Here is a 56444-nt window from a genome sequence, read left to right as displayed (position 1 = left end):
TCGACCGCGCGCCGTCGAGCTGCTCGGCGCTGTACTGCGCGGGATCGGTGGTCGGGTCGTTGATCAGAGCGTCGGCGACCGGCTCGTGCCCCGCCTCGCGCGCGATCTGCGCCTTGGTCCGCCGCTTCGGCTTGTACGGCAGGTAGATGTCCTCGAGCCGGGCCTTGGTCTCGGCGAGCATGATCTGCTGGTGCAGCGCGTCGTCGAGTTTGCCCTGGCCACGGATGGATTCGAGGATCGCGCCCCGGCGCTCGTCGAGTTCGCGGAGGTAGTGCAGGCGCTCGTCCAGCAGGCGCAGCTGCGCGTCGTCGAGACCGCCGGTGACCTCCTTGCGGTATCGCGCGATGAACGGCACGGTCGAGCCGCCGTCGATCAGCTCGACGGCCGCACGCACCTGGCTTTCCCGCACCGCGAGCTCGTCGGCGATGCGACGGTTCACGCTGGCTTGACTCGCGACGCCGGCGGACGTCGCGGGTGGAAGCACGGCGGGGTCGGACTCTGCACTTACGGTCTCGGGCGCTGTCGTCACGTCCGGAGACACTACCGGGACCGCCCGACAAGGGACCCGCACCCGGTGGAACCGGGTCGCGCGTGCCGCTTCCGCCGCAGGTCCGCCCGGTCCGGCCGGCCGTGCCCCTGGACGCGCCGAACCCGGCCGAGCACGCTCGACCGGGTTCGGTAGTTCTTACGCATGTGCCGAATCGCCTACTACAGGACCAGTTCCGGGCTGTAGATAGGACTGAACGTCTGACCGTTCTTGGTGACGGCGGTGAAGCTGACATACCGATGTCCCGGCTTGGCGAACACCGCGTCCACCGTCAACGGCGGCGAGGGATACCGTCCGTTGAAGCAAGGGAATGGGCCGCTGGTCGCGACCTGCTCATTGGTACCCCCGTTGGCCAACGCGTCTTTATCCACGACCGTCACGACCATCGTGCAATTCTTTTCGTTGATGGAATCATTCTTGATATTGAGACCACCGAATGCCCGCGGCACCCCGTTTTCCGCATAGATGCAGGATTCCACTTCCGCGGAACCGTCACTGGTCGGAAAAAGTCCCGAGCAGCTGTACGGGCTACCCGGCTGCGCGACCGCGGCCGGTGCCAGGACGAGAAGTGGTGCGGCCCCGGCGATAACACAAGATACGACACGTGAAAACGAACCGATTGACATGTAAGCCCTTTCGCGACCAGATAAATCAGATCCCCGACGAACGAACTTGTCTCACCCTATGTGTTACCTCGGAGAGTCACACGACCGTAGTAATCGGGGCACCCGATATCAGGTCTCGTCGACCAGCCCGAGGAGTGCACGGGACAGTTCACGCATTTCGGCTTTGCGGATCTTCCCGGTGACGGTCATCGGAAAATCGTCCACCACGTGCACGTATCGCGGGATCTTGAAGTGCGCGAGCTTCCCCTCACAGAACTCGCGAACAGCGGTGGCGTCCAACGCGGTCGCGCCGTCACGCATCCGTACCCAAACCATCAACTCCTCGCCGTATTTCGGATCCGGCACCCCGATCACCTGGGCGTCCAGGATGTCCGGATGGGTGTAGAGGAACTCCTCGATCTCGCGCGGGTAGACGTTCTCGCCGCCGCGGATCACCATGTCCTTGATCCGGCCGGTGATCGCGAGATAGCCGTCGTTGTCCATGACGCCGATGTCGCCGGTGTGCATCCAGCGGGCGGTGTCGATGGCCTCGGTGGTCTTGGCCGGGTCGTTCCAGTAGCCGAGCATGACCGAGTATCCGCGGGTGCACAGTTCACCCGGCTCGCCGCGCGGCACCGTGAGACCCGTTGCGGGGTCGACGATCTTGACCTCGAGGTGCGGACCGACCCGGCCGACGGTGGCGGTGCGCCGGTCGATGCCGTCGTCGCGACGGGTCTGGGTGGAGACCGGTGAGGTCTCGGTCATGCCGTAGCAGATGCACACCTCGTGCATGCCCATCCGGTCGATCACCCGCTTCATCACCTCGACCGGGCAGGGCGAGCCTGCCATGATCCCGGTGCGCAGGCTGGACAGATCCGGTGCGGCGGAATCCAATTCGGTGAGCAACGCGATGAACATGGTCGGCACGCCGTAGAGCGAGGTACACCGCTCGGACTCGACTGCGGCCAGGGTGGCGACCGGATCGAAGGCCGGGGCCGGAATCACCACCGCCGCACCGTGACTCGTGCTCGCCAGGTTGCCCATGACCATGCCGAAGCAGTGATAGAACGGCACCGGCACGCAGATCCGGTCCTGTTCGGAGTAGCCGCACAGCTCGCCGACGAAGAAGCCGTTGTTCAGGATGTTGTGATGGCTCAGCGTGGCACCCTTCGGGAAACCTGTTGTGCCCGAGGTGTATTGGATGTTGATCGGATCATCGATAGACAGGCCGGCGGCCAGCACGGCCAAGCGATCTACATCGATCTCGGTGCGCGCCAGCGCATCCCAGTCCGGCGTACCGAGCACCAGTACCTGTTCCAGCGCCGGGCAGTTCGGCCGGACCTCCTCGATCATCGCGACATAGTTCGACGTCTTGAACTCCGGCGCCGCGACCAGCATCCGCACGCCCGACTGGCGCAGCACGTATTCCAGCTCGCTGGTCCGGTAGGCCGGGTTGATGTTGACCAGGATCGCGCCGATCTTCGCCGTCGCGTACTGCACGAAGAACCACTCGGCGCAGTTCGGCGCCCAGATGCCGACCCGGTCGCCCTTCCCGACGCCCCGCGCGGCCAGGCCGGTGGCCAGCGCGTCGATCGCGGCACCGAGTTCACGATAGGTCCAGCGCCGATCGGAAGCCTTGTCCACCAGGGCTTCCCGATCGGGGAAGGCGGCCACGGCGCGGTCGAGGTTGCCGCTGATGGTGTCACCCAGCAGCGGGATGTCCGAGACGCCGGACGCGTAGCTCGGGTCCGGCATCACCGATTTCCCTTCTGCCGCAGCATGAACCGCTGCACCTTGCCGCTCGGCGTCTTCGGCAGCTCGGTCACGAAGTGCACCGTGCGCGGGTAGGCGTGCGCGGCGAACTTCTTCTTCACCAGTTCCTGCAATTCGGCCTCCAGCGCGGTGCCAATCCGGGAACCGTCACGCAACACCACGAACGCCTCCAGCACCTCGCCGCGCAGTTCGTCCGGCATGCCGACCACGGCCGCCTCGGCGACCAGATCGTGCAGCACCAGCACGCTCTCCACCTCGAACGGGCCGATCCGGTAGCCGGACATGATGATCACGTCGTCGTCGCGGGCGGAGAAGCGGAAGCAGCCGTTCTCGTCCTGCGAGCCCGCGTCGCCGGTGAGGTACCAGCGGCCGTCGGGGGTGTAGCGCTGGGCGGTGCGCTCGGGAGCGTCGAGGTAACCGAGGAACCACAGCAGCGGACTGTTCTCGGTGTCGATGGCGACCCGGCCGAGTTCACCGATCGGCGCGATCGTGTCCGCGTTGTCGGACAGCACCGCGCAGGTCCAGCCGGGCAGCGCGCGGCCCATCGAGCCGGCCGGGACCTCGGCGTCGAGCGCCTCGTGCCAGGAATTGCAGATCAGCATGCCGTGCTCGGTCTGCCCGTAGTGATCACGCACCGCGACGCCGAAATGTTCCTGCGACCAGGCGACGACCTCGGGGGTCAGCGGTTCACCGGCGGAAGAGGCGCGCCGCAGCGGGTGTTGCAGGGCGGGCGTGTTCGGGTCCGAACGCAGCGCGCGGTAGACCGTCGGGGCGGCGGTGAAGTTGGTGACGCCGAACCGGGTCAGCACCTGCCAGGTGAGCGTCGGCGAGAACGGCGCGTGCAACAGGATGCTGCGCATGCCGCTGCCGAGCGGGGCGATGATCGCCCAGTACAGGCCGTAGGCCCAGCCGGGATCGGCCGCGTTCCAGAAGACGTCGTCGGGGCGCACGTCCAGCGCGAACTCCTGATACGCCTGGAACGCCGCGACCGCGCGCAACGGAATCGGCACGCCCTTCGGGGTGCCGGTGGTGCCGCTGGTGAACAGCTCGACCAGCAACCCGTCGCCGCCGACCGCCACCGGCGGCGGGGTCGGCGTGTGGTCGGCGTGCACATCCACCATGCCCAGCGTGCCCTCGGGCGAATCGCCGCTGACGATGACCTGCCACGGCGCGTCGGCGGGCATGTCGGGGCCGGCCGCCAGCTTCGACGCCTGATCGGCGTCGGCGATCACGATCGACGTGCCGCTCGCTTCCAGCCGGAACGCGATGGCGGGCGGCGCGAACGCGGTGAACAGCGGAACGTGCACCGCGCCGAGCCGCCAGATCCCGAGCAGCGCCACCACCAGGTCGGTGGACTTCGCCATCAGGGTCGCGACCCGGTCGCCCTGCCCGATCCCGAGTTCGGCCAGCCCGGTGGCGAAGCGCGTCGACCGTTCCCGCAGTTCGCCGTAGGTGAGGTCGATCGAGGACAGGTCCCGCTCGACGATCGTGAACGCGACGGCGCCCGCCGGGTGCCGATCGCACAGTAGCTCCGCCGCGGACGCCTCGGGCCGGTCGTACATGTCCAGCAGTTCGCACACCCTGGGTTTCAGGTCGGTACCCATCTCGCCACTCCTCATCGTGATCCCGCTCACCGAATAGGATGTGGGTCACACCGAGTTCGCTACTACCCCCGAAAAGGGGTGAGTCCCATGACCCACACCGCACTGCTGCGTCCGCGCGATGCCGACGCGTTGCGCGCCGAAATCCGCTGGGTGGCGACCGCGGCCGGGGTGCCGGTGACCTTCGGCGGCGAAGTGCACAACGATGCGCTGCTGCTCTCGGAATTCGTCGGCACGCTCACCAACGGGCTACGCGGCCTGTCCGTGCTGCGCACCTCCGGTCTGGGCGGACGCGTGATCGATTCCGGGCGGCCCGCCTCGGTCACCGATTACGTCAATACCTCTTCCATCACCCACCACTACGACGGACCGGTCTCGGGTGAGGGGCTCCGGTCGATCGTGGCGGTGCCGGTGGTCGTGGACAAGCGCTCCCGGGCGGTCCTCTACGCCGCCACCCGCAGCGCGAGTCCGGTCGGTGACCGCACCGCCGATCTGGTCGTGCAGGCCGCGCGCCGGCTCGCCGCGGAGATCAGCATTCGCGACGAGGTGGACCGGCGCCTGCGGTTGCTCGAGGCGACCACCCCGACTCCGGAGGCGGCGCCCGCGGTGTCCGAGGAGTTGCGCGACATCCACGCCGAACTGCGCGGCATGGCTCGTTCCGCAGGGGACGATCTGCTGCGCACGCGCCTGCACACGGTCTGTGAACGGCTCACCCGGGTCATGGTCGGCGATCCGCTTCCCGACGCGCCGCGGCTGTCCCGCCGCGAGTTGGACGTGCTGTCCCAGATCGCCCTCGGGTGTTCCAATCAGGAAGCCGCCCAACGTCTTTCGCTCGGGCCGGAGACCGTCAAGAGTTACCTGCGCAACGCCATGACCAAACTGGACGCGCACTCGCGCCACGAGGCGGTGGTCGCGGCTCGCCGGCACGGGCTACTCCCCTGACCGAAGCCGCACGCCTGTGGTCAGCGGTCCGCGTCGGGAAGCAGGTCGGGGCGGCGGGCGCGGGTGCGGGCCAGGGATTGCTCGCGTCGCCAGGCGGCGACCTTCGCGTGGTCGCCGGAGAGGAGCACCGGGGGGACCTCGAGGTCGCGCCAGGTGACCGGGCGGGTGTAGCTGGGGCCCTCGAGCAGACCGTCGGAGAACGAATCCTCTTGGTGCGATTGCTGATTGCCCAAGACTCCGGGTAGCAGGCGAACCACGGCCTCGGTCATGACGAGGACGGCGGCCTCGCCGCCGATCAGGACGTAGTCGCCGATGCTGACCTCTTCGACGCGAACCCGCCGGGCCGCGTCGTCGAAGACGCGCTGGTCGATGCCCTCATAACGCCCGCAGGCGAACACGAGGTGGTCTTCGGTGGCCCAGCGCTGGGCGGTTTCCTGGGTGAACGGGACGCCGGCGGGCGTGGGGACGACGAGCAGTGCGTCGTCGGGGCAGACCGCGTCGAGCGCATCGCCCCAGATGGTCGGCTTCATGACCATGCCGGGTCCCCCGCCGTACGGCGAGTCGTCGACGGACTTGTGCACATCGTGCGTCCAGTCACGCAGGTCGTGCACGTCGACCGAGATCAGGCCCTTGTCGATGGCCTTGCCCAGCAACGCGGTGCGCAGCGGCTCAAGATATTCCGGAAAGATCGTGACCACATCGAGTTTCACGGCGACCTCATTCCGGATCGAGGAGCCCTTCGGGCGGATCGATGACGATCAGCCGGTCCGCGAGCGAGACGGTGGGCACGATGGCGGTGACGAACGGGATCAGGATCTCCCGGCCGTCGTCGGCGGCTTTCACCGAAAGCAGTTCTCCCGCAGCGGAATGCAGCACTTCGCGCACGGTGCCGACCACGGTTTCGTCGAGCAGCCGGACGGTCAGGCCCTCGAGTTCGTGGTCGTAGTACTCGTCCGGGTCGTCGCCCGGCGGCAGGTCGTCGCTGTCCACCACGAACAGCGTGCCGCGCAGGGCGTCGGCAGCGTCCCGGTCGGCGACGCCGGCGAGAAACACCAGAAGCCGACCCGAATGCTCTCGGGCCGACTCCACGGTGAAGTCGCGGACTTCCTTGGATCGCGCCAGTCGCCCGCGCAGCCTGCTGCCCGGCGCGAACCGGGCCTCCGGCTCATCGGTGCGGATCTCGACGACCAGTTCACCGCGCACGCCGTGCGACTTGGCGACCCGTCCTACGACAAGTTCCATCTACTGGTCGGTGTCGACCACGTCGACCCGGATGCCCCGGCCGCCGATGCCGGCGACGAGGGTGCGCAGTGCGGTCGCGGTACGACCGCCGCGACCGATCACCTTGCCCAGGTCGTCGGGGTGCACGTGCACCTCGACGGTGCGTCCGCGGCGGCCGGTGATCAGCTCGACGCGGACGTCATCGGGATTCGCGACGATGCCGCGAACAAGATGTTCGACAGCATCGGCGACGACGGCGCTCATGACTCCACCTCGCTGGCGCTCGGCTCCGTCATGACCGCCGAGGCGGCTGTGCCAGACGTTCGCTCGCTGCGCTCGCTCATGGCTACTCGGAGGCCTCAGCAGCGGCGGGCGCCTCGGCGGCCTCGTCCTTCTTGGCGGCCTTCTTCTTCGGGGTGACGGCCTCGCCGGTGGGGGCGTTGTCCGCGGCGGCCAGCGCGGCGTTGAACAGGTCCAGCTTGGACGGCTTCTCGGCCTTGACCTTCAGCGTGCCCTCGGCGCCCGGCAGGCCCTTGAACTTCTGCCAGTCACCGGTGATCTCCAGCAGGCGCTGGACCGGCTCGGTCGGCTGCGCGCCGACACCCAGCCAGTACTGAGCGCGCTCGGAATCGATCTCGATGAGCGACGGCTCTTCCTTCGGGTGGTACAGGCCGATGGACTCGATGGCCCGGCCGTCCCGGCGGGTCCGCGCGTCGGCGACGACGATGCGGTACTGGGGGTTGCGGATCTTGCCCAAGCGGGTGAGCTTGATGCGAACAGCCATGCTTGTTTTGCCTCTTTCGTAGTCTGGTCACGGCGCAATTCAGCGACCCGCACGGTCTGCGAGCCCGGTTTAGCGCATGGAGTGTGTGACCGCCGCGCGGTACGTAACCGGAGACGGGCTGACACTTGTCCGGAAGGACGGTTGTTCATTCTGCCAGACGGGCCGCGTTCACCTGAAATCGCCTCGTTCATCCCGTTGCGCACCGGCGTCGCGCGGCTATAAACGAGGCATGGGGATCTTCCGCCGGGATCGGCGCAAGCAGAGTACGACTCGAGCGACCGTGAACGAGGTCGGCTCGGAGATCGCGGGCGAGGTAGTCGCCACGGGGCTGTTCCGAGTGCTGCGCGGGATGGTCCACGCGATCCTGCACGCCTTCGCCTGAGGCGCACGACCTGTCCGAGCAGAACTCCTAGTCGGACGGGACCGCGGCGGTCAGGGCGCGGGTCTTCGTCCACGGCCCGCCCCACCACAGTTGCCAGCCGAACGAGCGCGCCGAGAGGGTCTGGGCGCCGTTGGCGGTGAGGGTGGTCTCGTATTCGCCGGTCCGGCCGATATCGACCAGCACGAGATGACCACCGGGGCGCAGTACGCGCAGCGCCTCCCGCACGGCGGCGGCCCGGCCCGCGGACGCCTTGATGTTGTGGATCGCGAGACTGGAGACGATCACGTCGAATTCGTCGTTGCGGAACGGCAGGGCGGTCATGTCGCCGGTGTGCAATTCGATTCGATCGGCGACGTTTTCGGCGAGGGCGTTGCGCTCGGTGGTGGCCAGGCTGTTGCCCGACTGGTCGACCGAACGCCACAGGTCGATGCCCACCGCGCGGCCTTCCGGCAGCCGCTTCGCCGCGGCGAGCAGCACCGCGCCGCGGCCGCAACCCAGATCGAGCAACCGCTCGTCGCCGCGTAAGCCGAGATCGTCGAGCAGGCCGTCCCACGCGCGGAACTTGCCGCGCCGGGTCGCGTGCAGGAACAGCCCGAACTGCGCGGCTATGACCAGGCCGGCCAGTAAGGTCAGCCAGGCCGGAGTCGTGTTGCCGACCAGCGCGTTTGCCACCGCGGCCAGCAGGAAGCCGAGCGCGAGGACGCCGAGCATGAGCATGATGGGCGGCGCGTCGAAGCCGTAGGACGCGCGCCGCGATGTGGTCGTCGTCACAAGGGCGATTGTATCCAGCGCTGAAGTTTTCGCGCCCCAACAGTTTTCAGGGCTTTGCTGATCATCGGACCAGCGGAGCGAGGGTGCGCCCGGCGAGATCGACCGCGCCCGGCCGATGCCCGTTGGTGACCATGTTGACGATGATGCCCTGCACACCCTGGTCGAGGACCCGGGACTGCAACTGCTCGGCTACCTCATCGGGCGAGCCGACGAACTGGCGATCGGCGATGCTCTGCGCGCGTTCCTCGTCGGACAGCGCGTCGACGTCGACACCGATGCCGCGCAGCAGATCCCGCTGTTCCTTGCGTGCCTGATCGCCGTCCTCGTCGACCATGAGGAAGCACAGGTAGCTGACCTCCAGCGTGGACGGATCGCGGCCGACCTCGGCGCACCGCTGATGCAGGGCCGCCATCTTCTTCGGCAGTTCCGAGGCATTGCAGATGATGTTGAGGTGGTCGGCGAAACGAGCGGCCAGCGCGAACGTCTTCTTCTCCCCCGACCCGCCGAGCAGGATCGGCAGGTCGTCGCGCAGCCGAGGCTCGTTGATCGCGTGGTCGGTGTGATACCACTTGCCGTCGAAGGTGACCGGCTCGCCGCGCAGCATCGGCCGGATGATCCGCAACGCCTCGTCGAGCCGCTCGAAACGATCGGTGAAGGTGCCGAATTCGAAGCCGTAGGACTGGTGCTCGAGCTCGAACCACCCCGCGCCGATCCCCAGCACCGCCCGGCCCGCGCTGACCAGATCGAGCGTGGTGACGGTCTTCGCGGTCAGGGCCGGATTGCGGTAGGTATTGCCGGTCACCAACGCGGACAACTGAATTCGCTCGGTGGACGCGGCGATCCCGGACAGTGTGGTGTACGCCTCCAGCATCGGATCGCCGGGTTCGCCGAGTCCCGGCAGCTGATAGAAGTGATCCATCACGAACACGGTGTCGAACCCCGCCGCCTCGGCCTCCCTGGCCTGCGCGACCACCGTGGGGAACAGCTCGGAAACCGGCTGTCCATAGCTGAAGTTGGGCATCTGATAACCGAGACGAATGCTCATACCGCCCGACGATACGCGCGCCCGCGATCTTCCCGCGCCTAGGCACTCGAGCGCCGCACTCCCTCCAGAGCCCCGTTCCCGCCGCGGGTCTTCAGCGGTGGCCCGTGACCGGTGTGTGATGGGCGTAGAGGCGGCCGCGAAGGACTACGGCGTAGGGGGTGGTCAGGATTTCCGGGTTGGTGCGGGGGTCTTCTTGGTAGACAACGAAATCGGCGGGGGCGCCGGGTTCGATGCCGGGGCGGCCGAGCCAGGTCCGGGCGTTCCAGGAGGCGGCGCCCAGCGCGTCATGGGTGGACAGGCCGGCGCCGCCGAGCGCGGTGATCTCGTCGGCGATGCGGCCGTGGCGGATGGAACCGCCCGCGTCGGTGCCGGCGAAGATCGGCACGCCCGCGTCGTGGGCGTTGGCGACGGTGCTGCGGACGCGGCGGTGCAGGTCGCGCATGTGCGCGGCATAGGTCGGGAATTTGCCTGCGCTGTCGGCGATTTCGGGGAAGGTGTCGATATTGACCAGGGTCGGCACCAGGGCGGTGCCGTGGTCGACCATCATCTCGATGGTGTCGTCGGTGAGGCCGGTGCCGTGTTCGAGGCAGTCGATGCCCGCGTCGATCAGGCCAGGCAGGGCGTCCTCGCCGAAGACGTGCGCGGTGACCCTGGCGCCGTTCGCGTGGGCGGCGTCGATGGCCTCTTTGAGGATGGCGTCGCTCCAGAGCGGGCGCAGGTCGCCGACGGAGCGGTCGATCCAGTCGCCGACGATCTTCACCCAGCCGTCGCCGAAGCGGGCCTGTTCGGCGACGATCTCCGGCAGGTCGCGTTCGTCGTCGAGTTCGATGCCCAGCTCGCGGATGTAGCGGCGGGGGCGGGCGATGTGGCGGCCCGCGCGGATGATGCGCGGCAGTTCCTCGTGGTCGTCGATGAACCGGGTGTCGATGGGCGAACCGGCATCGCGCAGCAGCAGCGCGCCCGCATCCCGCTCGGTCTCCGCCTGCGCGATCGCCCCGTCCCGATCCTCGTCTCCCCCGCCGTACCGGATCCCGACATGGCAGTGCGCATCGACCAGACCCGGCACGATCCACCCTGTGCGACACAGTGTTTCGGCCCCCGGCACCGGCTCGAACGACACCAGCCCATCCCGCACCCACACATCGCGAACATCCTCCCCGGGGAGAACCACACCTCGCAGATGCACAGCAACCTCCTGGACGTCGTCGGCTGCCTCCAACCTAACGCCCCTTCCCTCGACCGTCACGCCTCGCCCGGCAGCCGACCTGCCGCACACGGCCTACCCACCGGGCACGATCAGCCAGCGAATCCGTGCGCAGCCAAACCCGAGAGGCACGGAGCACGGCCAATGGCTCGTCGCGGAAGTACGCGCGTCCACTAGGGCGTGCGAAGCGGAAAGGGACATGCGCGGGACTCGACAGCTGCTGGCCGGTCAGGTTCGAGCAGTACTACGTCGCTATATCGGTGGCACACCCGTATGGCGGCAGGCGGCCTTCGATTGCGGGCCGATTCGCCCGCAGCGCACGTAACAGCCCGCGAATTCGATGGCGGCCGAACAGGAAGTGCGCGGGGTGATCTATGGGCTGCGGATCAGTCGGCTCCATTCCAGAGATGACCACTTTCACGGCCGCGCCGCCGACCGAATCCACCGATCATCGCGGCTGCCGACAGTGCGGTGCGGTCGATCGGCCGGGTACCACCCTCTCGCGGCACCGCACTTCAGAGGGCACGATCGTCTACGCCCGCTGCCCGTGCGGCACCGTGAGCGTCCGGCTGGAACCGATCACTCGCCTCCGCGTCGGGTTCTGACCGCGGCGCACGAATCGACTGCTGCGCAAGTAACTCAGGTGCGGCGATACAGAACGTGGGGCGTACCCGAAGCAGGCGCGGGCAATCCGCGCACTGTAACAGCCTCTAGATCACGCACGACCTGAACCGCCGCGCGTGCAGCTTGCCGCCGCGCACACGTACTCACCGGCTGATTCATGCGGAGCCCAAGGGAACATGCGGGGCGATCACTTCGACTCGCGAACGAAAATCCGCCCCGCACCGGAGATCTCGGTGCGGGGCGGGTGAAAGGCCTTACTTCTTTGGGAACTTCAGTTTCGACAGGTCGAAACCTTCGAGCCCGGGCGGCAATTGGTCCAATCCGGCGGGCATGTTCGAGAGGTCCGGCATCCCGGCCGGCAAACCGGGCATTCCCGCGGGCATGCCGGGCAGGCCGCCGCGCACCTTCGGCGGGGTGGGGCCGCGCCCGCCCTTTTTCCCCTTCTTGCCCTTTTTGTTGTTGCCTCGGCGGGAGCCGGGCATGCCCATCTGCCTGCCCATCATCGCCATCATCTTCTTGGCTTCGAAGAACCGGTCGACGAGCTGGTTGACCTCGGAGACCTGGACCCCGGAGCCGTTGGCGATGCGCAGGCGACGCGAAGCGTTGATGATCTTCGGGTTGTCCCGCTCGGCGGGGGTCATGCCGCGGATGATGGCCTGCACCCGATCCAGCGACTTGTCGTCGACGGCGGCGAGCGCGTCCTTCATCTGGCCGGCGCCGGGCAGCATGCCGAGCAGGTTGCCGATCGGGCCCATCTTGCGGATGGCGAGCATCTGGTCGAGGAAGTCCTCGAGCGTCATCTCGCCGCTGCCGATCTTGCGGGCGGCTTCCTCGGCCTGTTCCTGGTCGTAGATCTGCTCGGCCTGCTCGATCAGGCTGAGCACGTCGCCCATGCCGAGGATGCGGCTGGCCATCCGGTCCGGATGGAAAACGTCGAAGTCCTCGAGCTTCTCACCGGTGGAGGCGAACATGATCGGCGCGCCGGTCACCTCACGAACGGACAGCGCGGCACCACCGCGGGCGTCACCGTCGAGCTTGGTGAGCACGACGCCGGTGAAGCCGACGCCGTCGCGGAAGGCCTGCGCGGTGGCGACCGCGTCCTGGCCGATCATCGCGTCGAGCACGAACAGCGTCTCGTCCGGCTGCACGGCGTCGCGGATGCCCGCGGCCTGGCGCATCAGTTCCTCGTCGATGCCGAGGCGACCGGCGGTGTCGACGATGACCACGTCGTACTGCTTGCCGCGCGCCTCCTCGATGCCGCCGCGGGCGACCTCGACCGGGTCGGCGGCCGAGACGCCGAGCGCGTTCTCGCCGCCGCCGATGGAGGTGCCCGCGTGCGGCGCGAACACGGGCACGCCCGCACGCTCGCCGACCACCTGAAGCTGGGTGACCGCGCCGGGCCGCTGGAGGTCACAGGCCACCAGCAACGGCTGATGTCCCTGTCCCTTCAGCCATTTGGCGAGCTTGCCCGCGAGGGTCGTCTTACCGGCGCCTTGCAGACCGGCGAGCATGACCACGGTCGGCGGGTTCTTGGCCAGGGTCAGCCTGCGGGTCTCGCCGCCGAGGATGCCGATGAGTTCCTCGTTGACGATCTTGACGACCTGCTGCGCCGGATTCAGCGCCGCGGAGACCTCGGCGCCCTTGGCGCGCTCCTTGATTCGAGCGATGAAACCGCGCACCACGGGCAGCGCGACGTCGGCTTCGAGCAGCGCCAGCCGGATCTCCCGGCAGGTGGCGTCGATGTCGGCCGGTGACAGACGCCCCTTACCGCGCAGATCCTTGAGGGCACCGGTAAGCCGGTCGGACAGGGATTCGAACACCGATCGCGCTCCTGATCTCGGGGGACGTCAATTGCCTCCCAGGGTAATGGGATAGCCGACCTGTCCGCGCATGGGGATGAACGCGCGGGAAAGCGACCGGGCCATTTCGCTTCCCGGTCGCCGGATTTCCCGCGCTGTACAGCAGATCTTATTCGAGCGAACGACGCCGCGGTTTGGCCGTCTTGCGATAGTCGTGATTCTCCTTGGCCACCATGTAGACCGCCTCGCGGGCGGTCAATCCCAGCTCGAGCGCCAGGTCGTCGAGGATGGCCCATTCCGTGGTGGTGGGGATTCGCGAGCTGGCGACCGTGGAGGCGATGGTCATGGCGGTCACAGCCTGTTGTCCGGTCAATGTCCGACCCGGTAGCCAGGAAACGACCCAGCGATCCCCGCCGACGCACCGCGCCATGTGCGTGGTCTCGTCGCTCGTCATCATCGACGCCGAAACAACTTCAATTGCCACCGACGTGCTCCCCTCATGCTAGCGATAGCCAGACGCTCTGATACTAGAACGTGAGGGACCCTCGAGATATGGGTTCCAGCAAATCATGTGCAACGGATTGGTTACTGGGCAGCGAAGGTCAGGAGCCGATGATCTCCGGTCCGGGCATGCCCGCTTCCGGCTTCTTCGGCGCCGGGCGCGGGACGACGGCCAGGATCGCCTTTTCGATCTCGGCCCGGCGGTCCGGGCTGTCCGCGGAACCGAGGTCGAGACAGAAGGTGTCGACGACGGCCGAGCCCATGGTCACCACCTTGGCCCAGCGAACGTCGGCCCCGCAGTCCTCCAGGGCGGCGGCGAGCCGGCTGAGCACCCCGATCCGATCCTCGGCGCGCAGTTCGAGCAGCACCTGCCCCGGAACCGAGGTCCCGGACCAGAGCACCCGCGGCTGCGCCTGTGCGAACTGGCTGGGCCCGATGCCGCCCGCGTCCCGTTCGCGCTTCGCGAGCACGGCAGGAACGTCCAGGTCACCGGCGATCGCGCGGATCAGTTCCTGGCGCAACAGCCCGGCATCCGGCGGGTCACCGAACTTCGGCGACACCACGAAAGTGTCGATGGCGGAATCGCCTTCGACGCCGAGCGAGGCGGAGAGCACCCGCAGCGAGTGCAGCGCGAGCACTCCGGCGGCGTCGGAGAGCAGGCCCGCGGCGTCGGGCGCGATCACGGTGACCGCGTAGGTGTACTTGCCCTCCCCCGGCTTCAATTCGACGTGCACGCCGCCCGCCTTGGCCTTGGCGACGAGTTCCGGCGCGATCGGTTCCGGCGTCGGCAACTCACCCCCGGCCATGACCAGGCGGCAGCGCCGGACGAGATCGCCGATCAGCGAGGCCTTCCAGTCGCCCCACACGCCGGGGCCGGTGGCGAGCGAGTCCGCCTCGGCCAGGGTGTGCAGCAGTTCCAGGAGCTCCGGGTCGCCGCCGAGCGTGTCGACGACGTGCTGGACCGTGGCGGGATCGGCCAGGTCGCGCCGGGTCGCGGTGTCCGGGAGCAGCAGATGATGCCGGACGATGGCGCTGAGCGTGCGCACGTCCGAGGGCCACAGGCCGAGCCGGCGGCCGATATGGGTGGCCAGCTCGGCGCCGACCACACTGTGGTCGCCGGCCCGGCCCTTGCCGATGTCGTGCAGCAGCGCACCGAGTGCGAGCAGGTCCGGCCGGGCCACCCGGGTGCTCATCGCGCTGGCGTAGGACACCGTCTCCATCAGATGGCGATCGACGGTCCAGGTGTGCAGGGCGTCCCGCGGCGGCAGGTCGCGCACGGCGCCCCATTCCGGAAGCAGCCTGCCCCACAGGCCCGTTCGGTCCAGCGCCTCGATCGCGTCGATGGCGCCGCGGCCCGCGCCGAGCAGCACCAGCAGGTCGTTCAGCGCGTCCTTGGGCCAGGGTTCGCGCAGTTCGGGCGCGTCCTCGGAAAGCCGGTTCAACGTGGTGGCCGACATCGGCAGCCCGGTCTGTGCCGACGCGGCCGCCACCCGGAGGATGAGGCCGGGGTCGCGCTGCGGCCGCGCGTCCCTGGCCAGCACCACCTCCCCCGCGTGCTCGACCACCCCCTCATCGAGTGGTCGGCGCACCGGCATGCGACGCAGCCGGGCCAGCCCGCGCCGCGGCAAAGCGTTTGCCGCGGTACGCAATCCGACATCGACCGAGTAGCTCACCGTCCGCGCGGAATCGCTCAGCGTGCGCGCGAGATCGAAGCGGTCACCGACCCGCAGCGCCGCGCCGATCTCGTCGGCATCCTGAGCGCGCAGCTGGTCACGGGCTCGGCCCGCGACCCGGTGCAGTTCGGTGCGAACATCCAGCAAACGCCGGTGTGCTTGCTTCAGGCCGCCGCCGGGCACCTCCGGACCGAGTCCCGGCATGGCATCGGTCAATTGGGCGATGGCCAGCGCGTCGAGCAACTGGATGTCACGCAGGCCGCCGCGCCCGTTCTTCAGATCGGGTTCGGCGCGATGGGCGATCTCGCCGCTGCGCTGCCAGCGCGCCTCGGCCTGGGCGATCAGCTCGTCGAACCGGGACCGGATCCCGGTCCGCCACTCCCGGCGCACCCCGCCGATCAGCAGGTTGCTCAGATCCTGATCGCCGACGATGTGCCTGGCCTCGAGCATGCCGAGCGCGGCGATCAGGTCGTCGGAGGCCACCCGCAGCGCCTGCGGGACGGTGCGCACGCTGTGATCGAGCTTGATGTGGGCGTCCCACAGCGGGTACCAGAGCTGGTCGGCGACCTCGGCGACCCTGGCCGGGTCGACGTCGTCGTGCAGTAGCACCAGATCCAGGTCGGAGTACGGGAGCATTTCCCTGCGCCCGAGTCCGCCGACCGCGACCACGGCGAGGCCGCTGTCCCTGGTGATGCCCAGTTCGGTGCCCTTGCTGGTGAGCCACAGCTCATAGAGATCGACCAGGGCCTGTCTCAAGGATTCGGCGTCGAGCCGTGGGTTGCGCGGCATGCCGCCGTCGAGCAATTGCGTTCGAGCGCGAACCAGATCGGCCGCCCCGTTGGATACCTTGCCGTTGCCGTCGCCGTGCTCGCTGCTGCTGCCCACAACCCACCACCCATCCATACGCTGCGGCCCCGCCCCGACCGGTGCTCCGGTAGGAGGCGGGGCCGCCGCTCGATCGATATTCGTTACAGAGCGTCGGTACCGCGTTCGCCGGTCCGCACCCGGATGATCGTGTCGACCGGAGTCACCCAGACCTTGCCGTCACCGATCTTGCCGGTGCGGGAGGCCTCGACGATCACCTCGACGACCTTGTCCACGGACGCGTCGTCGACGACCACCTCGACCCGAACCTTGGGCACGAAATCCACGGAGTACTCCGCACCGCGGTAGACCTCGGTGTGGCCCTTCTGCCGGCCGTAGCCCTGCACCTCGCTGACAGTCATGCCGAGCACGCCCGCCTGCTCGAGCCCGGTCTTGACGTCCTCGAGTGTGAACGGTTTGACGATTGCGGTGATCAGTTTCATGTTCGTCATGCCTCCTTGACGGCCGAACGTGCCGTGCTGCCCAGCGCGGCGAAATCGTAGGCGGTTTCCGCGTGCTCGGACTCGTCCAAGCCCACTGCCTCGGCTTCGTCGCTGACTCGCAGCCCAATGGTGAACTTCACGATATAGGCAATGATCAGGCTGGCGATGAAGGAGAAGGCAAGTACCGCACCGGCACCCACCGCCTGCCGCCACAGCTGATCGATGCCGCCGCCGTAGAGCAGGCCGGTCTTGCCCGCGCCCGCCTCCGGCGTGGCGACCAGGCCGACCATCAGGGTGCCGACGATGCCGCCGACCAGGTGCACGCCGACCACGTCGAGCGAGTCGTCGAAGCCGAACTTGAACTTCAGGCCCACCGCGAGGGCGCACAGCACGCCGGCGACCACGCCGATGACCAGCGCGCCGAGCACGTTGACCGAGGAGCAGGACGGGGTGATCGCGACCAGACCGGCCACCACACCCGAGGCCGCGCCGAGCGAGGTCGGCTTGCCGTCGCGGAACTTCTCCACCAGCAGCCAGCCGAGCATGCCGGCACAGGTCGCGAAGGTGGTGGTGAGGAAGGTCGAACCGGCCAGGCCGCCCGAGGTCACTGCGGAACCCGCGTTGAAGCCGAACCAGCCGAACCAGAGCAGACCGGCGCCGAGCATGACGAAGGGCAGGTTGTGCGGGCGGAACGCGGTGGTCGGCCAGCCCTTGCGCTTACCGAGCACCAGCACCAGCGCGAGGCCGGCCGCACCGGCATTGATGTGCACCGCGGTGCCACCGGCGAAGTCGACCGCGAGCAGCTTGTTCGCGATCCAGCCGCCCTCGTGCACGACCGTGCCGTCCGCGTCCTTCACATCGAAGTCGAAGACCCAGTGCGCGACCGGGAAGTAGACCACCGTGGCCCAGATGCCCGCGAAGAGCAGCCAGGAGCCGAACTTGAGGCGGTCGGCGACCGCACCCGAGATGAGGGCAACCGTGATGATGGCGAACATCAGCTGGAAGGCGACGAACACGCTCATCGGAATGGTGCCCGCGAGCGGAATGTTCACCGCCGCCGTGGTGACCGCGCCGCTGGCGTCCTTGGCCTCGGCAACCGAGTTGCCGCCGATCAGACCCTTCAGTCCGAAGAACTGCGCGGGGTCACCGATCACGCCGAACTTGTTGTCGCCGAATGCCGTCGAGTATCCGTACAGCGACCATAGGACGCCGATCAGTCCCATGGCGCTGACACTCATCATGATCATGTTCAGCACGTTCTTCGAACGGACCATGCCGCCGTAGAAGAATGCCAGGCCGGGCGTCATCAACAACACAAGCGCTGAACTCGCCAGCATCCATGCGGTGTCACCAGTGTCCGGTGCACCGGTAAGGGGAAAAGCCACCTTGAAGTCCTCCTCATCTCGGGCCCTGCCGACTCCGGCAAATGGACCTGCACAGAAGGGTCCTCACTCGGTGTTTCATCCACAGAGCTGACGTGTTTCACCTGCGTGAACGGATAGGCCAGTTGTGTTGCTTCCACGTTTCGTGGTTTACACCGCGACTTTTCGAGTTGATCGAAGGCTAGCTCCGGACAAAAGGGATATGCGGTTACCGGCCGGTAGAGCTAGCAAACATTCCGTTTGCGGTCCCTTTCACCGCAAACACAACGGATGTCGCATCGAATTCCGGGGCGGGCCGGCCCGAGTCTGCAATTCATCCCATCGAATACACATATCGAATCGACCGAAGGGCACTCCACCGCTGCCACCGGCCGAAGGCCACCTTCATTCCGGACGTATCGCCAGGATGAACCGACCGAAGGCACTGCCGGGCAGGATGCGGGGCGCCTTCGGTCCGGGGGGTTAGCCGAGCAGTGCGTCTACGAAGGCGCCCGGCTCGAACGGCGCGAGGTCGTCGGCGCCCTCGCCGAGGCCGACCAGCTTCACCGGGACGCCCAGCTCATGCTGCACCTGGAAGACGATGCCGCCCTTGGCGGTTCCGTCGAGCTTGGTGAGCACCACGCCGGTGATGTCGACCACCTCGGCGAACACGCGCGCCTGGGTCAGGCCGTTCTGGCCGACCGTGGCGTCGAGCACCAGCAGCACCTCGTCGACGGCGGCCTTCTTCTCCACCACGCGCTTGACCTTGCCCAGCTCGTCCATCAGGCCGGTCTTGGTGTGCAGGCGGCCCGCGGTGTCGATCATCACCACGTCGACGCCGCGCTCGATGCCCGCGCTCACCGCGTCGAAGGCGACGGCGGCGGGGTCGGCGGCCTCCTTGCCGCGGACGGTGTCGGCGCCGACCCGCTCGCCCCAGGTCTGCAACTGGTCGGCGGCGGCGGCACGGAAGGTGTCGGCCGCGCCGAGCAGCACCCGGCGGCCGTCGGCGACGAGCACGCGGGCGAGTTTGCCGGTGGTGGTGGTCTTTCCGGTGCCGTTGACGCCGACGACGAGCAGGATCGACGGATGGTCGGCGTGCGGCAGGGCGCGGATCGAGCGGTCGAGTTCCGGGCGCAGCGCCTCGATCAGCACGTCGCGCAGGACGGCGCGGGCCTCGCCGGTGGTGCGGACGCTGCGCGAGGCCATTTCCTGCCGCAGCCGGGCCACGACGGCGGCGGTGCTGGCGGTGCCGAGGTCGGCGAGCACCAGGGTGTCCTCCACCTCTTCCCACGACTCGTCGTCGAGGTCGCCGCCGCCGAGCAGGCCGAGCAGGCTCTTGCCGACCGCGTTCTGCGAACGGGACAGGCGGCCGCGCAGGCGGACGAGGCGGCCGGCGGTGGGGTCGATCTCCTCGAGCGGGACCGGGGTTTCGGCGCCGGCGGCGGTGTCGGGGGCTCCGGTCGGCGCGAGGTCCGTTCCGCTCAGCGAGGGTGACGTTGCGGCCGGGGGCGCTCCGGTCGGGGATGTGCCCGTCGCGGGTGGTGTCTTACCCGTCGTGGACGGAGTCATCCCCGTCGCGGACGGAGAAGTGCCCGTCTCGGGTGGAGTCGTGCCCGTCGCGGGCGGAGTCGTCCCCGGCTCGGCCGTGGCCGGATCGGTGGGGGCCGTGGCTGGATCGGCAGGCGCGGACGTCGCAGCGGCCGCGGTGTCGGCTTCAGCCGGTGCAGAACCGGATTCGTCAGCGTCCGGAGTCGTGCCCGTCGTTACCGGCTCTGCGGTGCCCGCAGCGGCGGCCACGTCCGTGGCGGTCGCACCGGACTCGGTGTCCGGCGCCTCGACGACGTCGGTGTCGGGCAGCGCGACATTCGTGATGCCGCGCTTCGGCGCGTCCCGGGGGACGGCCGCGTCGTCGCCGATGTGCGGCTGCCCGTCGGTGTCGGTGCGCTCGATCGGCTGCGGTTCCTTGGTCGCGGTCCCGCCCCGGCTGAAGCTGAATCCGCCCGACGCCGAGTACCCACCGGACTTGTCGGTCAGCTCTTTGTCGGCGGGCGGCGGCGTCAGCGATACCCGGGAGCGCTTGTACCGGACAAATCCGACAACAAGCACCACCAGCAGTAAGGCGGCGGCGACGGCGATCAGGATCCAGGCTGCGGAACTCACGCGCCCATCCTTGCAGAACCGAGCGGCCCGCTTTACCACGCCGCCCCGGGGCCGAGACACAACCCCCGAGATTTCTTGTCCTGCGGAACTTCTCGCGAGGTGGCAATAGTATCGGCGACGTGACCGATCGAAACGTGCTTGGGGGGCCGCTGGAAGAGTGCGGCACCGATCCTCTCACCGGCTTCTACCGGGACGGCTGCTGCAGCACCGGGCCGGAGGATCTCGGTAGCCACACCGTGTGCACCGTCGTCACGGCCGAATTCCTGGAACACCAGGCGTCCATCGGCAACGATCTGAGTACGCCGCGCCCGGAGAACAACTTCCCGGGCCTACAACCAGGTGACCGGTGGTGCGTGGTGGCCGTGCGCTGGCTGCATGCGCATGAGGACGGTGTCGCCGCACCCGTGGTGCTGGCCGCAACGCACGAAAACGCCCTGGAAGTGATCTCGATGGACATCCTGCGCAAATACGCCGTGGACGTGCCCAACGACGTGAGTGACCTGCTGTAAATCCGCCCGTCGCCCGGCGGCAGCCCGCGCACGCGCCGCGGCTGCCGGCCGGACCCGTCCCCGGCTTCGTCCGGTTCAGTCCCACGGCGCTTTTGCGCCATTCGATCTCGCCCTCGCACAATGCGATTCAGATCACTCCCCGGCCGCCGGGGTTATCGTCGGAGTGAAGGCCGGTGCAGCGGAGTAGCGGGATTGTTCGCCGACCTCCCAGCCGCGGAACACCGGCTGAGGATTGGCCTCCGCCAGCTTGTGTCAGTCGAATCCGTCCCACACCGTCGCGAACGGTGCCGACTTCTGCAACCAAGGCCGGGCCTCGACCCAGTCGCCGATCGCCGGATACCGATGAATTCAGTCCCGTACCGCCTCGCGCGACTGCGCCCCCGGGTCTCCGTTGATCACGATCGCTGGGCGGCTACCCGTTGGCGGTGTGCCTTCTGCCGGCAAGCCGGCGAGCAGTAGCGAGCGCGACGGCCGGTTCCGGTGTGCTGAACCATCGCGTCGCACACGGGGCAGCGCCGCGCGCTGGATTCGTTACGATTCGGCGATTCGTTACGCGATACGGCGTCGACGGCACGATTCGTTACGCCCGGTGTGGCGCGCATAGCGTCGAGGACGATCGCGGCCGTGCGATCGATCCGCCCTTTGGACTGCTGAAGCCGTTGGATCGCAACGCATCCGGTGAATATCGCCAGCACATCGGCCACTTCGATATCCGCGCGCACCGTGCCCTGCCGCTGTGCGGCGAGCAGTAGCCCACCCAGGGCCTTGTGGAAACGCGCACCCGCGCTCATCAGCAGGGCGCGCGGCCAGCCGTCGTCGGATTGCATCAATTCGCACAACGCCTCGTTGCCCGGCGTCGACGCCACCACCTCGGTGCAGAAGTCGAAGAACGCGGCACCGGGATCCGGGGCGTCGAGATGGTCGGCCGCCAGCTTGGCCAGCCGATCGACGCGCTGCTGCATAACCGCTTCCAGCAGATCGAATTTCGTCGGGAAGTGCCGGTAGACGGTGCCCGCGCCGACTCCGGCCCGGCGCGCCACCTCGGCCAGCGACACCGACGGCCCGTGCTCGGCGAACGCCCGCTGAGCGGCGGCCAGCACCAGCGCGCGATTGCGCCGGGCATCGGCCCTGGCCGTCGGAAGCGTGCGCGGGCCACGAGCGCGCGCGGTCACGGTGTCCGCAGCGACGTCGGCTGGTGCGGTCATTTCGTTACGCCCTTCTCGCAGCTGACCTGGTGAACCGGGTCAGTGCACCCATATGGTCCGAAATACGGGTTGCTCGACCCGATTCTATCGACAGAGAAGGCACGCATGTCCCCTCAGCACAACCTCGTTCTCGTCACCGGCGCGACCGGCCAGCAGGGCGGCGCGACCGCTCGCAGGCTGCTGGCCGACGGCCGGGCGGTGCGGGCGCTGGTCCGTGATCCATCCGCACCCGCTGCCCGGGCCTTGGCCGCGGCGGGCGCGGAACTAGCGGTCGGTGACTTCGACGCCCCCGGCACCCTGCCCGCCGCACTCGCCGGTGCCACAGCGCTTTTCGCGGTGCCGCCGGCCGCGCACGGCCCGCAGGGGTGGGACGTCGACCTCGAAGCGCGGCGCGGCATCGCGCTCGTCGACGCGGCTCGCGCGGCCGGCGTCGAGCAGATCGTGTTCACCGGCATCGCCTCGTTCCACGGCGACGACCACACCTGGGGCGCCGGCGGCAAGCACCGCATCGAAGCGGCGGTTGCGGCCAGCGGCACCCGCTACACCCTGCTGCGCCCGGTCCGGTTCATGGAGAACTACCTGATGCGCGGCCTCCCGGTCGACGGCATCGTGGACGGCGTGCACCGGCACCTGTTCCCGGCCGACCGGCCGATGAAGGTCATCGCGCTGGCCGACATCGCCGACATCGCGGCTCTCGCCTTCGCCGACCCGGATCGCTGGCACGGCAAGACCCTCGAACTCGCGGGCGACGCACCCACGCCACCGGCCGCCGCCGAGGCGATCAGCCGGGCCACCGGCCATCCGATCCGCTATCAGGAACTGGACGAGACGGCCGCCGCCGAACTCGGCGACGCGATCGCCCAGGCTTGGCGGCTGATGCGCACAACCGGCGGCTGGCGCGCCGACATCGCCGCCGTCCGCGAAATCCACCCGGGACTGCGCACTTTCGACGCCTGGCTGGCCGAAACCGGTGCCGCGCAAATCAAGTCGCTAATGGACAGCGACTCGGTTGCCAATGCGCGCTAACCCGCACCACTCTCGATTTCCCGCACCGAATTCCGCATGCGATTCTCGGTGCGGGAATCCAGAAGGCGTGCGGCTCAGCTAGCTGCGGCACCCACCGGAGCGACATTCTGCCCGCGCAGGCGCTGGGAGATGACCTGGGTGATGCCGTCGCCGCGCATGCTGACGCCGTAGAGGGCGTCGGCGATCTCCATGGTCGGCTTCTGGTGGGTGATGACGATCAGCTGGCTCTTCTCCCGCAGCTGCTCGAACAGGCCGATCAGGCGGCGCAGGTTGGTGTCGTCCAGCGCGGCCTCGACCTCGTCCATCACGTAGAACGGGGACGGACGGGCACGGAAGATGGCGACCAGCAAGGCCACCGCGGTGAGCGACTTCTCGCCACCGGACAGCAGCGAGAGCCGCTTGACCTTCTTGCCCGGCGGCCTGGCCTCCACCTCGATGCCGGTGGTGAGCATGTCGGACGGGTCGGTGAGGATCAGGCGGCCCTCGCCGCCCGGGAACAGTTTCGCGAAGACGCCGACGAACTCGCGCTCGACGTCCTCCCACGCCTCGGTGAACACCTGCAGAATCCGGGCGTCCACCTCGGCGACCACCTCCAGGAGGTCCTTGCGCGCGCTCTTGACGTCCTCCAGCTGAGTGGCCAGGAAGTTGTAGCGCTCCTCGAGCGCCGCGAACTCCTCCAGCGCAAGCGGATTCACCTTGCCGAGGGTGGTCAGGTCCTTCTCGGCGCGTTTGGCGCGACGTTCCTGGGTCGGCCGGTCGTAAGGCATCGGCGCGGGCGCGGTGACCTGTTCGCCGCGCTCCTTCGCCTGCTCGTACTCCTGCCATTCCAGGTCGGTGGGCGGCAGCGGCACGTCGGGGCCGTACTCGGCGATCAGGTCGTTGAGCGCGATACCGAACTGCTCGGAGATGGTCGTCTCCAACTGTTCGATGCGCAGTGCCGCTTGAGCTTTCGCCACTTCGTCCCGGTGCACCGCGTCGGTGAGCTGGGCCAGCTGGGTGGACAGCGCGCGCACCCGCTCCTTGACCTGCTCGACCTGAGCGGCGGCCTCGCCGCGCCGGCGGACCAGGTCGTCGCGGCGGGTACCCGCCTCGGCGACCACCTTTTCCAGCTCGGCGGCGACGCGCGCGCCGGATTCGGCCACGGCCGCGGCGACTTCGGCGGCCTTCTTGCGCGAGGCCTGCGCGCGTTCCGCGCGGGCCCGGGTCTCGCGTTCGGCGCGGGCGGCCCGGCGCAGCGAATCCGCTTTGCCGCGAACCGATTCCGCGCGCTCCTCGGCGGTACGCACCGACAGCCGCGCCTCCACCTCCATCGAACGCGCCTCGGCCAGCGCGGCGGCCGCCTCCTCGCGTTCGCGGCCCGCGGTCTCGGTGCCCGCGGAGGTGCCGTCGGAATCGATCTCGGACTGTTCGAGTTCGGCGTTGCGCAGCCGGTCCTCGAGCTCGGCCAGCGCGGTGAGCGCCTCCTCGCGGCTCGCCTCGGCCTCCGTGCGCTGGGCAAGCAGGCGCTCGCTGTCGGCCTGCGCGGTGCGGGCGGTGTGACCGAGCCGGCCGAGCCGGTCGTAGATGGCGACCAGCGACTGGTCGGACTCGTGCAGCGCGAGCAGCGCCTGGTCGACGGCTTCCTTGCGATCGGTCTGTTCGGCCAAGGCGCCGGACAGCGCCGCCTCGAGTTCCTCGGCCCGGCGCTGGGCCGCGACCAGCTCGGACTTGGCGTTGTCGATGTCGGCCTGGATCTCCAGCTGACTCGGCGCGCGGTCGGATCCGCCGAGCAGCCAACCGGATCCGGTGAGGTCGCCGTCGCGGGTGACCACCCGGAGGTCCGGCCGGGCGGCCACCACCGCTCGGGCGGCGGCCAGGTCGTCGACCACGGCGATGCCCGCGGTGAGTGCCGTGATCGCGGCGCGCATGGTGTCCGGGCACTCGACCACGTCGGTCAGCCAGCGCGCGGCGCCCGGCAGCGGGCCGAGTTGCGGACGGCTGCCGCCGTCGGCGCCGAAGACCAGTGCGGCGCGTCCGCCGTCGGCCTCCTTCAACGCTCGGATGGCGTCGTGTGCCGATTCGCCGGTGTCGGCCGCGACGGCATCGGCGAGCGGGCCGAGCGCTGCGGCGACCGCCGCTTCGAATCCGCCGTGCACGCGCAACAGTCCGGACAGCGGGCCGAGCAGGCCCTGCGACCGATGCTCGACCAGCCAGGCGGCGCCGTCGCGGCGGGCCAGGCCCATGCCCAGCGCCTCGATCCGCGCCGACAGCGACGCGACCCGCTTGCTCGCCTCACGGTCCTGCTCGCGCAGTTCGGTCACCCGCTGATCGGCCAGCGCCAGCGCCTGCACCGCGTGCTCGTGCTGCGCGTCCAGGCCCGCCTCGCCGGCGTCCAGCTCGCTGAGTTCGGTCTGCACCGTGTCGAATTCGGCCTGCGCGGCGTCGCCGCGCTGCCTGGCGTCGGCGATCGAGGTGGTCAGCCTGGCGATCTCGCCGTCGAAGGACTGTGCCCTGGTGCGCAGCGTGTCGACCTTGCCGACCAGCCGCGCCACGCCTTCGCGGCGGTCCGCGATCGCCCGCACCGCGGCCAGGTGCGCCTGCTCGGCGGCCTTGGCGGAGTGTTCGCGTTCGGCCAGGGCGTCGCGCGCGGCCTCGAGGGTCTCGGTCGCGATCTCGACCGCCTCGCGCAGCTCGGCCTCCTCGGCCTCCACCCGCTCGGCCTCGGCCTCCAGTTGCTCCGGGTCGCGCCCGCTGCCGACCGGGGTCTCGGTGTCGAGATGCCGGGCCCGGTCCTGCGCGATGCGGATGGTCGCGTTGACCCGCTCGGCCAGCGCGGAGAGCTGGAACCAGATCTGCGCGGCGGCCTCGGCGCTGGGCGTCAGCCGGGAAAGCTGGAATTCCTGCTGCGCCAGTGCGGCATTGGCGGCGTCGAGTTCGCTCTGCACGTTGATGTGCTGTTCGCGGGCGTAGGCTTCCTTGCTCTGCTGGCTCTCCAGCTCGCCACGCCGGGTCACCAGGTCGTCGGCGGCCAGGCGCATGCGCGCGTCGCGCAGGTCGGCCTGCACGGTCTGCGCGCGACGGGCCACCTCGGCCTGCCTGCCCAGCGGCTTGAGCTGGCGGCGCAGCTCGGTGGTGAGGTCGGTGAGGCGGGCCAGGTTGGCCTGCATGGCCTCCAGCTTGCGCACCGCCTTCTCTTTGCGCTTGCGGTGTTTGAGCACGCCCGCGGCCTCTTCGATGAACGCGCGCCGATCCTCCGGGCGCGATTCCAGAATGGCCGAGAGCTGGCCCTGCCCGACGATCACGTGCATCTCGCGGCCGATGCCCGAGTCGCTGAGCAGCTCCTGCACGTCCATCAGCCGGCAGGTGCTGCCGTTGATCTCGTATTCGCCGGCGCCGTCGCGGAACATCCGGCGGGTGATAGACACCTCGGCGTAGTCGATCGGCAGCGCGCCGTCGGAGTTGTCGATGGTGAGGGTGACCTCGGCGCGGCCGAGCGGGGCCCGGCCCGCGGTGCCCGCGAAGATCACGTCCTGCATCTTGCCGCCGCGCAACGCCTTCGCGCCCTGCTCGCCCATGACCCAGGTCAGCGCGTCCACCACGTTGGACTTGCCGGATCCGTTCGGACCGACCACGCAGGTGATACCCGGTTCCAACCGCAGCGTCGTCGCGGACGCGAAGGACTTGAAGCCCTTCAACGTCAGGCTCTTGAGATGCAAGTTCGACGACCTTTCCGTTTCCGATTGGCGGCCTTCGTCGGTCCGGCGAGCTGCCCATCGCACACCACTCAGGTTCTGCCTGGTCAGCAGACGCGGGCGACCAGCCATGGTATCCATCGCGGGTCGAATACCGCCGACGCGGGACGGGCCCCCGTGACCGAGCGGTGGTTCGGCGACCCACGTAGGTTATCGAGTCATCCCGCAATCCCGGGTATTTCGATGTGCCCGAGGTTTGCCGGACGCGTACTCACTGTCTACCGCACCGGACCCGGTGCCGCGACCGACGCGCCCACCGCACGCAGGACGAGAGCGCGCCCGGAAAGGACGTGCAGATGCTCGCAGGTAACGAACTCGGGCATCTTCATCGACCTCAACGGAACCGTTACACCAATAGACCGACGGACTCGCCGCACGCCCTGCCGTCCGGCGACGTCGCCGCATACGATCCATGCTGATTCGCCAGCGGGAATGTTTGGAGCGCCACAGGATGCCAGCCCCAGCCGGGACCTACACGGCGTTCCGGCTTGCCCGAATCGCGGCGCTCCTCGGCGGCAGTCTGTTGTTTCTCTACGCGTGTGAAAACAGCAAGAGCGCGATGCTCGCGGACAAGTGGGTCGAGGTCGCGCTCGCGGGCGGGTTGTTGGCGGCCGGGCTCGGAGTCGCCTGGTTCGAGGTCAAGCTGATCGATGACGACGATGCCGACGACGAAGCGGAGCGTCCGGAGATCCGCGCGGGGCGCGCCGCGACCCCGCAGGGCCGTCCGGGTGTTCGCCGAGAGCGCGCGGTGGGCGTGCAGGCCCTGAACCGCGTGCGTAAGAGCCGGTGGCTGTCCGGCCTGATCGGCACGGACGACGAACCGGCCGCCGATCGGGCCGGAATGCAGGAGTTCCTGGTCGAATCGGAGGGTTGGTCTATGCGCGCCAAGATCGCCCGTTCCGGTGATCTGATCTTCCACGGACACGACCTCGGCGGCACCTATCCCGCGTACGAATGGATGTGGGTCTTCCATCCCGACACCTTCCCGGCAATCCGCGAAGCGCTCGGCGACGACGACGGGGACATTCTCGAACTGCTCGAAGAGGTTGTCCCGCAACTGGATCGCCACGGCCGCCACGACCCCGGCGCCTGGCTGCGCGCTCACGACATCCCCGCGACCTACCGCGAGAAGGGTGTCAGCGCCACCCAGCAAACCCGCGAACTCCCGATCCTGCGCCCCGGCCTACCCCACCCGGCACCCCGCCGCGCGGAACCCCTTTCACCCCGATCGCACCGAAAAGAGGCGCCGTCCAAGCGCTCCCGGCGCGAGCAGCGCGATGCCGAACCCCGGGCCGGCGAGTCGTCGCCAATTCCCGCCGCGCCCGCGCGTTCGCGGCGAGAACCGGCGATCTCGAACCGGTCTAGATACGACAACTCCGCATCTAGACCGTCACCGTACGACGAGCAGGACCCAGCACGCACACGACGAGACCCGCTCTCACGCAGCCACTCCCGTTACGACGACCCCGAACTGGCACACTCCGCCTACGACGAGGCGGAACCACCGCGCTCGCGACGAGATCCGCTCTCACGCGACCACGCCCGAGACGCCGATTCCGAACCAGCACGCTCCTCCTACAACGAGCCCGAACCAGCACGCGCACGACGAGATCCGCTCTCGCGCGGCCACTCACGAGATGCCGAACACGAACCGGCACATTCGCCCTACGACGAGCTCGAACCAGCGCGCTCACGGCGAGATCAGCCTTCGCGCAGCCACTTCCGAAACGACGAACACGAGTCGGCTCACTCGCCCTACAACGAGCGCGAACCAGCACGCGCGCGACGAGATCCACTCTCGCAGCACCGCGCCCGATACAGCGACCCCGAACCCGCGCACTTGTCCTACGACGAGGCCGAACCCGCAAGCTCACGACGAGACTCGTTCGCGCCCTCTGCATTCCGGCGCACGGACGGCGACCCGGTCCGGTCGGGTTACGAAGATCCCGGTGCAGCGCGCTCGGGGCGAGGTTCGGACGAGGCCGGGCAGACGCCCTTTGTGGATTTGGAATCTGGACGCGTGCAGTGGCCTTCCGCCGGAGCGGGGCGGTCGTCACTGGATAGTCTCGCCGTCGGCAGGTCTGCCTACGAAGAGTCCGCGCCCGCCTGGGCATCGCGCGATGTGCCGGAGTCTTCGCGTGCGCAGCAGGATTACGCTCCGGCGCGCCCGGCTTACGAAGACTTCGGGGACGCTCGATCGGCTTACCCGGAACCGGTGCGGCCGCAGTGGGAAGCCGATCCGGCACTGCGTCACGCGGATCCCGCTCCGCACTGGCCGGTCCGGGAGGACAACGCACGACCCCCGCTCGAGCGGAGGAGACGGTCTCAGCCCGCGGAGCCGACCGGCGAGTGGCCGGGTCACGACGAGCCTTACCAGGATCCGGCGGAGGTGTGGGCGCGCCGCCAGCGGCTCGACGCCATCCAGGCGCAGCTGGAGCAACGGTCGCCGGAGCCGCACCGCCGGGAGGCTTTACAGCCACACTATGATTCGCGCCTCGGCGACCCTGATCTGCCGCTACAGCGCAGGGGCAGTTCGGCCGTGCCGCACGATTACGCGGAAGCGGGCCGGTACGAACATCTTTCACCGCCCCGGCAACGACCCGCCCCTACCGCCGAGCCGTCCTGGCCCGAGCGATCCATGCCGCGCCGGCGGCCGGCGCCTCCCCCGCCGAGTCAGCACGACGAATACTCCCGGCCGTGGGACGACGAGCCCGACGAGTACACGCCGCCCGCCCGCCGCCGCCCGCGATCGACCCCGCCGAATCCGACCGGCTCGGGGCGGCATGCGTCGTCGCAGAGCACCACCCCGCCCTGGCCGTAAGCCGTTGCCGGCCAACGCATCCTCAGCCCAGGTGGCGTGAGTACTTGCCGGATTCGAACCCGGCCAGCATCCGGAACACCAGCACCGCACCCCACGGCCCGATCACCCAGATCGGCCACGGGTAGGTGAATTCCCCGACGCTCAGCGAGATCGCGCCCCAGATGAACAGGACGAGCACGCTCACCCCGAGCCAGCTCGTGCCCTCGATCTTCTGCCAGATCGGGATGCGCGACCGCGAATCAGCCTTACCGGCAGGGACTTTCGGCAGCTTCGGCAGATCCGAGAGCACCAGTTGCAAATCGTCGGTGGTGGTGGTCGCGTACACCTGAGCGGTGCGCTGATCGTATTCGGCGAGGTCGATCCGCCCATCCTCCATGTGCCGGGCGAGCAGGCGCACCACCTTCTCCCGTTCGGCGTTCGAGGCGCGGGTACCGGTCGAGATTTCCATCCGAAGTTCCTTGTCGACGATTCCACCCTCCATAGTGGAATATGAACTCAGCATGCACCCTCCATTGTGGAATGTCAACCCCTCGATCGGCCGACTGGACCCAGCGCTGGTGTCACCACCCCGGGCGCGGCAGTATGGACGGTGCTCAGCTCGCGGTCGCTCCGGATCCGCGTCGACGAAATCTCCCAGGAGGCATAGGTGTCGGAAACCGTGCGCGGTGTCATCGCCCGCAGCAAGGGTGCGCCGGTCGAGATCGTCGACGTGGTGATTCCCGATCCCGGTGCGCACGACGTGATCGTCCGGGTGCAGGCGTGCGGCGTCTGCCACACCGACCTGCACTACCGCGAGGGCGGCATCAACGACGAGTTCCCGTTCCTGCTCGGACACGAGGCCGCGGGCATCGTGGAGACCGTCGGCGACGCGGTCACGCACGTCGAGGCCGGCGATTTCGTGGTGCTGAACTGGCGGGCCATATGCGGCGAATGCCGCGCGTGCAAGCGCGGTCGTCCCTGGTACTGCTTCGCGAGCCACAACGCGAGCAAGAAGATGACGCTCGCCGACGGCACCGAACTGAGCCCGGCGCTGGGTATCGGCGCCTTCGTGGACAAGACGCTGGTGCACGAGCGACAGTGCACCAAGGTCGATCCCGCCGCCGATCCCGCGGTCGCCGGGCTGCTCGGCTGCGGCGTGATGGCGGGCATCGGCGCGGCGCTGAACACCGGCAACGTGTCCCGGGGCGATACCGTCGCGGTACTCGGCTGCGGTGGCGTCGGCGACGCCGCGATCGCCGGTGCGCGGCTGGCCGGCGCGAAGACCATCATCGCGGTCGATCGCGACCCCCGGAAGCTGAACTGGGCCAAAGACTTCGGCGCGACGCACAGCATCGACGCGACCACCGAGGACGTGGTCGAGAAGATCCAGGAGTACACCGACGGCTTCGGCGCCGATGTCGTCATCGAGGCGGTCGGCCGCCCGGAGACCTGGAAGCAGGCATTCTACGCCCGCGACCTGGCCGGCACCGTGGTCCTGGTCGGCGTCCCCACGCCGGACATGACCATCGAGATGCCGCTGATCGACCTGTTCTCCCGCGGCGGCGCGCTGAAGTCCTCCTGGTACGGCGACTGCCTGCCCGAACGCGACTTCCCGATGCTCGTCGACCTGCACCTGCAGGGTCGCTTGCCATTGGAACGCTTTGTCACCGAACGTATTTCGCTCGATCAGGTGGAAGCGTCGTTCGCCGCGATGCAAGCCGGCGAGGTGCTCCGCTCGGTGGTGGTCCGGTGAAGATCGAGCGCGTAGTCACCTCCGGCACCTTCAGCCTCGACGGCGGCACCTGGGACGTCGACAACAACGTCTGGCTCCTCGGCGACGACCAGGACGTCCTCGTCATCGATGCCGCGCACGACGCGGACGCCATCGCCGAGGCGGTCGGCTCCCGCAATGTCGTGGCGATCCTGTGCACCCACGGGCACAACGACCACGTCACCGTCGCGCCGGATTTGAGCGCCCGCCTGGACGCGCCGATCCTCCTGCACCCCGCCGACGATCCGCTGTGGCGGATGACCCACCCCGACGTCGATTACCGGTCGCTCGCCGACGCTCCCCGAATCACCGTGGGCGGCACCGATATCGACCTCCTGCACACCCCCGGCCATTCCCCCGGCTCGGTCTCGCTGCACCTGCCCGAGGCCGCCGCGCTCTTCACCGGCGACACCCTGTTCTCCGGCGGCCCCGGCGCCACCGGCCGCTCCTACTCCGACTTCGGCACCATCATCGACTCCATCCGCGACCGCCTGCTCACCCTCCCGGACGAGACCACCGTGCACACCGGCCACGGAGACACCACGACCATCGGCGCCGAAAAGCCTTCGCTCGCCGACTGGATCGCGCGCGGCCACTAAATCCCTTGCGGTCACGCGCGGTGCCGTTGCTATGGTGTCGATCGTGACTTCTCCAGAGGCGTCCAGACTCTAGCCACCTGTCGAACGACCAGGTGGCGTCCCCTCGCCATTCGCGAAACGACCTGCCTGCCAGGTCGTTCGACTCTGCGTGTCGCCCGTATCGGGGCGATATCAACTCCGCCGCCCTCCGTCGTGCCGGTGGGCGGCTCGGTGTCGAACAGAGTCTGGAGTCTTTGTATGCCTATTGTCATTTTCGTCTTGGGCCTCGCCGTATTCGCCCAGGGCACATCGGAATTCATGCTGTCCGGGCTGATCGAGCCCGTCGCCGCGGACGTCGGCGTGTCCCTCGGTTCGGCGGGACTGCTGACCTCACTCTTCGCGGTCGGAATGATCATCGGCGCCCCGCTGACGGCCATGGCCGCCGGCCGCTGGCCCGCCCGGCACGCCCTGACCGCATGCCTGTCGTTGTTCATCGCCGCCCACATCGTCGGCGCGCTCACCACGACCTTCGCGGTCCTGCTCGCCACCCGGGTGGTCGCCGCGATCGCCAATGCGGGCTATCTCGCCGTAGCGCTGGCCGCACTGCCCGCCCTCGCCGGTCCAAAACGGGTCGGCCGGGCCACCTCGATCATCCTGTCCGGCGTGACCCTGGCCTGCATCGCCGGCGTTCCCGCTGGAGCACTGCTGGGCCAGGGGTTCGGCTGGCGTTCGGCATTCTGGGCCGTCGTGATCGTGAGTGTGCCTGCGCTGATGGGCACCTGGTCGCTGGTTCGAACGGAATCCGGGAGTACGGCCGAGGGTGGCTCGCTCCGGAACGAGTGGCGTGCGTTGGGCTTGCCCCGGGTGCGGAGCATGCTGCTGCTCGGCAGCGTGGTGAACGCGGCGACGTTCGCCACCTTCACCTATCTGGCGGTGATCACCACCGGCGCCAGCGGAGCGGCACCGGGATGGGTGCCAATTGTGCTGGCGCTGTTCGGATTCGGGTCCTTTCTCGGCGTCACCCTCGCCGGCCGCTATGCCGACCGCTACGCACCGATCATCCTCACCGCCGGATCGGTTGCGCTGCTGATCATCTGGACCGTGACCGCCCTGCTCGCCGGTCACCTACCTGTCTTGCTGGCCATGGCGGCAGTCGGCGGCGCCGCGTCCTTCGCCGTCGGTTCGACCGTGATCGGCCGCATCGTCGGCACCGCCGCCCCGACGGCTCCACGCCTGAGCGGCGCCTTCGCCACCATGGCCCTCAATTCCGGCGCCGCCCTCGGCCCAGCCCTCGCGGGCGCCGCCATCAGCACAACCGAATCAACCGCCGCCGCCCTGTGGACCAGCGCAACCCTCGCCGCCACCGCACTAGTGATCACCACCGTCACCACCCGGACAACAAACCACCCCACCCCAACCAGCGCCCGGTAGTTCTAACGATCCACTGAGCCCACATTCAGTGGCACATCACGGCGGAGCCTTCTCGCATTTCGCCGCCACCATGTGCCACTGAATGTGATTCCGCCGAGCCGAGCCCCGGCACCCCGCCGAGTCAACCCACGCGCAGCTGCTCGTCGCCGAAGTCGGCGACGAGCTTCAGCACCCCGCCGAATCACAAACTCTGCTCTTGCACCGACTGGATCGCCGACGGCAAGAATGAAGTGTTTGGCAGCCAGGTGGCACTGACGGACAAAGGCTGTGGTCGGCGACATTGTCACCTTCACCGGTTATCGTGAAACCCATGGCAGCCCCACACCCCGACCCGGCAAACACCCCCGTGCCCGCCGCGGAACCCCGAGCGCTACGGGCTGCCCTCACCCCCGGTCTACGCGCCGAATTCGACCGCGAATGGGATCTCGTCCTCGAACGGGCCAAAGAATCCCACACCCTCGAAGAAGTCCACGTTCTGCTCAACAAGTGGCAGCACACCGCCGTCATGGAGATTCGCGAGCCCGGCTCCTACCAGCGGATGCTCGACAAAGCCGCGCGGATCCAAGCCGACGGCGGCCGCACGACGGATGTGTCCATAGACGATGTCCGCGTGCTGCTCGCGCACCGGTTGCAGGCAGGTTGAGGTATCACGCCACGTGTACCTCATCGTCCCTGACACCGAAACCACCGACCAGATCGCCGCACTTCCCATCGAAGTGCTGCGCGAATTCGCCGAAATCCTCAGCGTCCTCGAACTGACGCCATGGGCGGGCCAACCACAAAACGCCGACAACCCCGATGGGGCAGTCCGACGCTGGACATTCGGGCCCGCCCACGCCGGGCAGCTGGTCTATCTCATCGACGACCGTGCACGGGAGGTGCACCTGCTCATGGTGCAATGGTTCGGCACCCTCGGCGACCAGCCATAACCGCCGGATGATCGACGAGACGCCTACAGGATCGCGAAGGCTACTACCAGGCCGAGGGCGAAGTGGGCGGCGGCTACTACCAGGACTTCGGTGGTGTAGGTGTCGGCGTGCAGGGCGGCGCCGATGTCGATGCCGAGGGCTTTTTCGATGACGCGGACCGAGACGACCTGGGCGATGATGCCGACCAGACCGAAGACGAGGGCGGCGATGAGGCCTTCGGAGAGCTTGCCGCCGGTGCCGACCGCGAGGATCGCGAGCACGACGATGAAGGCCATGCTGATCATGCCCGCGGCGGTGACGATGATCGCGTTGGGCTTGCCCGCGACGACCAGTCCGCGCAGTTTGCCCGGCGTGGTCAGGTCGATGGCGTAGAACCCGACGAGCATCAGCACCAGGCCGATGAGGGCGTAGAGGATGATCGCTCCCACGCCCTGGCCGAGCGCGCTCCAGTACCCCGATTCGAGGGCGACGGTGGTCATCATGGTCCTTCCGGGGTGTTGGGGGCGATGCGGTGCGGGACGAAGGCGGAGCCGTCGTCGGTGATCAGTCCGGCGGTCTCCCGGATGCCGAGTCCGGCGGCGGTATCGCCGACGATCCAGGCGCCGAGCACGGGGCGCATGTCGTCGAATTCCGGTAGCGGATCCAGCAATTGGTAGACGTAACCCTCTTCGCCGTAGATGCCGCCGGTGGCAGTTTCCAGGCCGGCGCCGACGATGGTCATGTTGGCGCCCTCGCGGCCGAGCTTCGGCTTGCGGATGTATTCGGTGAGCTCATTGGGCTGATCCAGGTACGCGGGCAACAGATTCGGATGCCCCGGGTACATCTCCCACAGCACGGCGAGGATCGCCTTGTTGCTGAGCAGGGTCTTCCACAGCGGTTCGATCCACATGGTCTGCGGCAGGCTGCCGACCACCCGCTTGCCGAAATCGTCGTCGAGCGCCCACTCCCACGGGTAGAGCTTGAAGATGGCCTCGATCGGTGCCTCGGCCAGATCGACGAAACGTTCCAGCTCCGTGTCGAATCCGACCTCTTCGATCGGCAACGCGATGGTGTCGAACCCCGCCTCGGCCGCGGTCTCCTGCATGTAGGCGGTGGTGACGTTGTCCTCCCCCGTGGCGTCCGCGCCGGACCAGCTGAAGTGCAGTTGCGCGGTCGGCAGGATGTCACGCAGCTCGGTCCAGCGCTCGACCAGCTTCTCGTGCAACGAATTCCACTGGTCACCACCGGGGTAGAGCGCGGTCAGCCAGTGCCACTGCACGATTGCCGCCTCCAGCAACGAGGTCGGCGTATCCGCGTTGTACTCCAAGAGTTTCGCCGGACGACGCGCGTCGTAGCGCAGGTCGAACCGTCCGTAGACGTAAGGGTCACTACGCCGCCAGGATTCGGCGATCGGCCCCCAACTCCATTCGGGCAGACCGAAATCCTTGAATCGTCCGGTGAGCACGACATGTTCGACGGCGTTGAGGCACATCGAATGCAGCAGCTCGACATCGGCTTCGAGCGCGAGGATCTCGTCCATCTCGAACTCGTAGTACACCGACTCGTCCCAGTACGGACGGGGCTGCCCCTTGGCGTCGCGGCCGGGCACACCGTAGACGAGGCCCTGGCTCTCGGTGATCTGCTGCCAATCCGGCCGGGGTGTACTGCGCACTCGCCGCACTAGGACCCTCCGCCGGTGCTCTTGCTGCCGAGCCCGCCACGCTGAATCGTGGTGCCGCTCTTCGTCTTTATCTCGGCGCTCTTGGGTTTCACGGTGGTGCCGCCGGTCGGCGGCTTGCCGATGGTGGAGGTGCCGCCGTAGTAGTAGCGGTACTGCGGTCCGCCGCCGAGGATGATCAGGCCGGGATTGATGCCGCCGTCGCTGACGAAGCCCCGCCGCCCTTCGCCGCAGTAGCTGTCGTCGACGACGATGTCCTGACCGTTCTCGGTCTTCACACACGACGCGGTGACCTTGTCCGGCGCGCTGATCGCCCGATAGGCGAGATAACCGCCGCCGACCAGCGCCGCGACACCGACGATCGCGACCCCGCCGATCATCACCCGCTTGCGCGTGCGCTTCTTCGCCGTCTCGGCCGCGGCGGCGGCCTGCTGCGCCTCCTCGGCGCGCTTGCGCGCCTTGTCCCTGGCCCGCGCCTCGGCCACGGTCGGCGGTCGGGGCTGGGTGACGCCCGGCTCCTGCCGTTGTACGCTGCCCCGCCGTGGCGGGTCTTGTGGCGCTTCGGCCGGAAGGGCGGTCGCGCCGGACGGTTGCTCCGCCGCCCCGCCGGGCTCGTCGCCCGGACGCTCGGCACCGGGATCGTTCGTGCTCACAGTCGAGTCCTCGTCCTATCCCGGCGCACCACTACCGCTCCTCGAATCCGGTCAAATCACCCCGCGCGGGCTCCCAGCTTTCCACAACCAAGGTCACCCGACCAGGTGTGTCACCGGAACGTAGCAGTTCCAGCAACCGTTCGCAGTCGTCTCGCGGCCCCTCCGCGACGACATGTACGCGCCCGTCGCGCGCGTTCGTGGCATGCCCACTCAATCCGAGTTCCAATGCGCGCGACCGCGTCCACCAGCGGAATCCCACGCCTTGGACGCGGCCGTGCACCCACGCGCTCAGCCTCGATAGCTCAGCGTCGTCGCCCATCAGGCCTCGATATCGAAGGACAAGGTCACCTTTGTCCCCGCCTCCAGCGTCCGGCCGACCGTGCACGCCTTGTCGATGGCACGCTGGACGGTAACCAGCAACCGTTCGCGCGCCTCCTGGTCCAGCTCGCTGAGGTCGAGCTGGAACGTCTCGTCCAGCTGCGGGTACAGCTCGTTCTCCCGATCCGCGTCCCCGGCCACGCGGATGGTCGCGTCGAAGGAGTCGCCGAGCTTGCGCGCGAGCGAGAAGTCGGCGCTCAACCCGGAGCAACCGGCCAGCGCGATCTTCAGCAACTCGCCGGGGGTGAAGGCGCCCGGCACGCCCTGCGACGCGATCAAGACTTCGGCGCCGCGCGAGCTGCGCCCGGTATACGCCCGCGTCCCGGTGCGCTCGACCCATAGTTCGGTCGGTTGTGATGCCGCGGTCGCGGGTGTCTGTTCAGCCATGGGTCGATCCTGCCATTTCTCGTCGGAGTCCACTCACGCCTGCCAACACGGCGCGGGCGGTCGGGCATTCCGGCGGGCGGGGCGATCCCGGCCACTCACTCCTGGAACCGGTAGCCCATCCCCGCCTCGGTCAGCAGGTGCTTGGGATGGGACGGATCGTCCTCGAGCTTGCGCCGCAACTGGGCGAGATAGACGCGCAGGTAATGGGTTTCGGTCGCGTAGGACGGCCCCCACACCTCGCGCAGCAGCTCCTTGCGCCCGACCAGCTTGCCCTTGTTGCGCACCAGCATCTCGAGCATGCCCCACTCGGTGGGGGTGAGATGCACCGTCTCGTCGTTCTTGGTCACCTTCTTGGCGGCCAGGTCGACGGTGAACGACGAGGTCACCACCACCGGGTCGGAGGAGTCGGTGTCGGCCGCGCCGCGCCGGACCGCGGCGCGCAGCCGGGCGAGCAGTTCGTCCATGCCGAACGGCTTGGTGACGTAGTCGTCCGCGCCGGCGTCCAGCGCCTCGACCTTGTCCGCGGAGTCGGTGCGCGCGGAGAGCACGATCACCGGCGCCGAGGTCCAACCGCGCAGCCCGGCCAGCACCTCGATGCCGTCGATGTCGGGCAGGCCGAGATCGAGGATCACCACGTCGGGGTGCTTGTCGGCGGCCGCACGCAGCGCGGCGCCGCCGGTTCCCGCGGTGATCACCTCGTAGCCGCGAACCGACAGATTGATCCGCAGCGCGCGCACGATCTGCGGTTCGTCGTCGACCACCAGCACCTTGATCGCCGGGGCATCCTGCTTCTTGTCGGTCATCACGGCTTCCTGTGTGGTCCGGGGCTGCGGTGCTACCACTGTCGATTCGGCACGCTTGCGAGTCGCGAATGCGCGGGGCTCCGTATCCATCATCAGCTGCTCGCTTCCGTTTCGTCGGCAGGCAGGTCCACGATCATGGTCAATCCTCCGCCCGGGGTCGGTTCGGCGTGCACGGTGCCGCCCATCGCCTCGACGAAACCGCGCACCACGGACAGGCCGAGCCCGACCCCGGTGGTGTTGTCCCGGTCGCCGAGCCGCTGGAACGGTTCGAAGAGTTGTTCCTCGGTACCCGGCGGCACGCCGGGACCGACGTCCACCACCGCGATGGAGATGCGGTCGCCCTCGCGTTCGGCGGTGACCCGTACCGGTGAATCGCGGGTCGCGTGCCGTAGTGCGTTGTCGATCAGGTTGGCCACGACCCGTTCCAGCAGTCCGGCGTCCGCGCGCACGGAGACGTCGCCGACCTCGACCTTCACCCGGTCCATCGCCGCGCGCCGCAACCCGCGCGCACCCATGCCGACGCTGACCAGCGCCCGGTGCACGACCTCGTCCATGTACACCCGTTGCAGCTGCGGTTTCACCACGCCGACGGCCAGCCGGGACGAATCGAGCAGGTTGCCGACCAGTGCGGTCAGCTGATCTACCGATTCCTCGATGGTTTCCAGCAATTCGGTGGTGTCCTCGGCGGAGAACTCGATGTCGTCGCTGCGCAGGCTGGACACGGCGGCCTTGGCCCCGGCCAGCGGCGTGCGCAGGTCGTGGCTCACCGCGGACAGCAGCGCCCGGCGCAACCGGTCCGCCTCGAGCAGCGCCGCGGCGGCGCTGGCCTCCTCGGCGAGCCGGGACTGCCGGACCAGGCCGGCCGCCTGATTGGCGACCGCGTTGAGCACCGGCCGGTCGGTGGCGGCCAGCGGCCGTCCGGCCAGCAGCAGCAGGCTGGACGCGTCCCCGGCCTGGATCACGGTCTCGGCGTCGGCCGCGCGCTGTGGCGGATTCTGGCCCACCGCGGCGACCACCTGTTCGCCGCACAGCATGCTGACCGCGCGCAGGCCGTAGGTCTCCCTGACCTGTTCCAGCAGGTTGGGCAGGTCCGCACCGTGCAGCACGGCGCCGGCGAACAGGGTCAGCAACTCGGCCTGCTGTGAGGCCCGGCGCGCCTGCCGGGTCAGCTTGGCGGCGACGTCGACCAACGCCGCCACCGCGACCGCGACGAACAGCAGCACCACCACCGTGACGAAGCTGTCCGGCTCGGCGATGGTCAGGCTGTAGCGCGGGTCGGCGAAGAACCAGTTCAGCAGCAGCCCGGACAGCAGCGCCGAAAAGGCCGCGGGGATAACCCCGCCGAGCAACGCGACCGCGACGACGCCGATGAAGAACACCGCGCTGAGCCCGCCGAGCTGGAGGTAGCCGTCCAGGAACGCGACGCCGAGCCCGCACACCGCGGAGGGCACCAGCACCGCCGCGAGCCAGGCCCGGATGGGCTGGCGCGGCATGAGCGAACCCTTGCGCAGGCCACGATGGGCTTCCTCGTGCGTGACCATGTGCACGTCGATCTTGCCCGACTGCTGCACCACGGTGGAGCCGATGCCCTCGTCGACCATCCGCGCCCACCGGGACCGCCGCGACGTGCCGAGAACCAGCTGGGTCGCGTTCACCTCGCGGGCGAATTCCAGCAGCGCGGACGGCACGTTGTCGCCGGTGATCGTGTGCAGCGAGGCGTCCAGACTGCCGGCCAGTTCACGCAACCGGTTCAACCGCTCGGTCGACACACCGGCCAGCCCGTCGCCGCGCACCACGTGCACCAGCACGAGTTCGGCACTGGCCTTGCTCGCGATGCGGCTGGCCCGGCGCACCACCGTCTCCGATTCCGGCCCCCCGGTCACCGCGACGACGACCCGCTCGCGGGCCTCCCACAGCTCGGTGATCTTGTGATCGGCCCGGTATTTCGCGAGCGCGGCGTCGACCTGATCGGCGAGCCACAGCAGCGCCAATTCCCGCAGCGCCGTGAGGTTTCCGGGTCGGAAGTAGTTGCGCAGCGCGGCGTCCACCTTGTCCGCCGCGTATACGTTGCCGTGGGAAAGCCTGCGCCGCAACGCTTCCGGCGTCAGATCGACCAGCTCGACCTGATCCGCGCCGCGCACGATGGCGTCCGGCACGGTCTCGCGCTGCTGGATGCCGGTGATCTGCTCGACCACATCGTTGAGGCTTTCCAGGTGCTGCACGTTCACCGTGGAGATCACGTCGATGCCGGCGTCGAGCAGTTCTTCGACGTCCTGCCAGCGCTTTTCGTGCTTGCCGCCCGGCACGTTGGTGTGCGCCAGCTCGTCCACCAGCGCCACCGCCGGCGCGCGGCGCAGCACCGCCTCGACGTCGAGTTCGGGCAGCTCGGTACCGCGGTACTCCACCAGCTTCGGCGGAATCCGCTCGATGCCCTCCAGCAGCGCCGCCGTCTTGGCTCGTCCGTGGGTTTCCACCACCGCGGCCACCACGTCGCGGCCGCGCTCGATCCGCCGGTTTGCCTCGCCGAGCATGGCGTAGGTCTTGCCGACACCCGGCGCGGCACCGAGGTAGATCCGGAGTTGCCCGCGTTTCACTCGTTCATCATTGCGCGTCGCGGGCGCTGATCCGAGCACCCCTCGGACGTATCGGCGCGCTGCGCCCGATCCTCAGGCATCGAACGACGCCCGATCGGCGGCGCGCCACGCACGCACCCGGTCGTCCTCTACGACAACGCTCTGCACGCGCCGGTCCTCGCCCCGCGCCCCCAGCGCGCGGATGACCAGCGCGCAGCACACGAATCCGACGATGACGGCGACCGTGACAGCCGACATTTCGATCCTCTCTCCCACCGATACGACAACCGGTTGCGCTGGAGATGGTCCGCCTGGCCGGCCCTCCACTACTACCCCCCGACAAGAAGATCGAGCCGATCTTTACGGTGTGTTGACGGTTCCGCCGCACTCTTTGACGGCATCCTTTCAGCTATCCGAAGCTGGGGTGTAAACGAAACGCAAAGGCAACCATTCGCCGCGCAAAGGAGTCGTAAACAACCTCGGCTAGCGCCTGATCGAAGACTTGACTCGCCAAGGCGCGCTCCACAACACGAGCGCTTGATGGAGGTTGGTCATTCATGTCTGTCGTGGTGTTCACGGTGCTCACCGTGGCGATCTTCGCCCTGCTCGGGCTGATCCAGCGAGGGGTGGAGAAGCTGTGATCGCGAACCTGATCGGTTTGGTTCTCGCCGTCTCCGTCGCGGTGTACATGGTCGCGGCGCTGCTTTTCCCCGAGAGGTTCTAGGTGAACACGACTACGGCGGGGATCGTGTTCATCGCGTCCCTGATCATCGCGCTCGCCCTGGTGCATGTGCCGCTCGGCGACTACATGTACCGGGTCTACAACAACACCAAGCACTCGCGCGCGGAGCGCGTTCTGTACAGGGCCATCGGCGTGCAGCCGGAAGTGGAACAGACCTGGGGCGTGTATGCCCGAAGTGTGCTGGCCTTCTCGGCGGTGAGCATTCTGTTCCTCTTCTTCCTGCAACTGCTCCAGGGCAAGCTGCCGCTGCACCTGAACGACCCCGGCACCGAGATGACCCCGGCGCTGGCCTGGAACACCGCGGTCAGCTTCGTGACGAACACGAACTGGCAGAACTACTCCGGTGAGTCGACCCAGGGTCACCTGGTGCAGATGGCCGGGCTCGCGGTGCAGAACTTCGTCTCCGCCGCGGTCGGCATGGCCGTCGCGGTCGCGCTGGTGCGCGGCTTCGCGCGCAGGCACACCGGCGATCTCGGCAACTTCTGGGTGGACCTGGTGCGCGGCACCCTGCGCATCCTGCTGCCGATCGCCTTCGTGTTCGCGATCGTGCTGGTCGCGGGCGGCGTGATCCAGAACTTCCACCTGCACGACCAGGTCGCGCAAACGCTCAACGGCACCGAGCAGACCATCACCGGCGGCCCGGTGGCCAGCCAGGAGGTGATCAAGGAGCTCGGCACCAACGGCGGCGGCTTCTACAACGCCAACTCCTCGCACCCGTTCGAGAACCCCACCACCTGGACCAACTGGATCGAGATCTTCCTGATCCTGGTGATCAGCTTCTCCCTGCCCCGCACCTTCGGCCGGATGGTCGGCAGCAAGAAGCAGGGCGTGGCCATCGTCGCGGTGATGGGCACGATCGCGATCGTCAGTGTGGCGTTGAGCAATGCCTTCCAGCTCGCGCACCACGGCACCGTGCCGACCGCGATCGGCGCGTCCCTGGAGGGCGTCGAAACCCGTTTCGGCGTAGCCGATTCCGCGACCTTCTCCGGCGCGACGACGCTGACCTCGACCGGCGCGGTCGACTCGTTCCACGATTCCTACACCAGCCTCGGCGGCCTGATGACGATGTTCAACATGCAGCTCGGCGAGGTAGCGCCGGGTGGAACGGGTTCCGGGCTCTACGGCATGCTCATCCTCGCGGTGATCACCGTGTTCGTCGCGGGCCTGATGGTCGGTCGCACACCGGAATACCTCGGCAAGAAGATCACCCCGCGCGAAATCAAGCTCGCCGCTTCCTATTTCCTGGTCAGTCCGCTGATCGTGCTGATCGGCACCGCGATCGCGATGGCCATGCCCGGGCAGCGCGCCGCGATGGCCAATAACGGACCCCACGGGCTCTCGGAGGTGTTGTACGCCTTCACTTCCGCGGCGAACAACAACGGTTCGGCGTTCGCCGGCCTGTCCGGCAACACCGAGTGGTACAACACCGCGCTCGGCCTCGCGATGGTCTTCGGCCGGTTCCTGCCGATCATCTTCGTGCTCGCGCTCGCCGGTTCGCTGGCCAAGCAGGGCAACACCCCCGAGTCGATCGGCACGCTGCCGACGCACCGGCCGCAGTTCATCGGCATGGTCGTCGGCACCACCGTGATCCTGGTCGCGCTCACCTTCCTGCCCGCCCTCGCGCTCGGACCGCTCGCCGAAGGAATCCACTGAAATGACAACTCCCACTACCGAAGTCACCGTGCCGGACGAGTTCAACGAGTCGAAGAAGCAGCTGGCGGAGAAGTCCGGCCGGGTACCGCGCGGCGCGCTCGATCCGAAGATGCTGCTGACCTCGCTGCCCGACGCGGTGCGCAAACTGGACCCGCGCACCATGTGGCGCAACCCGGTGATGTTCATCGTCGAGATCGGCGCCGTCTGGTCCACCGTGCTCGCGATCAGCGATCCCACCTTCTTCGCCTGGGCGATCGTGGTGTGGCTGTGGCTCACCGTGATCTTCGCCAATCTGGCCGAGGCGGTGGCCGAGGGCCGCGGCAAGGCGCAGGCGGACACGTTGCGCAAGGCCAAAACCGACACTGTCGCACGGCGTTTGGTGAATTGGACGCCCGGCGGTCAGGTCGTCGAGGAGGGTGTCGCCGCACCCGAACTGCAACGCGGCGATCACGTCGTGGTCGAGGCCGGACAGGTCATCCCCGGCGACGGTGACGTCGTGGAAGGCATTGCCTCCGTGGACGAATCGGCGATCACCGGCGAATCCGCGCCGGTGATCCGGGAGTCCGGCGGTGACCGCTCCGCGGTGACCGGCGGCACCACGGTGCTGTCCGACCGGATCGTCGTCAAGATCACCCAGGAGCCCGGCAAGAGCTTCATCGACAAGATGATCGCCCTGGTCGAGGGCGCGAGCAGGCAGAAGACGCCGAACGAGATCGCGCTCAACATCCTGCTCGCCTCGCTGACCATCATCTTCGTCTTCGCGGTGGTCACCCTGCAGCCGCTGGCGATCTACGCCAAGGCGAACAACCCCGGCGTGCCGGACACGTCGGCCCTGGACGTCAACGGGATCACCGGGATCGTCATGGTCTCGCTGCTGGTGTGCCTCATCCCGACCACCATCGGGGCGCTGCTCTCGGCCATCGGCATCGCGGGCATGGACCGGCTGGTGCAGCGCAACGTGCTCGCCATGTCCGGCCGCGCGGTCGAGGCCGCCGGCGACGTGAACACGCTGCTGCTGGACAAGACCGGCACCATCACCCTGGGCAACCGCCAGGCCTCGGAATTCGTTCCGATGCCGGGCATTTCGGCCGACGAGCTGGCCGACGCGGCGCAGCTGTCCAGCCTCGCCGACGAGACGCCGGAGGGCCGGTCCATCGTCGTCTACGCCAAGCAGGCGTTCGGCAAGCGCGAGCGCACGCCCGGCGAGCTGAAGGGCGCGACCTGGGTGGAATTCACCGCGCAGACCCGGATGTCGGGCGTCGATCTGCACGACGGGCACCAGCTGCGCAAGGGTGCGGCCAGCGCGGTCATCGAATGGGTTCGCGCACAGGGCGGCACCGTGCCCAGCGAGGTCGGCGTGACCGTCGACGGCGTCTCCGCCTCCGGTGGTACCCCGCTGGTGGTCGGCGAGGTCAGCGACGGCACCGCGCGGCTGCTCGGCGTCATCCACCTCAAGGACGTGGTCAAGCAGGGCATGCGCGAGCGCTTCGACGAGATGCGCCGGATGGGCATCCGCACCGTCATGATCACCGGCGACAATCCGTTGACCGCCAAGGCGATCGCCGACGAGGCCGGCGTGGACGACTTCCTCGCCGAGGCCACGCCGGAGGACAAGCTGGCGCTGATCAAGAAGGAGCAGGACGGCGGCAGGCTGGTCGCGATGACCGGCGACGGTACCAACGACGCACCGGCGCTGGCGCAGGCCGACGTGGGCGTCGCGATGAACACCGGCACCTCGGCGGCCAAAGAGGCCGGCAACATGGTCGATCTGGATTCGGATCCGACCAAGCTGATCGAGATCGTGGAGATCGGCAAGCAGCTGCTCATCACGCGTGGAGCGCTGACCACGTTCTCCATCGCCAACGATATCGCCAAGTACTTCGCCATCCTGCCCGCGCTGTTCATCGCGCTGTTCCCCGGGCTGGACGCGCTGAACATCATGCGGCTGCACAGCCCGCAGTCGGCGATCCTGTCCGCGGTCGTCTTCAACGCGATCATCATCGTCGTGCTGATCCCGCTGTCGCTGCGCGGCGTGAACTACACGCCGTCCAACGCGTCGAAGTTGTTGAGCCGCAACCTGTTGATCTACGGCCTCGGCGGCATCATCGCCCCGTTCATCGGTATCAAGATCATCGACCTCGTCGTCCAACTCCTCCCTGGGATGTCCTGACATGCAGTTCTCAACTTGGATCCGGCAGCACTTCGCCGCGTTGCGGGCGCTGCTCGTACTCACCGTGATCACCGGAATCGTCTATCCCCTGGCAGTTTTCGCGGTCGCCCAGATACCCGGCCTGCACGACAAGGCGGACGGCTCGCTCATCACCGTCGATGGAAAAACGGTGGGCTCCAGCCTGATCGGGCAGTCCTTCACCGATCCCGGCGGCAAGGCGCTGGTGCAGTACTTCCAGAGCCGGCCCTCCGCGGCGGGCAGCAACGGCTACGACCCGCTGGCCACCGCGGCAAGCAACCTCGGCCCGGAGAGCATCGTGGACACCCTCGACGCCGACCCGGCCAAGACCAAGCCGAGCCTGCTGTCCAGCGTGTGCGCGCGCAGCAAGGAGGTCGGCGACCGTGAGGGGGTCGACGGCGCCCGCCCGTTCTGCACGAAAGACGGTGTCGGGGCGGTGCTTTCGGTGCTCGGGCCGCGCGATGCCGACGGTCAGGTCTCGCACCCCATCCAGGTGGTGAGCGTCAACGAGGCATGCCCGGCCACGCCATTCCTGGACGCATACAAGGGTGTTCGGGTCGAGTGCGCCGAGCCCGGCGAAGACTACTCGGCCGGCCGGATCGTCCCGATCTTCGGCGACGCGTCCGTCGACACCCCGGTCCCCGCCGACGCGGTCACCGCCAGCGGCAGTGGGCTGGACCCGCACATCTCCCCCAGGTACGCGGACATCCAGATCGCGCGAGTCGCCATGGCCCGCAACATCTCCGCGGATCAGGTGCGGGCCCTCGTGGACGCGCACACCACCGGTCGCGACCTGGGCTTCCTCGGCGAACCACGAGTCAACGTAGTCGAACTGAACCTCGACCTCGACCGCAAGTACCCCTTCCGGACCTAGCTCCGACCGGATCGAGTGGCACACCATGGCGGGGGTTACTCGCGTTTTGCCGCCATGGTGTGCCACTGAACGAGGATTCAGGCGTTGTCTTCGGTTGGACGGGGGCCCAGCGGCAACAGCGGGGCGTGGGGGACGAGGCAGAACGGGTGGCCGGCGGGGTCGAACAGGACCCGCCAGGTGTCCGGGTCCGGTTGGACCTCGGCGAGCCGGGCGCCCAGCTTTATGGCCTCGGCCTGCGCGTCCTCGAGGTTGTCGACCTTGAGTTCGAAATGGATGTTGTTGGGGGTGTCGCCCCCGGGCCAGGTCGGCGGTCGATAGTCCGGAACGACCAGCGCGCACAGCGACCCGCGTTCGGTCTGCACTACAGCCAAATCGTCTGCGCGATAAACGATCTCCCCTCCGAGCAAGGCGGCCCAGAACGTCGCCAGCTCCTCTTTGTCGGCACAGTTCAAAGTGATCAGACTCAACTGAGCGATAGGCACTTCCCGATCGTACGACCGGGATAGCGGGGCGCACCAAGATTGACCGCCGCCGGGTCCGCTCACCGGACCGGACGGCGGACGGGCCGAGCGGACGTCAGCGATATTCGGGGTTTTCGAAGTCGAAGCGGCAGCCCGCGTCCCATGCGGAGCGCTGGTTGCCGTGGGCGGGGACGCCGTCGGCGTCCTTGAGCATGCGGGCGAAGTGCAGGAGGTTCCAGGTCATGAAGGTGGTGTTGCGATTGGTGAAGTCGTTGGCGGGGCCGCCGGAATCGGGGTCGAGGTAGGAGGGGCCGGGACCGACCTCGCCGATCCAGCCCGCGTCGGCCTGCGGCGGGATGGTGTAGCCGAGGTGCTGGAGGCTGTAGAGGATGTTCATGGCGCAGTGTTTGACGCCGTCCTCGTTGCCGGTGATCAGGCAGCCGCCGACCCGGCCGTAGTAGGCGTATTGGCCGCGGTCGTTGAGGATCGAGGAGTTCGCGTAGAGGCGCTCGATCACCTGTTTGGTGACCGAACTGTTGTCGCCCAACCAGATCGGGCCGGCGATCACCAGAATGTCGGCGGCCATCACCTGACGTTGCAGTGCGGGCCATTCGTCGGTGGGCCAGCCGTGTTCGGTCATGTCCGGCCACACACCGAACGCGATGTCGTGGTCGACCGCGCGGATGTGGGAGACCTGTACGCCGTTCTTCGCCATGATGCGGGCGCTGATATCGATGAGGCCCTGGGTGTTGCTCACTTCGGGGGAACGCTTGAGGGTGCAGTTGACGAATACCGCTCGCAGGTCGTCATAGCTGGTCATGTTGTGCTCCTTGGGGTTTCGGCGCGGGATCGGTGTGCGAGCCGGGCTACCGCGGCGGCGACTACCAGCGCCCAGATCAGGATGAGCGCCACGGCGAGGCCGAGTGGATAGTTCCGGTCGAGGACGGTCGGGTTGTCCGGCATGGCGTGTCCGCGATCGATCACGGGTGCGGCGATCGCCACCAGCACCACCGTGCAGACCGCCCCGCAAGCCATTGGGCCCCACCAAGTTCCGGGCAGCAGACGGCGTGCGGTGACGCCCACGGCCGCGCAGAGCGGCGCGAATATCCCGTCGTGCAGCAGGATTCCGGCGGCGAACCACAGCGCGACCGACAACAGATCGGCGCGCGGGAAGTCGAGCAGCAGGGTGATGCCGTACCAGCCGAGCCACAGCCCGGCCAGGAGCAGCAGGATTCTGATCGCGTTCATGCGCGTGCCTCGATCATCGAAAGCCATTTCGTTTGCAGCACTCCGGGGCGGCTCGGCGCGATCAGCCGGCAGGGATAGCCGTGGTCGATGTCGAGCGTTTCGCCGTTCACGGCGAGCGCCACCAGCGTGTCCGAGTCCACGACATGGGGTTGCGGCAGAACCGAACCGGCGTAGATGCCGCTGGTCTCCAAGGAACGGAAGTGCACGTCGCCGCCGGGATAGGACCCGACCGCGGCGAGCAGATCCCGCAGCCTGACGCCGGACCAGTCGGCGGACGCGCTCCACCCTTCGACGCAAGCGATCGGCAGCCGAGCGTGCACCTGCGGCATAGCCAGCAATTCGTCCCGGCTGAAGCTGCGTCGCCGGTCGCCGACCGCCACGGTCAGCCGGTAATCGGCGGCGCGCGCCAACTCGGCAACCCCCGCTGCCTTGGCCGACCGGTTGACCGGAACCCCCTGCGGCCCTTCCCCACTGCGCGGCGCGAGCACCGCCACCCAACGCAGGAACGGAACCGTTTGCCCGGCCACCGCCAACCCCGCCACACCCGCGGAAACCCACGCCGCGGTCAACACCCTTCGTCGCGAAACATGCCGCCCCCGACCAGCATCGGCACCGGCGTAGCGATGAGCACCGCGCCCGGCACGAGCGCCGACCGCGTCATCAGTAGCCGCGTCATCGGCCGCACCTGTAGCGGCAGCACTGCCCACCTCGCCGTCTGCGGGGGCCTCGGCAGCGGCGCCACCAGCAGCATCCTTGTCGGCGGCGATGTTGACGGCATCGCGGTCGATCGCGGCCGCGGCGGTCTCGTTGCCGTTCGGGATGGCAGCAGCGGTGTTGTTGTCCGCAGCGGCGTCGCCGTCGGTGGTGGCCGCGGCGACGTCTGAGGTCGAGTCGAGCGGGCGGGTCAATGCGTCTCGGATTATCGGGAGTTTGACCGCAAGGTGCACGGCCAGCGCACCTATGGCGACGAAGGCCATGGCGTAGTGGGCGGCGGGGAAGAAGAATTTCCAGGGGTAGTACTGGGCGATGTTGAGGAGGCCGGTCGATAGTTCGAAGATGATCGCGCCGACGAGCAGGGCGATCGATCCGCGCTCCAGCATGCGCAGGGGTGAGCCGATCACCGGGCGCTGGAACAGCTTCGGGTAGACGGCCCAAAGCTTCACCAGCAGTAGCGGAATCGCGGCTACGCCCGAAATGACGTGCAGTCCTTGGGTGAGGCGGTACAACCACACCGGGTGGGCGGGCCACCAGAACCAGGCCGGCGGGTGTTGAATCCAGTGGCTCAGCAGGCCGGTGACGAAGCAGATCAGGATGGCCGACCCGAGCGCGATGCCCACCCGGCTGGCCACCTCGGGACCACGGGCGTCGGACACCTGGAACCAGCGTGCCGTGAATGTCCTTCCACGCTCGATGGTTTCGTGCAGGCTCATCGAACACCACCGGAGGTAGTCGAGCGATCGAGCGTGGTGCGGCGGATCATGCGACCACCGCCGTCGCGCGATGGCGGCGCGGCCAGGCGATGTGCCGACCGGCCTCGGCGGTGCCGAGGGCGATACCGGCCCCATCGGCGACCTCCGGGCCGCGGGCATCGGAGATGCTGAGCCGCTGTGTCGCGGGGGCTCCTCTGCGCTCGACGGATTCACACTTGCTCATCGGATGTCTCCTGATCTAGCTGATCGACGGCGCGCCGTGCGATCACCGCCGTCGAAGGGCGGCGCAGCCAGGCGATGTGCCTGCCGCCGATCGCGGCGGTGTTCAGCACTCGAAAGCCGGTGCTGCGCGCGAGTTGTTCCGCGTGATCAATGCCCACCGATGCCCAGGGGAACCAGGAGCCGACCCGCGACGGGGATTCCAGGCGCAACTGCCGGGTCACCGAACCGCTACCGGGACGGGCGAATTCGACGATCGCCAGCCCGTTCGGCGCGAGGAGTTCCGCGGTGCGCGCGAGGATACGCTTCGGGTCGCCGCCGATCCCGATGTTGCCGTCGGCCAGCAGTGCGTACGACCATCGACCCGTACCGGGCAAGGGCCCGAACAGGTCTCGGTGCAGGGCGGGCGCACCACGGAACCGGGAGATGGCGACCGCCGTCGGCGAGATGTCCACGCCGAGAGCGAGTACCCCGCGCTGCAACAAGGCGGCGACCAATCGTCCCGGGCCGCAACCGAGGTCCACCGTCGGCCCGTCGCAGCTGCTGGTCAGCGCACGATCGGCACGACGATCACCGGCCCCGGAGAGCCCGAGCCACCGCCCGGTCGGCAACCGACGCCGGGTACCGTCCGCCGCCCGCAGCCAACATCTTTCACCCGCCAGCGCACGATCGAAGATATCGAAATCCGCGCCGATCACCGCAGCACCAATCCTCGGTCGCGTAGGTCGTGGAAGGTCCTGGCGAAGCGGCCGGTGGATTCCGCGGCGACCCGGAGGGCATCCGCGAAGGTGTCGACGTCACTGTATTGCGGTAACGAGCCGACTCGACATCCGCAGTCCTGCAGAGCTTTCCGGGTCAGTTCGCCGGTTCGGTCGGTGGACATCGGGACGTCTGCGAGTACCCGGGCCGGCTGGGCGGTGGGCAGGCCGAGGGCCCACCAGCCGCCGTCGTCGGCCGGGCCGAGCAGAGCGCGGTCACCTTCGGCGAGTTCGATCGCGGCCGCGGTCAGCACCTCCGGCCCGATCTGCGGGGTATCCATGCCGATCTGGAGAACCGGCGCACCGAAGCGCGCGGCGTCGGCATGCGCATTGGCGAGCCGGGCGCCGAAGCCATCGCCGCGTTGCGGGACGACCTCGAATTGCGCTAGCGCGGCAGACAATTCATCTCCGCACTCGGCGGCGGCCAGGTCACCGGTGAACGCGACCACCCGATGGGTGACCTCGCTGCGCAACACCGCATCGAGGGTGTCGAGCAGTGCGGCGGCCGCCACCCGCGCGGCATCCCGCGGCGTCAGCGGCGGCGTCAATCGGGTCTTCGCGAACCCGGCGATCGGCGCCTTGGCGATCACCAACAGTGTTGCCGGACAGGGGCTCATCGAAGCACCGCCAGGAAATCCTTGGTGGCCCGCGCGGTTCCGATCCACGAGCCGGACACCTTCGACACTCCCCCGGACCGCGGCCGATAGGCGATGTCCCGCTCGACCACCCGCCAGCCGGCGCCCGCGGCACCGACGAGCAGTTCGAGCGGATATCCGGATCGCAGGTGCAACGGCCCGAGCGACAGCATCCGGCCGCGCCGCGCCACCCGCATCGCGCCGATATCGTGCACGGGCAGACCGTATTTGCGCCGCAGCCGGCGCGCGATGAGCAGGTTGCCGAGCCGCGCGTGCCACGGCCAGACCCCGGCGCGGGTCGGTCGCCGGCGACCGACCGCGAGATCGGCTCCGCCACGGACCAATTCGACCAGGCCGGGCAGTTCGGCCGGATCCATCGATCCGTCGCCGTCGAGCACCGCGACCAGCTCGGTGCGCGCCGCCGCGATGCCCGCTTGGACCGCGGCACCATAGCCCGGTCTCCCCTCGTGCACCACCGTGGCGCCGCGCGCACGGGCGACGGCGGCCGTCTGGTCGGTCGAGCCGTTGTCCACCACCAGCGCGTGGTACCCAACGGGGATGGCGGCGAGCACATCCGGCAACGCATCAGCTTCGTCTCGGCACGGAATCACCACGGTCACTCCGTGCGGATCACCCTGGGTTCGAGTCACGGGAATGACGCTAGGCCGTCGGACTCCCCGTACGGCCGAAAAACCTGTGACGAAACAGTGACGTCGTCGAAAAAAGCGGCCGGAACAGCGCTTACCGCCCGGTCGGCAACCTATCGTGATAGCCGTGCATGACGTCTCCGAGGTCGCAGCCCAGCCGCGTGTCCGTGTCCGCGGCGACCTGATCAGTGCCGGCCTCGCCGCCGCACTGGTCGCGACAGCGTTCATCATCCCGAGAATCGCCAATCCGCAATGGACTAGCAAACTCTATGCGGCCGCCGCGCCGATCTTCGGTTCCTGGCTGCCACACCTCGGCTGGGGCACCGGCCCGGCGATCCTCATCGCGGTCCTCGTCGCCGTGCGGGGCCCGGCGCTGGCCCGGCGGTTGACCTGGCGGCGGCTGTTGGCGGTGTCGTGGGGCACCGCGATCGCCTGGACGTTCGCGCTGGCCATGGTCGACGGCTGGCAGCGCGGCTTCACCGACCGGTTCAAAGACCCCAACGAATACCTGCACGAGGTCGGCGGGGTCACCGACATCGCCGCGATGCTGCGCGGCTTCGCCGATCGCATCCTCGATTTCCAGCCGGACTCGTGGACCACCCACGTGTCCGGTCATCCGCCGGGCGCACTGCTGTTCTTCGTGCTGCTCGACCGCGTCGGCCTCGGCGGCAGTACCTGGGCGGCCTTGGCCTGCACGCTGATCGGCACCAGTGCCGTGGTCGCGGTGGCGGTCGCACTGCGCGCACTCGGCGCCGAGGACCGCGCACGGGCCGCGCTGCCGTTTCTGACCCTGGCGCCGGCCGCGGTCTGGATCGCCGTCTCCGCCGACGCGATGTTCGCCGGTGTCACCGCCTGGGCGGTCGCGTTGCTCGCGCTCGCCACCCGGCCCGCGGGTAGTCAGGTCGCGGCGGTCGCGGCCGGAGTCCTGTTCGCCTTCGGCATCTATCTCAGTTATGGGTTGACGCTGATGGCGATACCCGCGGCGGCCGTCCTGATCGCGGGCCGGACCCTGCGGCCGCTGTTGCCCGCGCTGGCCGGCGCGCTGGCGGTGGTCGCGGCCTTCACATTGGCCGGATTCTGGTGGCTGGACGGCTACCACCTGGTGGTCGAGCGCTATTACCAAGGCGTCGCCAAGAATCGGTCGTACGCGTACTGGTGGTGGGGCAATCTGGCCGCGACGGTGTGCGCGGTCGGCCTCGCGACCGCGGCGGCGCTGCACCGTGCGTTGTCCCCGCGGGTACTGCGCGCCCTCGACCCGACGGCGCTGCTCGTCGCCGCGGCACTGTGCGCGATCCTGGCCGCGGACATCAGCGGGCTGAGTAAGGCGGAAACCGAACGCATCTGGTTACCGTTCGATATGTGGCTGCTCGCCGCCACCGCGTTCCTGCCCCGGTCCACCGCCCGCGGCTGGCTCGCGGTGCAGGGCCTCGGCACCCTGGTGCTGACCCACACGATCCTGACGAATTGGTGAAACGATGACCATCCTGATCGCCGACGATGATCCCGTTGTCCGGGACGTGGTGCGGCGCTACCTCGAACGCGACGGCCTGACCGTCCGCGAAACCGCGGACGGCCCAGCCACTTTGGCGGCACTGGCGGACCCCGGCGAGCAGATCGACCTGGCCGTGCTCGACGTCATGATGCCCGCGCCGGACGGCATCGCGATCTGCCGCGCGATCCGCTCGGGTCCGCGCCCGCAGACGCCGGTCATCCTGCTCACCGCGCTCGGCGACGAGGACGACCGGGTGCTCGGGCTGGAAGCGGGCGCCGACGACTACGTCACCAAGCCGTTCAGTCCCCGCGAGCTCGCGCTGCGGGTCGCGTCGGTGCTGCGCCGCGCGCAGGTGGTGCGCGAGGACGCCTCGCCGACGTTGCGCGACGGCGCGATCGAGGTGCGCCCATCCTTCCGGCTCGCGCTGGTCGACGGCGCGCCGGTGGACCTCACGCCGCGCGAGTTCGACCTGCTGGTCTTCCTGCTCCGGCATCCGCAGCAGGTGTTCAGCCGCGAGCAGTTGCTCGCCCAGGTGTGGGGCTGGGACTTCGGCGATCTGTCCACGGTCACCGTGCACATCAAGCGCTTACGCGCGAAGCTCGGCGCCCGTCATCGCATCGAAACGGTCTGGGGCCGTGGGTACGCGTGGGCGCGCACCGAACCGGGAAACGGAGCCGTCGATGCCTGAGGACACCACCCAGCTGATCCTGTACTCGCTGGCCTGCTCGCTGCCGGTGGTGTTGATCGGCGCCGTGATCCTGCGCGCCACCAGCAATCGCTCGGTGACCACGAGCATGGCTGTGCTGGTGCTGATTCCGACGCTGTCCACCCTGGCGGGCATCATCGGGGTCAGCGGCCTGATGTTCACCGAGCAGCTCCAGCGCACCGCGGTGGTGCTCGGTATCGTCGCGGCCGTCACTGTGCCCGCCGCGGTCCTGCTCGGCCGCGAGCAGGCCCGGAAGATGGTCTGGGAGAAACAGATCCGCGAACAGGAGCGGGCGGCGGAGAAGTCGCGGCGGGAGCTGGTCGCCTGGGTGAGCCACGATCTGCGCACCCCGTTGGCGGGCATTCGGGCGATGGCCGAGGCGCTGTCGGACGGCGTGGTCAGCGGGCAGGCCGACGTGGCCGCCTACGCCGAGCAGATCGGTATCGAGACCAACCGGCTCTCCCGCATGGTCGACGATCTGTTCGAGATGTCGAAGATCAACGCGGGTGCGCTGCGGCTCGAACTGGAACCGGTGGATCTGCGCGAACTGATCGATGAGGTGCTCGCCGCGAACCGGCCGACCGCCGAACGCGCACAGGTCGAACTGCGGGCGGAGCAACCGGATTCCCGAATCGTGGTGTCCGCCAACGATCAGGCGCTCGGCCGGGTGCTGACCAACCTGGTGTCCAACGCCATCGCCCACACGCCGCCAGGCGGCGAAGTGGCCATTTCGGCGGGCGCCGACGACGGTCAGGCGTGGGCCAGGGTGGACGACACCGGGCCCGGCATCGCCGAGGCGGATCTGCCGCGCATCTTCGAGGTGGCCTACCGCGGCACCGCGGCCCGTTCGCCGGTCGCCGCCGACGGCGTACCCACCGGCAGCGGAATGGGATTGGCGATCGCGGCCGGCCTGGTCGAGGCGCATCGCGGCGACATCACCGCGGAGAACCGGCCCACGGGGAGCCGGTTCGAGGTCCGCCTACCGCTGTCGGGCAACTGATCACAAGGTCGGCGCGCACACCCCCGCGCTGCTGCGCAGCGGCGCGAACGCGAACTCGGTGAGACCGGCGATCGGATCCACGCGCGCGGCGAAACCCAGAGCGCGCCTTGCTTTGCCCGGATCCGCGACGACGTGGCGCACGTCGCCGGGACGGTAGCGCCCGTTCACCACCGGGTCCGGCCCGCCGCGCGCCGCCGCCAGCGTGACCGCGACCTCCCGGATCGTGATGGGGCGTCCGGAGGAGACATTGAGCGGGACGAACCCGGGCAGCGGCTGCTCGACCGCGGCGAGGTTGGCCGCGGCGATATCGGTGACATGCACGAAATCCCTTGTCTGCCCGCCATCTTCATACACCTGCGGCGGCTGCCCCGCCTCCAGCGCCGACCGGAAGATCGCCGCGACCCCGGAATAGGGCGTATCCCTGGGCATATCGTCGCCGTAGACGTTGTGGTAGCGCAGCGCGGTCACCGACGACCCCGTCACCGCGGCCCAGGCGGAAGCGTAATTCTCCTGCGCGAGTTTGCTTGCCGCGTACAGGCTGCGCGGGCGCAACGGCGCGTCCTCGTGCACGGAGTCCCAGGTGAGTATCTCGCCGCTGTCCGGGCAGCGGTACTCGAACATCCCGGCCTCCAGGTCCTCGATCCGCCGAGCGCCGACTTCGACCGCGCCGCAACGCTCGCCGCGATACCGGCCTTCGCCGTACACGACCATCGAGGACGCGAGCACCAGCCGACGGCACCCGGCCCGATCCATCGCCGCCAGCAAGACCGCGGTCCCGAAGTCGTTGTGACTCGCATAGGCGGGCGCGTCCTGCGCACTCACCCCGTTACCGACCACCGCGGCCTGATGACACACCACATCGACGCCACGCAGCGCCGCGTCGAGCGCCGCACCATCGCGAACATCCACCCGCTCGATACCTTCGGGCGTCGGTGCCGCCGGACCATGCGCCGCGGACACCATCAGATCGAGCGGAACAACCTCATGCCCCGCAGTGTCCAGCGTGCGCCGAATATGCGACCCGATGAACCCGGCTGCCCCGGTCAGCAACACCCGCACGCCACTCACCCCCGCCGCTTCGACGGGGCAACGACCACGACCGTATCCGCTGGCTCTGACGTCATACCCCGATCGTGCCCGGTCCAAGCCCTACAACGGGCCGACCACGCCGCAGCGTCAGACTTTTGTCACTCCTGACCGCGCCACCCGACCGGCCGGCCAGCCGAAACGGATACGGCAACGAATGCCGGCGAACAGCCTGCTACGCAGCGCGCCCGGACTCGGCGGTGCCCCGGCCTTCCTCGGAGCCGGGGCTTGCCGTCAGCGAAACCCGTTGGTGTCAGCCGATTTCGGCGTGATCGAAGTAGTACGCCGCGGCGGCCAGGTACTGGCAGCAGTCGGGGCCGTGGCCGGCGTGCGTGCTGCGGACGAACTGGGCGAGTTCCATGTCCAGATCTAGGGGTTCGATGGTGCAGTCGCGGTGCTGTGTGCTCCACAGGTCCCGCATATCCAGCGATGTCTGCATGGTGCGCCTCCAGCCTGCGTCGTCTATCAGCCTGAACAGCATGACCGAAATGCTTACACCGGAGGAATACCCGATGCCGGGTGATTCATACCCAGATCAGATACTCATCTGGTGACCAGTTGCCAATCGTCGGGC

The 56444-nt window shown here is 68.5% G+C and carries 57 protein-coding genes (2 of these 57 only partly in view); 18 read left to right on the top strand and 39 right to left on the bottom strand.

From position 1 onward, the window contains the following. From ACFYO1_RS05840 to ACFYO1_RS05825, 4 genes are all read right to left on the bottom strand, one after another. Positions 1-484: the 5' end (the start) of a Tex family protein gene (locus ACFYO1_RS05840; protein WP_387231702.1), read on the bottom strand. It extends 1922 nt beyond the left edge of the window; only the first 484 of its 2406 coding nucleotides appear in the window; the start codon lies at positions 482-484; its stop codon lies beyond the left edge, outside the window. A gap of 224 nt (positions 485-708) precedes the next feature. Then, the gene (locus ACFYO1_RS05835) at positions 709-1173 is read right to left on the bottom strand and encodes a hypothetical protein (protein ID WP_387227571.1); all 465 of its coding nucleotides are present in this window, start codon (positions 1171-1173) and stop codon (positions 709-711) included. Between the two features lie 108 nt (positions 1174-1281). Then, positions 1282-2907: an AMP-binding protein gene (locus tag ACFYO1_RS05830; RefSeq protein ID WP_387227569.1), complete on the bottom strand. Its 1626-nt coding sequence runs from the start codon at positions 2905-2907 to the stop codon at positions 1282-1284. After that, complete coding sequence (locus ACFYO1_RS05825; protein WP_387227566.1) at positions 2907-4529, bottom strand: AMP-binding protein; 1623 nt, start codon at positions 4527-4529, stop codon at positions 2907-2909. Before ACFYO1_RS05825 ends, ACFYO1_RS05830 begins: the two co-directional genes overlap by 1 nt. Before the next feature lie 87 nt (positions 4530-4616). Between ACFYO1_RS05825 and ACFYO1_RS05820 the strand changes: the two genes are divergently transcribed. Beyond that, positions 4617-5468, top strand: a complete 852-nt coding sequence (locus ACFYO1_RS05820; RefSeq protein WP_387227563.1) for a LuxR C-terminal-related transcriptional regulator — start codon at positions 4617-4619, stop codon at positions 5466-5468. A gap of 20 nt (positions 5469-5488) precedes the next feature. Here the strand turns inward: ACFYO1_RS05820 and trmD are convergent, their stop codons facing one another. The 4 genes from trmD to rpsP all read right to left on the bottom strand — a co-directional run bounded on the left by trmD (position 5489) and on the right by rpsP (position 7473). Then, positions 5489-6178 (bottom strand): tRNA (guanosine(37)-N1)-methyltransferase TrmD, encoded by a 690-nt coding sequence (gene trmD / locus ACFYO1_RS05815; protein ID WP_387227561.1) that lies wholly within the window; start codon positions 6176-6178, stop codon positions 5489-5491. Positions 6179-6185: 7 nt separating this feature from the next. Then, on the bottom strand, positions 6186-6710 hold the full coding sequence (gene rimM / locus ACFYO1_RS05810) for a ribosome maturation factor RimM (protein WP_387227559.1): 525 nt from the start codon (positions 6708-6710) through the stop codon (positions 6186-6188). Beyond that, a complete protein-coding gene (locus tag ACFYO1_RS05805; protein WP_011210690.1) occupies positions 6711-6953 on the bottom strand; it encodes an RNA-binding protein in 243 nt (80 codons plus the stop codon). A gap of 82 nt (positions 6954-7035) precedes the next feature. Then, positions 7036-7473, bottom strand: a complete 438-nt coding sequence (gene rpsP / locus ACFYO1_RS05800; protein ID WP_387227557.1) for a 30S ribosomal protein S16 — start codon at positions 7471-7473, stop codon at positions 7036-7038. Between the two features lie 229 nt (positions 7474-7702). On the opposite strand from rpsP, the gene ACFYO1_RS05795 reads away from it, so the two are divergent. Further along, positions 7703-7855 carry a hypothetical protein gene (locus ACFYO1_RS05795; protein WP_387227555.1) on the top strand — a complete coding sequence of 51 codons (153 nt, stop codon included), beginning with the start codon at positions 7703-7705 and terminating at the stop codon, positions 7853-7855. A 27-nt stretch (positions 7856-7882) separates the two neighbouring features. On the opposite strand, the gene ACFYO1_RS05790 is transcribed toward ACFYO1_RS05795, so the two are convergent. The 3 genes from ACFYO1_RS05790 to ACFYO1_RS05780 form a co-directional block, all read right to left on the bottom strand. Continuing rightward, the gene (locus ACFYO1_RS05790) at positions 7883-8626 is read right to left on the bottom strand and encodes a class I SAM-dependent methyltransferase (protein WP_387227553.1); all 744 of its coding nucleotides are present in this window, start codon (positions 8624-8626) and stop codon (positions 7883-7885) included. Between the two features lie 61 nt (positions 8627-8687). Further along, the gene (locus ACFYO1_RS05785) at positions 8688-9671 is read right to left on the bottom strand and encodes an LLM class F420-dependent oxidoreductase (RefSeq protein ID WP_387227551.1); all 984 of its coding nucleotides are present in this window, start codon (positions 9669-9671) and stop codon (positions 8688-8690) included. A 91-nt stretch (positions 9672-9762) separates the two neighbouring features. Further along, a complete protein-coding gene (locus tag ACFYO1_RS05780; protein WP_387231700.1) occupies positions 9763-10857 on the bottom strand; it encodes an amidohydrolase family protein in 1095 nt (364 codons plus the stop codon). A gap of 425 nt (positions 10858-11282) precedes the next feature. Here ACFYO1_RS05780 and ACFYO1_RS05775 point away from each other — a divergent pair, with 425 nt between their 5' ends. Next, entirely contained in the window at positions 11283-11480 is a 198-nt protein-coding gene (locus ACFYO1_RS05775) for a hypothetical protein (RefSeq protein WP_387227549.1), read from the top strand. 273 nt (positions 11481-11753) lie between these two features. On the opposite strand, the gene ffh is transcribed toward ACFYO1_RS05775, so the two are convergent. The 6 genes from ffh to ftsY form a co-directional block, all read right to left on the bottom strand. Continuing rightward, a complete protein-coding gene (gene ffh / locus ACFYO1_RS05770; protein ID WP_387227547.1) occupies positions 11754-13319 on the bottom strand; it encodes a signal recognition particle protein in 1566 nt (521 codons plus the stop codon). Between the two features lie 148 nt (positions 13320-13467). Next, the gene (locus ACFYO1_RS05765) at positions 13468-13782 is read right to left on the bottom strand and encodes a hypothetical protein (RefSeq protein ID WP_246634079.1); all 315 of its coding nucleotides are present in this window, start codon (positions 13780-13782) and stop codon (positions 13468-13470) included. A gap of 118 nt (positions 13783-13900) precedes the next feature. Further along, complete coding sequence (locus ACFYO1_RS05760; protein WP_387227545.1) at positions 13901-16375, bottom strand: [protein-PII] uridylyltransferase; 2475 nt, start codon at positions 16373-16375, stop codon at positions 13901-13903. A 65-nt stretch (positions 16376-16440) separates the two neighbouring features. After that, positions 16441-16779, bottom strand: a complete 339-nt coding sequence (locus ACFYO1_RS05755; protein WP_040737447.1) for a P-II family nitrogen regulator — start codon at positions 16777-16779, stop codon at positions 16441-16443. 5 nt (positions 16780-16784) lie between these two features. Beyond that, positions 16785-18116 carry an ammonium transporter gene (locus ACFYO1_RS05750; protein ID WP_387227543.1) on the bottom strand — a complete coding sequence of 444 codons (1332 nt, stop codon included), beginning with the start codon at positions 18114-18116 and terminating at the stop codon, positions 16785-16787. A 507-nt stretch (positions 18117-18623) separates the two neighbouring features. Next, positions 18624-20300: a signal recognition particle-docking protein FtsY gene (ftsY, locus tag ACFYO1_RS05745; protein ID WP_387227541.1), complete on the bottom strand. Its 1677-nt coding sequence runs from the start codon at positions 20298-20300 to the stop codon at positions 18624-18626. Between the two features lie 119 nt (positions 20301-20419). Here ftsY and ACFYO1_RS05740 point away from each other — a divergent pair, with 119 nt between their 5' ends. Next, entirely contained in the window at positions 20420-20809 is a 390-nt protein-coding gene (locus ACFYO1_RS05740; protein ID WP_040737431.1) for a DUF2237 family protein, read from the top strand. Positions 20810-21204: 395 nt separating this feature from the next. Here ACFYO1_RS05740 and ACFYO1_RS05735 read toward each other — a convergent pair whose 3' ends face one another. Next, entirely contained in the window at positions 21205-22014 is an 810-nt protein-coding gene (locus ACFYO1_RS05735) for a TetR/AcrR family transcriptional regulator (RefSeq protein ID WP_387227539.1), read from the bottom strand. Between the two features lie 105 nt (positions 22015-22119). Here ACFYO1_RS05735 and ACFYO1_RS05730 point away from each other — a divergent pair, with 105 nt between their 5' ends. Next, the gene (locus ACFYO1_RS05730) at positions 22120-23040 is read left to right on the top strand and encodes an NmrA family NAD(P)-binding protein (RefSeq protein WP_387227536.1); all 921 of its coding nucleotides are present in this window, start codon (positions 22120-22122) and stop codon (positions 23038-23040) included. A 74-nt stretch (positions 23041-23114) separates the two neighbouring features. On the opposite strand, the gene smc is transcribed toward ACFYO1_RS05730, so the two are convergent. Continuing rightward, complete coding sequence (gene smc / locus ACFYO1_RS05725) at positions 23115-26735, bottom strand: chromosome segregation protein SMC (RefSeq protein ID WP_387227535.1); 3621 nt, start codon at positions 26733-26735, stop codon at positions 23115-23117. Between the two features lie 487 nt (positions 26736-27222). On the opposite strand from smc, the gene ACFYO1_RS05720 reads away from it, so the two are divergent. Then, positions 27223-29592: a hypothetical protein gene (locus tag ACFYO1_RS05720; protein ID WP_387227533.1), complete on the top strand. Its 2370-nt coding sequence runs from the start codon at positions 27223-27225 to the stop codon at positions 29590-29592. Between the two features lie 22 nt (positions 29593-29614). Here ACFYO1_RS05720 and ACFYO1_RS05715 read toward each other — a convergent pair whose 3' ends face one another. Continuing rightward, positions 29615-30040 carry a DUF1707 domain-containing protein gene (locus tag ACFYO1_RS05715; RefSeq protein WP_387227531.1) on the bottom strand — a complete coding sequence of 142 codons (426 nt, stop codon included), beginning with the start codon at positions 30038-30040 and terminating at the stop codon, positions 29615-29617. Between the two features lie 198 nt (positions 30041-30238). Between ACFYO1_RS05715 and ACFYO1_RS05710 the strand changes: the two genes are divergently transcribed. The 5 genes from ACFYO1_RS05710 (at position 30239) to ACFYO1_RS05690 (ending at position 34280) form a co-directional block, all read left to right on the top strand. Next, positions 30239-31324: an S-(hydroxymethyl)mycothiol dehydrogenase gene (locus tag ACFYO1_RS05710; RefSeq protein WP_387227529.1), complete on the top strand. Its 1086-nt coding sequence runs from the start codon at positions 30239-30241 to the stop codon at positions 31322-31324. After that, complete coding sequence (locus ACFYO1_RS05705) at positions 31321-31941, top strand: MBL fold metallo-hydrolase (protein ID WP_387227527.1); 621 nt, start codon at positions 31321-31323, stop codon at positions 31939-31941. The genes ACFYO1_RS05710 and ACFYO1_RS05705 overlap by 4 nt, the downstream gene beginning before the upstream one ends. Positions 31942-32178: 237 nt before the next feature. Beyond that, positions 32179-33351 (top strand): Cmx/CmrA family chloramphenicol efflux MFS transporter, encoded by a 1173-nt coding sequence (locus tag ACFYO1_RS05700; RefSeq protein ID WP_387227525.1) that lies wholly within the window; start codon positions 32179-32181, stop codon positions 33349-33351. A 310-nt stretch (positions 33352-33661) separates the two neighbouring features. Further along, entirely contained in the window at positions 33662-33994 is a 333-nt protein-coding gene (locus tag ACFYO1_RS05695) for a DUF6247 family protein (RefSeq protein ID WP_387227523.1), read from the top strand. Between the two features lie 13 nt (positions 33995-34007). Beyond that, on the top strand, positions 34008-34280 hold the full coding sequence (locus ACFYO1_RS05690) for a hypothetical protein (protein WP_387227520.1): 273 nt from the start codon (positions 34008-34010) through the stop codon (positions 34278-34280). Between the two features lie 23 nt (positions 34281-34303). On the opposite strand, the gene ACFYO1_RS05685 is transcribed toward ACFYO1_RS05690, so the two are convergent. From ACFYO1_RS05685 to ACFYO1_RS05650, 8 genes are all read right to left on the bottom strand, one after another. Further along, the gene (locus ACFYO1_RS05685) at positions 34304-34759 is read right to left on the bottom strand and encodes a DUF350 domain-containing protein (RefSeq protein ID WP_387227518.1); all 456 of its coding nucleotides are present in this window, start codon (positions 34757-34759) and stop codon (positions 34304-34306) included. Further along, positions 34759-35940: a glutathionylspermidine synthase family protein gene (locus ACFYO1_RS05680; protein ID WP_387227516.1), complete on the bottom strand. Its 1182-nt coding sequence runs from the start codon at positions 35938-35940 to the stop codon at positions 34759-34761. Before ACFYO1_RS05680 ends, ACFYO1_RS05685 begins: the two co-directional genes overlap by 1 nt. Further along, positions 35940-36422, bottom strand: a complete 483-nt coding sequence (locus ACFYO1_RS05675) for a hypothetical protein (RefSeq protein ID WP_387231698.1) — start codon at positions 36420-36422, stop codon at positions 35940-35942. The genes ACFYO1_RS05680 and ACFYO1_RS05675 overlap by 1 nt, the downstream gene beginning before the upstream one ends. Positions 36423-36621: 199 nt before the next feature. Further along, a complete protein-coding gene (locus tag ACFYO1_RS05670) occupies positions 36622-36909 on the bottom strand; it encodes an acylphosphatase (protein ID WP_387227514.1) in 288 nt (95 codons plus the stop codon). Further along, positions 36909-37355: an OsmC family protein gene (locus ACFYO1_RS05665; protein ID WP_387227512.1), complete on the bottom strand. Its 447-nt coding sequence runs from the start codon at positions 37353-37355 to the stop codon at positions 36909-36911. The genes ACFYO1_RS05670 and ACFYO1_RS05665 overlap by 1 nt, the downstream gene beginning before the upstream one ends. A 95-nt stretch (positions 37356-37450) precedes the next feature. Further along, the gene (locus ACFYO1_RS05660; RefSeq protein ID WP_150405534.1) at positions 37451-38158 is read right to left on the bottom strand and encodes a response regulator; all 708 of its coding nucleotides are present in this window, start codon (positions 38156-38158) and stop codon (positions 37451-37453) included. Positions 38159-38250: 92 nt separating this feature from the next. Beyond that, complete coding sequence (locus ACFYO1_RS05655) at positions 38251-40752, bottom strand: ATP-binding protein (protein ID WP_387227510.1); 2502 nt, start codon at positions 40750-40752, stop codon at positions 38251-38253. Positions 40753-40824: 72 nt separating this feature from the next. Then, entirely contained in the window at positions 40825-40989 is a 165-nt protein-coding gene (locus ACFYO1_RS05650) for a hypothetical protein (RefSeq protein ID WP_387227508.1), read from the bottom strand. A 379-nt stretch (positions 40990-41368) separates the two neighbouring features. Here ACFYO1_RS05650 and ACFYO1_RS05645 point away from each other — a divergent pair, with 379 nt between their 5' ends. The 4 genes from ACFYO1_RS05645 to ACFYO1_RS05630 all read left to right on the top strand — a co-directional run bounded on the left by ACFYO1_RS05645 (position 41369) and on the right by ACFYO1_RS05630 (position 46188). After that, positions 41369-41455: a potassium-transporting ATPase subunit F gene (locus ACFYO1_RS05645; RefSeq protein ID WP_387231696.1), complete on the top strand. Its 87-nt coding sequence runs from the start codon at positions 41369-41371 to the stop codon at positions 41453-41455. Continuing rightward, positions 41456-43126, top strand: coding sequence for a potassium-transporting ATPase subunit KdpA (gene kdpA, locus ACFYO1_RS05640; RefSeq protein WP_387227506.1), 1671 nt, complete (start codon positions 41456-41458; stop codon positions 43124-43126). It begins immediately after the preceding gene. 109 nt (positions 43127-43235) lie between these two features. Continuing rightward, positions 43236-45296, top strand: a complete 2061-nt coding sequence (gene kdpB / locus ACFYO1_RS05635) for a potassium-transporting ATPase subunit KdpB (protein ID WP_387231694.1) — start codon at positions 43236-43238, stop codon at positions 45294-45296. Between the two features lies 1 nt (position 45297). Then, a complete protein-coding gene (locus tag ACFYO1_RS05630) occupies positions 45298-46188 on the top strand; it encodes a potassium-transporting ATPase subunit C (protein WP_387227503.1) in 891 nt (296 codons plus the stop codon). A gap of 77 nt (positions 46189-46265) precedes the next feature. Here the strand turns inward: ACFYO1_RS05630 and ACFYO1_RS05625 are convergent, their stop codons facing one another. The 8 genes from ACFYO1_RS05625 to ACFYO1_RS05590 form a co-directional block, all read right to left on the bottom strand. Next, positions 46266-46670: a VOC family protein gene (locus tag ACFYO1_RS05625; protein WP_387227501.1), complete on the bottom strand. Its 405-nt coding sequence runs from the start codon at positions 46668-46670 to the stop codon at positions 46266-46268. A gap of 94 nt (positions 46671-46764) precedes the next feature. After that, positions 46765-47469 carry a flavodoxin family protein gene (locus ACFYO1_RS05620; protein WP_387227499.1) on the bottom strand — a complete coding sequence of 235 codons (705 nt, stop codon included), beginning with the start codon at positions 47467-47469 and terminating at the stop codon, positions 46765-46767. Then, positions 47466-47897: a hypothetical protein gene (locus ACFYO1_RS05615; protein WP_387227498.1), complete on the bottom strand. Its 432-nt coding sequence runs from the start codon at positions 47895-47897 to the stop codon at positions 47466-47468. The genes ACFYO1_RS05620 and ACFYO1_RS05615 overlap by 4 nt, the downstream gene beginning before the upstream one ends. Beyond that, positions 47894-49327 carry a molybdopterin-dependent oxidoreductase gene (locus tag ACFYO1_RS05610; RefSeq protein WP_387227496.1) on the bottom strand — a complete coding sequence of 478 codons (1434 nt, stop codon included), beginning with the start codon at positions 49325-49327 and terminating at the stop codon, positions 47894-47896. Before ACFYO1_RS05610 ends, ACFYO1_RS05615 begins: the two co-directional genes overlap by 4 nt. Before the next feature lie 46 nt (positions 49328-49373). Then, the gene (locus ACFYO1_RS05605; RefSeq protein ID WP_387227494.1) at positions 49374-49550 is read right to left on the bottom strand and encodes a hypothetical protein; all 177 of its coding nucleotides are present in this window, start codon (positions 49548-49550) and stop codon (positions 49374-49376) included. Next, positions 49537-50244, bottom strand: coding sequence for a methyltransferase domain-containing protein (locus ACFYO1_RS05600; protein WP_387227492.1), 708 nt, complete (start codon positions 50242-50244; stop codon positions 49537-49539). The genes ACFYO1_RS05605 and ACFYO1_RS05600 overlap by 14 nt, the downstream gene beginning before the upstream one ends. After that, the gene (locus ACFYO1_RS05595) at positions 50241-50921 is read right to left on the bottom strand and encodes a DUF2064 domain-containing protein (protein WP_387227490.1); all 681 of its coding nucleotides are present in this window, start codon (positions 50919-50921) and stop codon (positions 50241-50243) included. The genes ACFYO1_RS05600 and ACFYO1_RS05595 overlap by 4 nt, the downstream gene beginning before the upstream one ends. Next, positions 50918-51589: a glycosyltransferase family 2 protein gene (locus tag ACFYO1_RS05590; RefSeq protein WP_387227488.1), complete on the bottom strand. Its 672-nt coding sequence runs from the start codon at positions 51587-51589 to the stop codon at positions 50918-50920. The genes ACFYO1_RS05595 and ACFYO1_RS05590 overlap by 4 nt, the downstream gene beginning before the upstream one ends. Before the next feature lie 124 nt (positions 51590-51713). Between ACFYO1_RS05590 and ACFYO1_RS05585 the strand changes: the two genes are divergently transcribed. Genes ACFYO1_RS05585 through ACFYO1_RS05575 form a run of 3 tightly spaced genes read left to right on the top strand, consistent with a single transcriptional unit; the run spans position 51714 to position 54784 of the window. Next, positions 51714-53057: a hypothetical protein gene (locus ACFYO1_RS05585; RefSeq protein WP_387227486.1), complete on the top strand. Its 1344-nt coding sequence runs from the start codon at positions 51714-51716 to the stop codon at positions 53055-53057. A 4-nt stretch (positions 53058-53061) separates the two neighbouring features. After that, the gene (locus tag ACFYO1_RS05580; RefSeq protein WP_387227483.1) at positions 53062-53766 is read left to right on the top strand and encodes a response regulator transcription factor; all 705 of its coding nucleotides are present in this window, start codon (positions 53062-53064) and stop codon (positions 53764-53766) included. Next, the gene (locus ACFYO1_RS05575; protein WP_387227481.1) at positions 53759-54784 is read left to right on the top strand and encodes a sensor histidine kinase; all 1026 of its coding nucleotides are present in this window, start codon (positions 53759-53761) and stop codon (positions 54782-54784) included. Before ACFYO1_RS05580 ends, ACFYO1_RS05575 begins: the two co-directional genes overlap by 8 nt. Here the strand turns inward: ACFYO1_RS05575 and ACFYO1_RS05570 are convergent, their stop codons facing one another. From ACFYO1_RS05570 to ACFYO1_RS05560, 3 genes are all read right to left on the bottom strand, one after another. After that, positions 54785-55852: an NAD-dependent epimerase/dehydratase family protein gene (locus ACFYO1_RS05570; protein WP_387227479.1), complete on the bottom strand. Its 1068-nt coding sequence runs from the start codon at positions 55850-55852 to the stop codon at positions 54785-54787. A gap of 271 nt (positions 55853-56123) precedes the next feature. Continuing rightward, on the bottom strand, positions 56124-56351 hold the full coding sequence (locus tag ACFYO1_RS05565) for a hypothetical protein (RefSeq protein ID WP_387227478.1): 228 nt from the start codon (positions 56349-56351) through the stop codon (positions 56124-56126). 62 nt (positions 56352-56413) lie between these two features. Then, a protein-coding gene (locus ACFYO1_RS05560; protein WP_387227475.1) for a glycogen debranching N-terminal domain-containing protein crosses the window boundary here: on the bottom strand, positions 56414-56444 show its final stretch. The gene runs 2108 nt beyond the window's last position; the window shows 31 of its 2139 coding nt (coding positions 2109-2139); the start codon falls outside the window, past its right edge — the gene reads right to left on this strand; the stop codon is at positions 56414-56416.

Origin of the sequence: Nocardia sp. NPDC006044 (assembly GCF_042871115.1) — a bacterium.
GTDB lineage: Bacteria > Actinomycetota > Actinomycetes > Mycobacteriales > Mycobacteriaceae > Nocardia.
This window is presented reverse-complemented; position numbering and strand designations above follow the sequence as displayed.

Excerpts from the sequence above, each read along its gene's own strand:
- kdpB (WP_387231694.1), top strand. The coding sequence starts at position 43,236 with ATGCTGCTGACCTCGCTGCCCGACGCGGTGCGCAAACTGGACCCGCGC.
- ACFYO1_RS05715 (WP_387227531.1), bottom strand. The coding sequence starts at position 30,040 with ATGGAAATCTCGACCGGTACCCGCGCCTCGAACGCCGAACGGGAGAAG.
- ACFYO1_RS05650 (WP_387227508.1), bottom strand. The coding sequence starts at position 40,989 with ATGTCGGCTGTCACGGTCGCCGTCATCGTCGGATTCGTGTGCTGCGCG.
- ACFYO1_RS05755 (WP_040737447.1), bottom strand. The coding sequence starts at position 16,779 with ATGAAACTGATCACCGCAATCGTCAAACCGTTCACACTCGAGGACGTC.
- ACFYO1_RS05565 (WP_387227478.1), bottom strand. The coding sequence starts at position 56,351 with ATGCTGTTCAGGCTGATAGACGACGCAGGCTGGAGGCGCACCATGCAG.
- ACFYO1_RS05685 (WP_387227518.1), bottom strand. The coding sequence starts at position 34,759 with ATGACCACCGTCGCCCTCGAATCGGGGTACTGGAGCGCGCTCGGCCAG.
- ACFYO1_RS05830 (WP_387227569.1), bottom strand. The coding sequence starts at position 2,907 with ATGCCGGACCCGAGCTACGCGTCCGGCGTCTCGGACATCCCGCTGCTG.
- ACFYO1_RS05620 (WP_387227499.1), bottom strand. The coding sequence starts at position 47,469 with ATGACCAGCTATGACGACCTGCGAGCGGTATTCGTCAACTGCACCCTC.
- ACFYO1_RS05795 (WP_387227555.1), top strand. The coding sequence starts at position 7,703 with ATGGGGATCTTCCGCCGGGATCGGCGCAAGCAGAGTACGACTCGAGCG.
- ACFYO1_RS05820 (WP_387227563.1), top strand. The coding sequence starts at position 4,617 with ATGACCCACACCGCACTGCTGCGTCCGCGCGATGCCGACGCGTTGCGC.
- ACFYO1_RS05615 (WP_387227498.1), bottom strand. The coding sequence starts at position 47,897 with ATGAACGCGATCAGAATCCTGCTGCTCCTGGCCGGGCTGTGGCTCGGC.
- ACFYO1_RS05720 (WP_387227533.1), top strand. The coding sequence starts at position 27,223 with ATGCCAGCCCCAGCCGGGACCTACACGGCGTTCCGGCTTGCCCGAATC.
- ACFYO1_RS05730 (WP_387227536.1), top strand. The coding sequence starts at position 22,120 with ATGTCCCCTCAGCACAACCTCGTTCTCGTCACCGGCGCGACCGGCCAG.
- ACFYO1_RS05835 (WP_387227571.1), bottom strand. The coding sequence starts at position 1,173 with ATGTCAATCGGTTCGTTTTCACGTGTCGTATCTTGTGTTATCGCCGGG.
- ACFYO1_RS05775 (WP_387227549.1), top strand. The coding sequence starts at position 11,283 with ATGACCACTTTCACGGCCGCGCCGCCGACCGAATCCACCGATCATCGC.
- ACFYO1_RS05825 (WP_387227566.1), bottom strand. The coding sequence starts at position 4,529 with ATGGGTACCGACCTGAAACCCAGGGTGTGCGAACTGCTGGACATGTAC.
- ACFYO1_RS05805 (WP_011210690.1), bottom strand. The coding sequence starts at position 6,953 with ATGAGCGCCGTCGTCGCCGATGCTGTCGAACATCTTGTTCGCGGCATC.
- ACFYO1_RS05610 (WP_387227496.1), bottom strand. The coding sequence starts at position 49,327 with ATGAGCCTGCACGAAACCATCGAGCGTGGAAGGACATTCACGGCACGC.
- rimM (WP_387227559.1), bottom strand. The coding sequence starts at position 6,710 with ATGGAACTTGTCGTAGGACGGGTCGCCAAGTCGCACGGCGTGCGCGGT.
- ACFYO1_RS05575 (WP_387227481.1), top strand. The coding sequence starts at position 53,759 with ATGCCTGAGGACACCACCCAGCTGATCCTGTACTCGCTGGCCTGCTCG.
- ACFYO1_RS05760 (WP_387227545.1), bottom strand. The coding sequence starts at position 16,375 with ATGGATGGGTGGTGGGTTGTGGGCAGCAGCAGCGAGCACGGCGACGGC.
- ACFYO1_RS05750 (WP_387227543.1), bottom strand. The coding sequence starts at position 18,116 with ATGCTGGCGAGTTCAGCGCTTGTGTTGTTGATGACGCCCGGCCTGGCA.
- rpsP (WP_387227557.1), bottom strand. The coding sequence starts at position 7,473 with ATGGCTGTTCGCATCAAGCTCACCCGCTTGGGCAAGATCCGCAACCCC.
- ACFYO1_RS05630 (WP_387227503.1), top strand. The coding sequence starts at position 45,298 with ATGCAGTTCTCAACTTGGATCCGGCAGCACTTCGCCGCGTTGCGGGCG.
- ACFYO1_RS05700 (WP_387227525.1), top strand. The coding sequence starts at position 32,179 with ATGCCTATTGTCATTTTCGTCTTGGGCCTCGCCGTATTCGCCCAGGGC.
- ACFYO1_RS05785 (WP_387227551.1), bottom strand. The coding sequence starts at position 9,671 with ATGAGCATTCGTCTCGGTTATCAGATGCCCAACTTCAGCTATGGACAG.
- ACFYO1_RS05665 (WP_387227512.1), bottom strand. The coding sequence starts at position 37,355 with ATGGCTGAACAGACACCCGCGACCGCGGCATCACAACCGACCGAACTA.
- ACFYO1_RS05605 (WP_387227494.1), bottom strand. The coding sequence starts at position 49,550 with ATGAGCAAGTGTGAATCCGTCGAGCGCAGAGGAGCCCCCGCGACACAG.
- ACFYO1_RS05735 (WP_387227539.1), bottom strand. The coding sequence starts at position 22,014 with ATGACCGCACCAGCCGACGTCGCTGCGGACACCGTGACCGCGCGCGCT.
- ACFYO1_RS05695 (WP_387227523.1), top strand. The coding sequence starts at position 33,662 with ATGGCAGCCCCACACCCCGACCCGGCAAACACCCCCGTGCCCGCCGCG.
- ACFYO1_RS05595 (WP_387227490.1), bottom strand. The coding sequence starts at position 50,921 with ATGAGCCCCTGTCCGGCAACACTGTTGGTGATCGCCAAGGCGCCGATC.
- ACFYO1_RS05660 (WP_150405534.1), bottom strand. The coding sequence starts at position 38,158 with ATGACCGACAAGAAGCAGGATGCCCCGGCGATCAAGGTGCTGGTGGTC.
- ACFYO1_RS05580 (WP_387227483.1), top strand. The coding sequence starts at position 53,062 with ATGACCATCCTGATCGCCGACGATGATCCCGTTGTCCGGGACGTGGTG.
- ACFYO1_RS05670 (WP_387227514.1), bottom strand. The coding sequence starts at position 36,909 with ATGGGCGACGACGCTGAGCTATCGAGGCTGAGCGCGTGGGTGCACGGC.